Origin of the sequence: Bacillus sp. 0909A (assembly GCF_036765115.1) — a bacterium.
Lineage (GTDB): Bacteria > Bacillota > Bacilli > Bacillales > Bacillaceae > Bacillus > Bacillus mojavensis.
Window position 1 is genome coordinate 458690 of record NZ_JBAIZU010000001.1, and the last position, 57671, is coordinate 516360.

The following is a 57671-nucleotide window of genomic DNA, read 5'->3' on the forward strand; positions in this document are numbered from 1 at the left end:
TTGAACAGGTTGAACTCGATGAGATGATTGTTGATCTGAAAAACAGAGAAAAGCTTTCATTTGTAGCGGGACTTTTAGAAAAATTAGCGGATGCCGGTCTCGCAGAGGAAGATTTGAAGAAAATACATGAACAGGCTAATAAACTTTTTACGAGTTATGTGTGATTGATGCGACATTCGCGTCTATTATTGCCTTTGGCGGCAGCTTCAGCAACGGCTGGAATTGCTGCCGCCTCTTATTTCTCCGCTGTCTTTCTCTTCTTCCTCTTTCTTCTTATTGTGTCAGTTAAAACAAGACACGCTCCACTCATTTTTGTGTGTTTATTCTCTTTTGTGCTCAACTTTGCCCTGTTTAAGATTACAGATTTTCAAAATACTTCTTCGTACAAGCAGGGCAGCTATCACTTCAAGGCGGTCGTTCATAGTATTCCTAGAATTGACGGAGATCGGATGTCTTTGCTGATCAAGACGCCTGATGGCGAAAAATGGGCTGCCTCTTATCGGTTTCAGTCTTTAGCTGAAAAAGACAAACTGTCACATCTAGAGCCGGGTATGGCATGCGAATTGACTGGTACTTTAGAGAAGCCCAAACAAGCAACAGTGCCGGGAACATTTGATTATCAACAGTATCTTTACCGGCAGCATATTCATTGGAGCTATTCTGTCACATCTATTAGAAATTGCAGTCAGTCTTCAGGTGTCCGGTATAAGCTTCTCAGTTTGAGAAAATACATCGTATCATTCACGAACACCAAGCTTCCGTCAGATTCAGCAGGAATCGTACAGGCGCTTACAGTAGGTGAGAGGTCTTATTTGGATGACGATGTGATTAACGCTTACCAAAATCTAGGTGTTGTCCATCTATTAGCCATCTCAGGCCTCCATGTCGGGATTTTGACAGCTGGCCTATTTTACGCAATGATCCGTCTGGGTATAACAAGAGAAAATGCGTCAATCCTACTCCTTTTGTTTCTGCCGATCTATGTTATTTTGACAGGCGCAGCGCCTTCTGTTCTCCGAGCCGCTCTGATGTCGGGCATCTACTTAGCGGGAAGCCTTTTTCAGCAGCGGGTGAATTCTGCAGGGGTAATCTGTCTTTCGTATATCGTCCTCTTGCTTTTTAATCCCTACTACCTTTTTGAAGCTGGATTTCAGCTTTCATTTGCGGTCAGTTTCTCTTTAATTCTCTCATCATCTATTTTTCAGCATAGCAAAACGGGTCTGGGACAGCTGACGATCGTATCTGTTATTGCCCAGCTAGGCTCACTCCCCATTCTTCTGTATCATTTTCAGCAGTTTTCTATTATGAGCATTCCGATGAATATGGTGTTGGTGCCTTTTTATACATTCTGTATTTTACCGGCTGCTATTATAGGAGTGATTCTATTATTTTTTTCAGCATCCGTCGGTCAATTTCTGTTCTATTGGTTTGATGTAATGATGACCTGGACCAACAGACTGATCACTAAAATCGCAGATATAGAAATATTTACAATCATCATCTCACGTCCTGCACCCGCTCTTCTTCTCTTATTCACGCTCACTGTCATCATATTGCTTATGAGTATCGAGAAACGCTCATATCTCCGGCTGACCGTGTCCGCAGGCCTTTTTTGTGCAACGCTTACCCTGCTCTTTATTTTCCCTTATGTTAGTTCCGATGGAGAAGTAGATATGATTGACATCGGACAAGGTGACAGTATATTTGTCAGTGCACCCTATCAGAAAGGCCGTGTTTTAATTGATACAGGAGGCACTTTGTCTTATTCGTCAGAGCCTTGGCGGGAAAAACAGCATCCTTTTTCACTGGGGGAAAAGGTGCTGACCCCATTTTTAACGGCAAAGGGCATCAAGCAGCTTGATGCGTTGATACTGACGCACGCAGATCAAGATCATATCGGAGAGGCAGAGGTTTTGCTGAAGCATCATAAAGTAAAGCGTCTCATCATTCCGAAAGGGTTTGTTTCTGAACCTCATGATGAGAAAGTGCTGCAGACTGCCAGACAGGAGGGTGTGGCAATTGAAGAGGTGAAGCGGGGTGATGTATTGCAAATAAAGGACTTGCAGTTTCATGTGCTGTCACCGGAAACGCCTGATCCGGCAAGTAAAAATAATTCTTGTCTCGTTCTATGGATGAAAACAGGCAATCTCAGCTGGCTCCTGACGGGTGATCTGGAAAAAGAGGGGGAACAGGAGGTTATCAATGTCTTCCCAAATATAAGAGCGGATGTGTTAAAGGTAGGGCATCATGGAAGCAAGGGCTCTACCGGTGAAGAATTCATCAAACAGCTTCAGCCGAAAACGGCGATCATCTCAGCGGGAGAAAACAATAGGTACCATCATCCGCATCAAGAAGTTCTTCAATTGTTAAAAAGCCGATCCATCCGTGTGCTGCGCACTGATCAAAGCGGCACGATCCAATACACGTACAAAAACGGATCTGGAACCTTTTCTGTCTATCCTCCATATGATACATCAGATATGACAGAGGAGAATTAAAAAAGACTGCCGAGAAATCAGCAGCCCGGGCAGTCGTGTTATGAACCAACCAGGTGAATAACCGTTGCCATGACAAACAATAAGGCGAAAAATCCGAAGGACACAACAAAACCAACCGCTGAATCTACAGCATCATTTCGTTTGCTTTGAACGTTTTTTTCAAAATCATTCAATTTCATCCCCCCTGACTGACTTAAGTATAATGGAATCGATTTGAAAAATCTAGAAGCTAAGGTAACGTTTTCTGTTCTGGTGATTATCGCCTTTTTACAAGCTGTCCCGGGGGCTTGCGAACAGGCGTTTAATATAAATGGGGAAGCCGCTGTCAGGCTTCCTCTTTACTATTTTGCAAACTCAATTTAGGATAGAAGAGGATGATGAAAGAGAGGAAGTCGTACAACAATGGTATTTGATGTGTGGAAAAGCCTGAAAAAAGGTGATGTCCATCCGGTTTATTGTTTATACGGAAAAGAGACGTATCTGCTCCAAGAAACCGTCAGCAGGATCAGACAGACGGTGATTGATCAAGAGACGAAAGATTTCAATCTGTCTGTTTTTGATTTGGAGGAAGACCCGCTTGATCAGGCGATTGCCGATGCTGAAACGTTCCCGTTTATGGGGGAGCGGCGCCTTGTCATTGTGAAAAATCCATATTTTTTAACGGGTGAAAAAAAGAAAGAAAAAGTTGAGCACAACATCAGCGCGCTTGAATCGTATATACAATCACCGGCGCCATACACGGTCTTTGTTCTGCTTGCGCCTTATGAAAAACTGGATGAGCGGAAAAAACTGACCAAAGCGCTAAAAAAGCAGGCATTCATGATGGAGGCAAAGGAGTTAAACGCGAAGGAAACGACAGACTTTACGATCAATCTGGCGAGAACCGAGCAGAAAACAATCAGCACCGAGGCGGCAGAGCATTTGGTTTTGCTTGTAAACGGGCATCTGTCATCTCTTTTTCAGGAGGTTCAGAAACTCTGCACGTTTATTGGAGACCGTGAAGAAATCATGCTGGATGATGTAAAGACGCTTGTGGCGAGAAGTCTGGAACAAAATATCTTTGAACTGATTAATAAAATCGTCAACCGAAAACGGACTGAGAGTCTGCAAATTTTTTATGATTTGCTCAAACAAAATGAAGAGCCGATCAAAATTATGGCTCTCATATCGAACCAGTTCCGGCTGATTCTGCAGACGAAATATTTTGCGGAACAAGGGTACGGCCAAAAACAGATTGCTTCTAACTTAAAGGTGCATCCATTCCGGGTAAAGCTGGCGATGGATCAAGCGAGGCTTTTTTCAGAAGCTGAGCTCCGATCTATTATTGAACAGCTTGCCGTGATGGACTATGAGATGAAAACCGGGAAAAAGGACAAGCAGCTTTTACTAGAGCTTTTTCTCTTGCAACTGTTAAAAAGAAATGAAAAAAACGATCCTCAATGATGAGGATCGTTTTTGTTTTATGCAGAAAGTCCGTTCACTTTTTTCGCTAGTCTTGATTTGTATCGAGCTGCGGCATTTTTGTGTACAAGACCTGTTTTCACTGCTTTATCAATACGTTTAGCTGCTTCAGTAAGAGCAGTTTTCGCTTTGTCAGCTTCGTTGTTTGCAACAGAAGCTTCAACTTGTTTGATTGCAGTACGCATAGCAGATTTGATTGTCGCGTTATGAGCGCGGCGTTCGTTATTAGTTTTTGTACGTTTAATCGCTGATTTAATGTTTGGCATGTGTTTCACCTCCTAAGATACAACCTGTAGCACAGTGTCTTAAGGTTAAATCTTCTTCACAATAGAACAAATTGTATTCTATCAAACACACCTTTAGATTGCAATATAAATGTAAAGTATTTTTCATTGAAGGAATGCTTTTAAGCATGATTCATTTTATAAATGGAAACAATATGGATAGTGAATATTCGAAGGAGGCCCTGTATGAAAAAGAGTGAGCTGGATGTAAATCAGTATTTGATACGTACGGATTTAGCAGTTGAAACGAAGGAAGCCATGGCTAATCGTCAGGCTGTGCCTGCAAAAGAGATAAAAGGTTTTATTGAAAAAGAACGCGATCATGGCGGAATAAAAATCCGCACTGTTGATATCACGAAGGAAGGCGCAGAGCTTTCCGGAAAAAAAGAAGGACGTTATTTAACGATTGAGGCCCAGGGGATCAGAGAAAATGATTCGGAAATGCAAGAGAAAGTTTCTGCTGTATTTGCGGAAGAATTCTCAGCCTTTCTGGAAAGCCTTAAGATCTCAAAGGATGCGAGCTGTTTAATTGTCGGCCTCGGCAACTGGAACGTGACGCCTGATGCGCTCGGTCCGATGGCTGTAGAAAATCTATTAGTGACAAGACATTTATTTAAACTCCAGCCTGAAAATGTGCAGGAGGGCTACAGGCCTGTCAGCGCATTTGCTCCTGGTGTCATGGGAATTACAGGCATTGAAACAAGCGATATTATTAAAGGGGTCATCGAGCAGTCAAAACCCGATTTTGTGATTGCCATTGATGCACTTGCGGCCCGGGCGGTAGAAAGGGTCAACACAACCATTCAAATATCAGATACAGGAATACACCCGGGATCAGGCGTCGGAAATAAACGTAAAGACTTGAGCAAGGACACCCTAGGCGTACCTGTCATTGCAATTGGTGTACCGACTGTCGTTGACGCGGTAACAATTGCCAGCGACACGGTTGACTACATATTAAAGCATTTTGGCAGAGAAATGAGAGATAACAGTCCGTCGAGATCGCTTGTTCCGGCGGGGATGACGTTTGGGAAAAAGAAAGTGCTTACTGAAGAGGACCTTCCCGATCCAAAACAGCGTCAATCGTTTCTCGGCATAGTGGGGACTCTTGAAGACAACGAAAAGCGGCAGCTCATTCATGAGGTGCTGGCACCTCTGGGCCATAATTTGATGGTCACGCCGAAGGAAGTCGATTCATTTATTGACGATATGGCAAATGTGCTGGCAAACGGATTAAATACAGCGCTTCATGAAAAGGTGTCTCAGGAAAACAAAGGCTCCTATAATCACTAAACGGTTCTACTTCCTCTAGCTTGTTCATAGAGTAATTACTAGACGAGCGCTGGAGGGATTCAATGAGAAATAAACGCAGAAACAGACAAATTGTTGTTGCGGTGAATGGCGGGAAAGCGATAAAGGCGATCTTTCTATTTATCGCAAGCCTATTAGTGATTTTTGTTTTATCCGGTGTGCTGACGTCTCTCCGGCCGGAACTCAGGCCATCGTCCGACTCTTTTTACGGGATTGCCGACGAACTGCCGGGTGACGTATTTGCACACTTGCTGCGGATGGAAAACCATTATTTCGCTTCTGACCTTTCTCAAACCGACAGCTCATTTCATCTATCACGTCTTTCTTTAAAGCTGGCGACAAGTATTAATCTCGAGGATCCGCGAAGTTTTCTTGGACGCGAGCTGCCTGGGTTTGCGCAATTTGACACAGAGATTCTTTTAGCGGGACAAGGAACCGATTATACAAACATGCCGTCGGAATCCCCGCCGCCTTCAAAGGTGATGCAGGAAGAAAGAGAAGCGAATTTGGCGGAGATTGAAAAACAGCAGACGCAAACAGACAATACGCAAAAAGACCCGCCAAAACAAACAACCGGCGATAAGAAGGTTGTCTTTATCTATCACACGCATAATACGGAATCTTATCTCCCGCTATTAAAAGGTGAGACCGATCCCGATATGGCGCGTCATTCTAAAGCAAACGTCACCCTCGTGGGAGACATGTTCGGGAAAGCGCTGGAATCTCAAGGTATCGGAGCCACAGTTAATAAAACGGATATACAGGCAAAACTAAGCAAAAAAGGGTTGAATTATGCCAGATCTTACGATGAATCAAGGCCGGTCGTACAAGAAGCCCTTGCTTCAAACAAAAATCTGCAATATATCATTGACATCCATAGAGACTCCAGGCGCAAGAAAAATACGACGGCAACCATTAAAGGGAAAAGCTATGCCCGGGTCGCATTTGTGGTCGGCAAAAAAAGCAAGAATTTCGAAGAAAACTACAAAATTGCAAGCGAGCTTCACAAGCTGATGGAGAAAAAATACCCGGGACTCAGCACAGGGGTCTTCTCTAAAGGCTCACCAGGAGATAACGGAGTTTACAACCAAGATTTAAACGACAGAGCGCTTTTGCTTGAATTTGGCGGAGTGGATAACAATCTCGAAGAGCTGCAGCGGGCGGCTAACGCAACTGCTGACGTATTCAGCGAAATGTACTGGGATGCTGAAAAAGTTAACGCCGAAAGCGGCGGGACGAAAAAACAATAGAAATAGGTGGTCGAGTTGATTGCATATCTTGGCAAATGCTTGCTTCTTGTGACGATGATGTTTATAGGCGTCCTGTTCGGCATGCAGCAGGCAAATAACGGCATGCTGAGCATGAAAGGCTATCATGATCCTTCACTGAAAGGCGCGTTTACGCTCACAGACGGAGAAAATAATGAAAAAGAAGCGACCGTTTTAGGGGAAACAGTAACCTCGAAAGATTTAGAAGAGAAACAAAAAGAGCTTGAACAGGTGGAAACTTTTAACCTTTTCTCTAAAGCAGGAAAAACGCTTACTGACACAGTGACCAACACAGCTCAATCGATGTATGAATGGATACGGGATATGAGAAAATAAGTGCTTGAAAGAGAAAAGCAGCCCCAGTATGAGAGGGAACTTTTCTCTTTCTTGTTTTACATTGAATCTTTACAATCCTATTGATATAATCTAAGCTAGTGTATTTTGCGTTTAATAGTAGGAGTGATAGATTGTGACAGATAAAGAAAAGCGTTTAGAGAGGCAGTCGAGAATTCGGAATTTCTCCATCATCGCCCATATTGACCACGGAAAATCGACCTTAGCGGATCGTATTTTAGAAAAAACGTCGGCAATCACTCAACGAGAAATGAAAGAACAATTGCTTGATTCTATGGATCTTGAACGCGAACGGGGCATTACCATTAAATTAAACTCTGTTCAGCTTAAATACAAAGCAAAAGACGGAGAGGAATATATTTTCCACCTGATTGACACACCGGGACACGTCGATTTCACATATGAAGTATCCCGAAGTCTTGCTGCCTGCGAAGGAGCGATACTTGTCGTGGACGCGGCGCAAGGAATTGAAGCGCAGACGCTTGCGAACGTTTACTTGGCGCTTGATAATGACCTTGAAATTCTTCCAGTCATTAATAAAATCGATCTGCCAAGTGCAGAGCCGGAACGTGTTCGCCAAGAGGTGGAGGACGTCATCGGCCTTGACGCATCGGAAGCCGTGCTCGCTTCAGCAAAAGCTGGGATCGGGATTGAGGAGATTTTAGAGCAGATCGTGGAAAAGGTGCCTGCTCCGACCGGAGATCCAGAGGCGCCGCTTAAAGCGCTGATCTTTGACTCGCTTTATGACGCTTACCGCGGTGTCGTGGCTTATATCAGAGTCGTAGAAGGAACGGTAAAGCCGGGGCAAAAAATCAAAATGATGGCAACCGGCAAAGAGTTTGAAGTAACAGAAGTCGGTGTGTTCACGCCGAAAGCAACTCCGACAGATGAACTGACGGTCGGCGATGTAGGCTTTTTAACTGCTGCGATCAAAAATGTCGGTGACACACGCGTCGGTGACACGATCACAAGCGCGGCCAATCAAGCTGCCGAAGCATTGCCTGGATATCGCAAGCTGAACCCGATGGTGTACTGCGGTTTATATCCGATCGATACGGCCAAATACAACGATTTAAGGGAAGCTCTTGAAAAGCTTGAGCTGAATGACTCATCGCTTCAATATGAAGCAGAGACATCCCAAGCGCTAGGATTCGGTTTCCGCTGCGGATTTTTAGGTATGCTTCACATGGAAATCATTCAGGAGCGGATTGAGCGGGAGTTTAAAATTGACCTGATCACTACAGCGCCGAGTGTTATATATGATGTGTATATGACAGACGGGGAAAAGGTTGTTGTCGACAACCCGTCCAATATGCCTGACCCACAAAAGATCGAAAGGATCGAGGAGCCGTATGTTAAAGCGACAATGATGGTGCCGAACGATTATGTCGGTGCGGTGATGGAGCTTTGCCAAGGAAAACGCGGCAATTTTATCGACATGCAATATTTAGATGCAAATCGCGTCAGCATTGTCTATGACATGCCGTTAGCGGAAATCGTCTATGAGTTTTTTGATCAGCTGAAATCAAGCACAAAAGGCTACGCCTCCTTTGATTACGAACTGATCGGCTACAAACCGTCTAAACTTGTCAAGATGGACATTATGCTGAACGGAGAAAAAATCGACGCCCTTTCATTTATCGTGCATCGCGATTACGCGTACGAACGCGGAAAAGTAATTGTAGAAAAACTGAAAGAGCTCATTCCGCGCCAGCACTTTGAAGTACCGATTCAAGCGGCGATCGGCCAGAAAATCGTGGCCCGCTCTACCATTAAAGCGATGCGTAAAAACGTATTGGCTAAATGTTACGGCGGAGACATCTCGCGGAAACGGAAGCTTCTTGAAAAACAAAAAGAAGGAAAACGCCGAATGAAGCAGGTCGGCTCAGTTGAAGTGCCGCAAGAAGCATTTATGGCGGTCCTGAAAATGGACGACAATCCGAAAAAATAATAGAAGCCGCCGCAGTCCTGTACTGCGGCTTCTTTCTTTAAAGAAGGTGAATACATTGAAATCAGCTTATATCCATATTCCATTTTGTGAGCATATTTGCCACTACTGCGATTTCAATAAATATTTTATTCAAAGCCAGCCTGTCGGCGAGTATTTAAACGCACTCGAGAAGGAAATGCTAAATACGATAGAAAAAACGGGGCAGCCTGATCTGCATACGATTTTTATCGGAGGAGGCACGCCGACATCCCTCTCTGAAGACCAGCTCGAAAAATTAATGGACATGGTCAGCCGTGTGCTGAAGCCTTCAGGCGCTTTAATAGAGTTCGCTGTTGAAGCGAACCCGGACGACCTATCGGCAGAAAAACTGAAAATACTCAAGGAAGCGGGCGTTAATCGTTTAAGCTTCGGTGTGCAAACATTCGAAGACGACCTTCTAGAAAAAATTGGACGGGTCCATAAACAAAAAGACGTATTTGCCTCTTTTGAACGTGCAAGGGAAATTGGTTTTGAAAATATCAGTCTCGATTTGATGTTCGGTCTTCCCGGACAAACGCTTAAACACCTTGACCACTCTTTAAAAACTGCTTTATCCCTGAACGCAGAGCATTATTCCGTTTACTCTCTCATTGTAGAACCGAAAACGGTATTTTATAATTTGATGCAAAAAGGGCGGCTTCATCTGCCGGCGCAGGAACAGGAAGCCGAAATGTACGAAACGGTGATGAGCCGGATGGAAACGGCCGGTATTCACCAATATGAAATCAGCAATTTTGCGAAACAAGGCATGGAATCTAAGCACAACCTGACGTACTGGAGCAACGAGGAATATTTCGGTTTCGGAGCAGGAGCCCACGGATATATCGGCGGAATTCGAACAGTAAACGTCGGACCTGTCAAACATTACATTGACCTGATAGCTGAAAAAGGTTTTCCTTATCGGGATACACATGAAGTGACGATGGAAGAACAAATTGAAGAAGAGATGTTTTTAGGGTTAAGAAAAACATCCGGAGTCAGCAAAAAACGGTTTGCGGAGAAATACGGCCGTTCTCTTGATAAACTTTTTCCCGGCGTTTTAAAAGAGCTTTCTGAAAAGGGACTGATTATCAATACGGAGTCAGCCGTTTGTTTGACTCATCAGGGGAAATTATTGGGTAATGAAGTTTTTGGCGCTTTTTTGGGTGAGTTATAATTGACATTTTTCTTGTGGTTTGATACTTTTGTTATAGATTTAGCACTCGCTTGTTGAGAGTGCTAACAGAGGTGATGATGATGTTAACCAATCGTCAGCTGCTGATCCTTCAGGTCATAATCAACGATTTTATTAAATCGGCGCAGCCCGTCGGATCAAGAACTCTTTCGAAAAAAGATGAAATCACATTTAGCTCTGCAACAATAAGAAACGAGATGGCTGACTTGGAAGAACTGGGCTTCATTGAAAAAACCCACTCTTCCTCAGGACGTGTTCCGTCGGAAAAAGGGTACCGGTACTATGTTGATCATTTGCTGTCGCCCGTCAAACTGACAAAAACCGACCTAGACCAAATCCACTCGATCTTCAAAGAAAAAATATTCGAGCTGGAAAAGACAGTTCAAAAATCAGCACAAATTTTGTCCGATCTTACGAATTATACGTCTATCGTGCTCGGGCCGACCCTGAGCGAGAATTATCTTAAACAGATTCAAATCATACCGATTCAGCCCGATAAAGCGGTAGCCATTCTCGTTACCAATACGGGGCATGTGGAAAACAAAACGATTAATTTTCCAACCAAAATGGATCTGTCTGATATTGAAAAGCTGGTAAATATACTGAACGACCGTTTAACCGGTGTTCCGATGGATGAACTGAATGAACGCATTTTTAAAGAAGTTGTCATGTACTTAAGGCAGCACATTAAGAACTATGACAACATACTTGAAGCGCTGCGTTCAACATTTCATTCGACAAGTCACGTTGAAAAATTGTTTTTCGGCGGGAAAATCAATATGCTGAACCAGCCGGAGTTCCATGATATCGGGAGAGTGCGGTCGTTGCTTTCTCTGATTGAAAAGGAGCAGGACGTGTTGAAGCTTGTCCAATCTTCAGATACGGGCATTTCGATTAAAATCGGAAAAGAAAACGACTATGAAGAGATGGAAAACTGCAGCCTGATTACTGCCTCTTATTCAGTAGATAAGAAGCAAATAGGCTCAATTGCGATCATTGGACCAACCCGCATGAATTATTCAAGGGTCGTCAGTCTGCTTCAGCATGTGACTTCAGACTTGTCAAAAGCATTAACAAGTTTGTATGATGAATAAGGGAAAATTGGCAAATTTTATCGAAGGGCATCACCCGCCCTTCTCCTTACACTTTTGAGGGAGGTGAACACAATGTCAGAAGAAAAACAAACCGCGGAACAAAACGAAACAGAAGAACAAGAAGTAATCGAAGAACAAGCTGCCGCTGAAGAACAGCAGGAAGAAACAAACGAAAGCGAACTTCTTCAAAATCAAATTAACGAATTGCAAGGTTTGCTTGAGGAAAAGGAAAACAAACTTTTGCGTGTTCAAGCAGACTTTGAAAACTATAAACGACGCAGCCGTTTAGAAATGGAAGCGTCCCAGAAATACCGTTCTCAAAACATCGTTACTGAATTGCTGCCGGCTCTTGACAGCTTTGAAAGAGCGCTTCATGTTGAAGCCGACAATGAACAGACGAAAAGTTTGCTCCAAGGAATGGAAATGGTCCACCGCCAGCTCGTAGAAGCCTTGAAAAAAGAAGGTGTAGAAGCAATCGAAGCTGTAGGACAGGAATTTGATCCGAACCTTCACCAAGCCGTTATGCAGGCTGAAGATGAAAACTACGGCTCCAACATTGTCGTAGAGGAAATGCAAAAAGGCTACAAGCTGAAGGATCGCGTCATTCGCCCTTCCATGGTAAAAGTGAATCAATAATTACATAGCAGGAGGTTATTCAAAGTGAGTAAAGTTATCGGAATCGACTTAGGTACAACAAACTCATGTGTGGCAGTGCTTGAAGGCGGCGAGCCTAAAGTTATTGCTAACGCTGAAGGGAACCGCACAACTCCATCTGTTGTTGCGTTCAAAAACGGCGAACGCCAAGTAGGGGAAGTGGCTAAACGCCAATCTATTACAAACCCTAACACAATTATGTCTGTTAAACGCCATATGGGTACAGATTATAAAGTTGAAATTGAAGGAAAAGATTACACTCCTCAAGAAGTGTCTGCTATCATCCTTCAACACCTTAAATCATACGCTGAAAGCTATCTTGGCGAAACAGTATCAAAAGCAGTTATCACAGTTCCTGCATACTTTAACGATGCTGAGCGTCAAGCGACAAAAGACGCTGGTAAAATCGCAGGTCTTGAAGTAGAACGTATCATCAACGAGCCGACTGCAGCGGCGCTTGCATACGGACTTGATAAAACAGATGAAGATCAAACGATCCTAGTATACGACCTTGGCGGCGGTACATTCGACGTTTCCATCCTTGAACTGGGCGACGGTGTGTTTGAAGTTCGTTCAACTGCCGGCGACAATCGTCTAGGCGGGGACGATTTTGACCAAGTCATCATCGATCACCTTGTATCTGAATTCAAAAAAGAAAACGGCATTGATCTCTCTAAAGATAAAATGGCGCTTCAGCGTTTGAAAGACGCAGCTGAAAAAGCGAAAAAAGATCTTTCCGGCGTATCTTCTACGCAAATTTCTTTACCGTTTATCACAGCTGGAGAAGCAGGACCGCTTCACCTTGAACTGACATTAACTCGCGCTAAATTCGAAGAGCTTTCTTCTCATTTAGTAGAGCGCACAATGGGTCCTGTCCGTCAAGCGCTTCAAGATGCAGGACTTTCTGCAAGCGAAATCGACAAAGTCATCCTTGTCGGCGGATCAACTCGTATCCCTGCCGTACAAGAAGCAATCAAAAAAGAAACTGGAAAAGAAGCACATAAAGGCGTAAACCCGGATGAAGTTGTAGCGCTTGGTGCTGCAATTCAGGGCGGCGTTATCACTGGTGACGTAAAAGACGTAGTTCTTCTTGACGTTACACCGCTTTCTCTCGGTATTGAAACAATGGGCGGCGTATTCACAAAACTGATCGACCGCAACACAACAATTCCGACAAGCAAATCACAAGTGTTCTCAACTGCTGCTGATAACCAAACAGCTGTTGATATCCATGTTCTTCAAGGTGAGCGCCCAATGTCTGCCGACAACAAAACACTCGGCCGCTTCCAGCTTACTGATATCCCGCCAGCACCGCGCGGCGTGCCTCAAATCGAAGTTTCCTTCGATATTGACAAAAACGGTATCGTAAACGTAAGAGCAAAAGACTTAGGCACAGGAAAAGAACAAAATATCACAATCAAATCTTCTTCAGGTCTATCTGATGATGAGATCGAACGCATGGTAAAAGAGGCGGAAGAAAATGCTGACGCTGATGCGAAGAAAAAAGAAGAAATCGAAGTCCGCAACGAAGCAGATCAGCTTGTTTTCCAAACTGAGAAAACATTAAAAGATCTAGAAGGCAAAGTGGACGAAGAACAAGTGAAAAAAGCCAACGATGCCAAAGACGCTTTAAAAGCAGCAATTGAGAAAAACGAATTTGAAGAGATCAAAGCGAAAAAAGATGAGCTTCAAACAATCGTTCAAGAGCTTTCTATGAAGCTTTATGAAGAAGCTGCTAAAGCACAGCAAGCTCAAGGCGGAGAAAACGCTGAAGGCAAAGCGGATGACAACGTTGTCGACGCTGAATACGAAGAAGTAAACGACGATCAAAACAAAAAATAAGTTCTTTTCAGTCCCGCTTCTGGGACTGACAAAAAGAACACATTTCATAATCTGATTCAATGGTTAGAAAGTCAAAGTCAGGCATCTCTTGGCTTTGACTTTTTTTCTTGCCCGGGATAAAAGGAATTGAAAAATCATAATTCAAAATGATACAATCTAATTTATGTGAGAAATTCGGGAGAGTGAAGTAGATGAGTAAGCGTGATTACTATGAAGTGCTGGGTGTAAGTAAGAGCGCTTCAAAGGATGAAATAAAAAAGGCTTATCGAAAGCTGTCGAAAAAATATCATCCTGACATTAACAAAGAAGCCGGATCAGATGAAAAGTTTAAAGAAGTCAAAGAAGCATACGAAACGCTGTCTGATGATCAAAAACGGTCTCATTACGACCAATTTGGCCATACTGATCCTAACCAAGGCTTCGGCGGCGGCGGTTTTGGCGGCGGCGACTTCGGCGGTTTTGGTTTCGATGATATTTTCTCAAGTATTTTCGGCGGCGGCACTAGACGAAGAGATCCAAATGCACCGCGACAAGGGGCGGATCTGCAATATACGATGACTCTGTCATTTGAGGATGCCGTTTTCGGAAAAGAAACGACCATCGAGATTCCGCGTGAGGAAACGTGCGATACATGTAAAGGCTCAGGGGCAAAACCTGGTACAAAACCGGAAACGTGCTCGCACTGCGGAGGCTCCGGCCAGCTAAATGTGGAGCAAAACACGCCGTTTGGAAAAGTTGTCAACAGACGAGTGTGCCACCACTGCGAAGGTACGGGTAAAATCATTAAAAACAAATGTGCGGATTGCGGCGGCAAAGGAAAAATCAAAAAACGCAAAAAAATCAACGTCACAATTCCTGCCGGTGTAGATGACGGGCAGCAGCTGCGTCTCTCAGGACAGGGTGAACCAGGCGTAAACGGCGGCCCTGCAGGGGATTTATTTGTCGTATTCCACGTGCGCGCCCACGAATTCTTTGAGCGCGACGGAGATGATATTTACTGTGAAATGCCATTAACGTTTGCTCAAGCCGCTCTTGGAGATGAAGTGGAAGTTCCGACGCTTCACGGGAAAGTGAAATTGAAAATCCCTGCCGGTACACAAACAGGAACAAAGTTCAGATTAAGAGGCAAAGGCGTTCAAAATGTCAGAGGCTATGGACAGGGTGACCAGCATATCGTCGTCCGCGTTGTCACGCCGACAAACTTGACAGATAAACAAAAAGATATTATCCGTGAATTTGCCGAAGTCAGCGGAAACCTGCCTGATGAACAGGAAATGAGTTTCTTTGATAAGGTAAAACGCGCGTTTAAAGGCGATTAATTATTGGATGAGGAGTTGGTAGTTTTGAAATGGTCCGAATTAAGCATTCACACAACACATGAAGCGGTCGAACCTATCTCAAATATTTTGCATGAAGCTGGTGCGAGTGGGGTTGTGATAGAGGACCCGCTTGATTTAATTAAAGAACGTGAGAATGTATACGGGGAAATCTACCAGCTCGACCCCAATGATTATCCGAACGAGGGTGTCATTGTCAAAGCGTATCTGCCGGTCAACAGCTTTCTTGGAGAAACGGTAGAGGGCATTAAAGAAACAATTAATAATCTGCTTCTTTATGATATTGATTTGGGCAGAAACCATATCACTATTTCCGAAGTGAACGAAGAGGAATGGGCGACTGCCTGGAAAAAGTATTACCATCCTGTGAAAATTTCCGAAAAGTTTACGATTGTACCAACGTGGGAGGAATATACGCCGGTACACACGGATGAACTGATTATTGAAATGGACCCGGGGATGGCATTCGGAACAGGCACACACCCGACAACCGTACTTTGTATTCAGGCGCTTGAACGCTTTGTGCAAAAGGGTGATAAGGTGATTGATGTAGGCACAGGCTCCGGAATTTTAAGTATTGCGGCTGCAATGCTTGAGGCTGAATCGGTTCATGCCTATGATCTTGATCCCGTTGCTGTAGAAAGCGCACGTCTCAATTTGAAGTTGAACAAGGTTAGCGATATAGCTCAAGTCAAACAAAATAATTTGTTAGACGGGATTTCAGGAGAACATGATGTGATCGTTGCCAACATTTTGGCTGAAGTCATCCTTCGTTTTACTTCACAGGCATATCATCTGCTGAAAGACGGCGGGCACTTTATTACTTCAGGAATTATCGGGCAAAAAAAGCAAGAGGTAAAAGAAGCATTGGAACAGGCTGGTTTTACCATTGTGGAAATCCTCTCAATGGAAGATTGGGTCAGCATTATTGCGAAAAAATAACAGTTAGTAGGTGTCACAGCGTATGCAACGATATTTTATCGAGCTCACGAAGCAGCAAATGGAGGAAGCGCCGGCTATTTCAATTACCGGAGAAGATGTTCATCATATTGTCAATGTCATGAGAATGAACGAGGGAGACCAAATTATCTGCTGCTCTCAGGACGGCTTCGAAGCAAAATGTGAACTTCAATCTGTTTCCAAAGAAAAAGTGTCCTGTCTTATGATAGAATGGACGAATGAAAACAGAGAGCTTCCGATAAAGGTTTATATTGCAAGCGGCCTCCCGAAAGGGGATAAACTTGAATGGATTATCCAAAAGGGGACTGAGCTGGGAGCTCATGCCTTTATTCCTCTGCAAGCCGCACGTTCTGTTGTCAAGCTGGATGACAAGAAAGCGAAGAAAAAGCGGGAAAGATGGACAAAAATTGCGAAGGAAGCGGCGGAGCAATCATACCGAAATGAAGTGCCGCAAGTGCTGGATATCCATTCCTTTCAGCAGCTTCTTGACAAGGTGCAGAATTTCGATAAATGTGTCGTTGCATACGAAGAGTCATCGAAGCAAGGAGAAACAAGCTCGTTCAGCGCAGTTGTAAGCAGCCTTCCGAAAGGATCATCCCTTTTGATCGTATTCGGTCCCGAAGGCGGTTTAACAGAAGCGGAGGTTGAGCGGCTCACGGCGAAAAACGCTGTTCCGTGCGGCCTCGGACCGAGAATTTTAAGAACAGAAACCGCTCCGCTATACGCGCTGAGCGCAATTTCTTATCATACAGAGTTATTAAGAGGTGATCAATAATGGCAACTGTTGCGTTCCATACGCTTGGCTGCAAAGTCAATCATTATGAAACAGAAGCAATCTGGCAGCTTTTCAAAGATGCGGGCTATGAGAGAAGAGACTTTGAACAAACAGCTGACGTATATGTCATTAATACATGTACGGTAACAAATACGGGAGATAAAAAAAGCCGCCAAGTGATCAGACGCGCCATTCGTCAAAATCCTGACGGCGTCATCTGCGTCACAGGCTGTTATGCGCAAACCTCGCCAGCGGAGATTATGGCAATCCCGGGCGTAGACATTGTAGTCGGAACTCAGGATCGTGAAAAAATGCTCGGCTACATCGATCAATATCGTGAAGAGCGTCAGCCGATCAATGGCGTCAGCAACATTATGAAAGCTAGGGTATATGAAGAGCTTGATGTACCTGCTTTCACAGACCGGACAAGAGCGTCATTAAAAATACAGGAAGGTTGCAATAACTTCTGCACGTTCTGTATCATTCCGTGGGCGCGCGGACTTCTCCGTTCACGTGACCCGGAGGAAGTCATTAAACAAGCACAGCAGCTTGTTGATGCGGGTTATAAAGAAATCGTACTTACTGGTATTCATACAGGCGGCTACGGTGAAGATATGAAAGATTACAACTTTGCCAAGCTTTTGAGAGAACTTGACGCCCGTGTTCAAGGTGTGAAACGGATCAGAATTTCGTCCATCGAGGCAAGCCAGATCACAGACGAAGTGATTGAAGTTTTAGACCGTTCAGATAAGATTGTGCGCCATTTGCACATTCCGATTCAATCCGGGTCAAACACAGTGCTTAAACGGATGAGACGCAAATACACGATGGAATTTTTCGCTGACCGTTTAAATAAACTGAAAAAAGCACTTCCGGGCTTAGCCGTAACCTCCGATGTCATTGTTGGCTTCCCTGGCGAAACAGAAGAAGAGTTTATGGAAACCTATAACTTTATTAAAGAAAACAGATTCTCTGAACTTCATGTTTTTCCTTACAGCAAACGTACGGGAACGCCAGCTGCGCGGATGGAAGACCAAGTGGATGAAAACGTCAAAAATGAACGTGTACACCGCTTGATTGCACTTTCTGACCAGCTTGCGAAGGAATATGCCTCTGATTATGAAAATGAAGTCCTTGAAATTATCCCTGAGGAAGCATTTAAAGAATCAGATGAAGAAAACATGTATGTCGGCTACACAGACAACTACATGAAAGTTGTATTCAAGGGCACGGAAGACATGATCGGCAAAATCGTGAAAGTAAAAATACTAAAAGCAGGCTATCCATACAACGAAGGACAGTTTGTCCGTGTTGTTGAGGATGACATAACAGAACAAATGCGTATGTCTTCTTAACCTGAAAAAACCGGTGCATCTAAATGTGCCGGTTTTTTACGTTCAGTTTTTAACTGGGATAAGCCATTTGATAAAGCTGTAAAACAAGTTGGTAAGCGGCAAAAATAAGAGAGCTGATACAACATTAAATAGCAGACTGAAATGGGCGATTCTTTGGGCAGGGTCAGCCGAGAGCTGTTCAACAAAGCCGGTCGCTGCCGCCAAAAAAGGGAATACAATTGCTACGCCGATCACGTTAAACAAAACATGGGCGCACGCTGTCTGTTTTGCCGCATATCCGCCGGATACAGCAGCCATGACTGCTGTAATGCATGTCCCGATGTTTGACCCAAGCACAACGCTCATTGCCTGTGTCAGTCCGATAACGCCTTCATTCATAAAGCTCATCAAAATGCCGATGCAGACAGAACTTGAGTGAATGATTGCAGTTAACACCATGCCGATAAACAAAGCAGACCAGTTTGAGTCGTTCACATGATGAAGAATGCCTGCTCCCGTTTTCAGCTGAGTAAGCGGTTCTGCAAGGCGGCTGAAGCCTGTGATGCAAAAAAAAATAATCCCCAGTCCGAGGAAGCTTGTCCCCAGCTGTTTGAACGGATACCTGCCAGTCAGAAAAAACAGCAACCCGCCAATCAAAAGAATCCAAATCAACACATCCATTTTGATTGCAAGAAATTCGGTTGTAAAGGTAGACCCGATATTTGTTCCAAGAATCATCGGTATTGTCCGTTTGAAAGAAAGGGCGCCCGCACTCACAAATCCGATGACAATTACCATAAAGGCGGAGCTGCTTTGGAGAAATCCTGTAAAAACAATACTGATGAGAAATGCCTTTAACGGATGATCCGTAAAAATCAGCAGCTGCTCTTCAATTTTTGAATACGTCAGCGAAATTAAACCTTTCCGAAGCATGTTCATCCCTGCGAGAAAGAATAAGATAAGAGCAGTAAAACTAATCAGAAGCAACATTTTATTCACCAACCCCTTTCTATCATTATATAGACAGGCAGTCCCGCTCATGACGGAAAAGTGAACGCACTTAGTTGACCTGATTGAAGGCTTATATTATAATGTCAAAGTACATGTTTATATGTGTAACTTAAAGGTAGTCGATTGGTGTATTCGGAGGGAGGGAAAGAGAATGTCAAAAACGGTCGTTAGAAAAAACGAATCGCTTGAAGATGCTCTTCGTCGCTTCAAACGCAGTGTATCAAAGACAGGTACTTTGCAAGAAGCAAGAAAGCGTGAATTTTATGAAAAACCTAGCGTAAAGCGCAAGAAAAAGTCTGAAGCTGCTAGAAAACGCAAATTCTAAAAGAGGGTGGATTTATGAGTCTTCTTGAGCGACTTAACCAAGATATGAAGCTATATATGAAAAGCCGTGAGAAAGACAAACTGACTGTCGTTCGAATGGTTAAGGCTTCACTTCAAAACGAAGCAATTAAGCTTAAGAAAGACAGTTTGACCGAGGATGAGGAACTCACTGTCCTTTCTCGTGAACTTAAGCAACGTAAAGACTCCCTCCAGGAATTTTCAAACGCTAATCGTTTAGATTTAGTAGATAAAGTTCAAAAAGAGCTGGACATTTTAGAAGTTTATTTACCACAGCAGCTTTCAGAAGAAGAGCTGCGTACAATCGTAAATGAAACCATCGCGGAGGTTGGTGCGAGCTCAAAAGCGGACATGGGCAAAGTGATGGGGGCAATTATGCCTAAAGTAAAAGGTAAAGCTGACGGAAGTTTAATTAATAAACTTGTTAGCAGTCAACTGTCTTAAATGGCGAAGAAAAGGACATCTTTCTAAGAGAGATGTCTTTTTTTATACATAAAAAAATGAAACCTTTGATACATTTGTTACGTATGAAGAGAAGGCACTTACTTTACGAGGAAGGAGGGATACATCGCCCTTGCTTCAAACAAAAGGATTCCGAGCGGCTCTTTTGAGCATACTTCTACTATCATTATTAGGAGTTCAACTGCACACAAAAGCAGAAAAACAAACCGTCTACGTCATTCCCGTTGAAAAAAATGTCGAACAGGGTCTCGCCTCCTTTTTGTCACGTTCGCTACAAGATGCAGAGGCTGCGCATGCAAGCCATATTATTCTTGATATTAACACGCCGGGAGGACTGGTGAAATCAGCTATTGATATAGCGGACACGATCAACGAAACGGACATCCCGATAACTGCTTATGTAAACAAACGGGCATTGTCTGCTGGTGCATATATCGCGTTACAAGCTGACGCCATTTATATGGCACCAGGAGGAAAAATGGGAGCCGCGGCGATCATTGACGGTAAAGGTAATGCTGCTGACAAAAAAGCTGAATCATTTTGGCTTGCGGAGCTGGAAGATGCCGCAGCAAAAAACAACCGTGATCCAAAATATGCGCGTGCCATGGCAGACCCTGATGTAGATGCAAGAGAAGCGGGCGCGCCGAAGGGAGATCTGCTTACGCTGAATGCAGAAAAAGCTGTTGACGTAGGCTATTCGGAAGGAACCGTTACCAATCTTTCCGCGCTTGTGAAGAAGCTTGGATACGAAAATGCACATATCAGCTATGCCGAGGAAAGCTTTGCAGAGAAGGCAGCGAGGTGGCTGACCAGTCCGATTGTTGTTCCTATTTTATTGACAATTGCCTTCTTAGGCCTTACTGTTGAGCTTTTTTCTCCAGGTGTCGGTCTGCCTGGAACAGCCGGATTTATTGCTTTGATCCTGTTTTTTTACGGACATCTTGCAACGGGTCTTGCCGGATATGAAACGGTTCTCCTCTTTATAGCAGGGGTGATTCTGATCCTGATGGAGATATTCCTCCCCGGAGGAATTATTGGTTTACTTGGCTTGGGAGCAATTGTTGCGAGCTTATTTTTGGCCGCGGGAAGCTTCACAGTCATGGCGGTTTCTCTCTTGATCGCCTCAGCTGTTTCCATTACAGCTTTCATTTTACTGACAAGGGTGTTGGGAAAGCGTATGAAATTCTTTAAGAAACTTATATTAAATGATTCTACAAATACAGAGAGCGGTTATGTATCAAATCAAACGCGCACGGAATTAATCGGCAAGGAGGGCGTGACCTTTACGCCGTTGCGTCCCGCGGGAACCGTCATTATTGATGACGAACGTCTTGATGTGGTATCAGAAGGATCATTTACAGCGAAAGATAAAAAAGTAAAAGTAATTAAAGTGGAAGGCTCGCGCATTGTCGTGAGAGAAATTTAAACAGAAACGAGGAGAAGTAGCATGGACCCATCAACATTAATGATACTGGCTATTGTTGTAGTAGGGATCATTGTTTTAGCTGTATTTTTTACATTTGTACCAGTAATGCTCTGGATTTCAGCTTTAGCAGCCGGAGTTAAAATCAGCATTTTCACTTTAGTAGGGATGAGGCTTCGCCGCGTCATACCGAACCGGGTGGTTAATCCGTTGATTAAAGCCCATAAAGCGGGACTCGACGTTGGAACAAACCAGCTTGAAAGCCACTATCTTGCCGGAGGGAATGTAGATAGAGTCGTTAATGCCCTTATCGCAGCTCAGCGCGCCAATATTGAGCTTACATTTGAACGCTGTGCTGCCATCGACCTTGCTGGCCGTGATGTATTGGAAGCCGTGCAAATGAGCGTTAATCCGAAGGTTATTGAAACACCATTTATTGCAGGTGTTGCCATGGACGGAATTGAAGTGAAGGCGAAAGCGAGAATTACAGTAAGAGCCAATATCGACCGCCTTGTCGGGGGTGCGGGTGAGGAAACGATTGTAGCCCGTGTAGGCGAAGGGATCGTCTCTACAATCGGTTCATCAGAAAACCACAAAAAAGTGCTGGAGAACCCTGATATGATTTCTCAAACGGTTCTCGGTAAAGGCCTGGATTCAGGCACAGCCTTTGAAATTCTTTCGATTGATATTGCTGATGTTGACATTGGTAAAAACATCGGGGCGATCTTGCAGACGGATCAGGCAGAGGCCGATAAAAATATTGCGCAGGCCAAAGCCGAAGAACGCCGTGCAATGGCTGTTGCTCAAGAACAGGAAATGCGCGCACGTGTAGAAGAAATGCGAGCTAAAGTGGTTGAAGCCGAAGCGGAAGTGCCGCTTGCGATGGCCGAAGCGCTTCGCGAAGGAAATATCGGCGTCATGGACTACATGAATATTAAAAACATTGATGCAGACACAGATATGCGTGATTCATTCGGTAAATTAACGAAAGACCAATCGGATGAAGACCGCAAATCATAATCTCTCTATGCAGAAGGGAGAATATTGATGGAAGATATACTGACGAATCCGCTTGTTATTGCAGCGATTATCGGAATTATTTCCGCGATTTTCGGCAAAGTGAAAAAAGAAGAAGAAAAAAACAATCAAAATCAAAAAAGAGAAAAGCCGCAGACCATGAAACCTGCTTCTGTTCAGAAAAAACAATCAGCTAAAGAAACGCCTGCTCCTATTCCAAACCGCTTGGAACAGATGAGACAAGAAGCTGAAGAAAGACGGAAGGAAACAGAAAGAAACCTGAAAGGGCTTGAGCGGGATCTTACTGCCGCCAAAAATAAAGCGGTGTACACCAAGCAAAAACTGCTTCAGGTCAATAAAGACACTGTGGTGCAAGGTATTGTCTTAGGCGAAGTATTCGGTCCGCCAAGGGCAAAAAAACCTCATCACACAATGCGTGCAGCCCGCAAAAATTAAGTGTTAGAACCCTCTTTCAAATCATACATATGAGATGAAAGGGGGTTCTTTTTGTATGGGGCATAGAAAGAATCGTTTAAAAGCTTGGCTGACAAGAGCATTGGAAATTCCCCCGGACGTTATGATGGATCTGCCGCGGATAACAATGGTCGGCAGACTTCATATCTACATAGAAAACCACAGAGGCCTTCTGCTGTTCAGTGAAAATGAAGTGAGGCTGATGCTGAAGCAGGGCCAGTGCATCATATCAGGAAAAAACTTTGTGATCAAAGCGATTCTTCCGGAAGAAATACTTTTGGAGGGTACGATTGATGTCGTTCGATATGTTGAGTCATAAAGCCGAGGGGGAAATGTTGTGAAAAATAAATGGCTGTCTTTTTTTGGGGGTAAGGTCCAGCTTGAAGTGACGGGACGAGGCATTGAACGGCTCCTTAATGAATGCACAAGAAGAGGGATTCCGATCTTTCATCTGAAAAAAAAGAAAGAAGCCGTCTTGTTATATATACAGCTTCAGGATGTACATGCCTTTCGGCGTGTCAGGAGAGAATTTGACTGTAAAGCCCGTTTTATCAATCGAAAAGGGTTCCCGTTCTTATTGCTGAAATCCAAGCTGAATTTAGGTTTTACCATTGGTTTTGCGCTTTTTTTTATCCTTTTATTTTTGCTCTCCAATATGGTGTGGAAAATTGAAGTGACTGGCGCAAAGCCTGAAACGGAGCACCAAATGATGCAGCATCTAAAGGGAATAGGCGTCCGAAAAGGGCGATTGCAATTTTTAATGCAGTCTCCCGAAAAAATACAAAAATCGTTAACCAACGGAATAGACAATATCACTTGGGTCGGAGTCGATTTGAAAGGCACGACCATCCGTATGAAAGTTGTGGAGAAAAATGAGCCTGAAAAAGAAAAGTATGCCAGTCCGCGCCACATTGTCGCCAAAAAGAAAGCAACCATTACAAGAATGTTTGTGCAGAAAGGACAGCCCATGGCCGCCATCCATGATCATGTGGAAAAGGGACAAATGCTTGTCTCCGGCTTAATCGGAAGCGAAGATGAGCAGCAGGAAGTCGCCTCTAAAGCTGAAATTTACGGTGAGACCTGGTACAGATCTGAAGTAACAGTGCCACTTGAAACATTATTTAACGTTTATACGGGCAAAGTAAGGACAAAGCACAAGCTTTCTTTTGGCTCATGGGCTTTCCCAATCTGGGGGATGACGCTTAAAAAAGAGGAATTAAAACATCCAAAAACAGAACAAGAGAAGCATTCGCTTCATTTTCTCGGTTTGGAGCTCCCTGTTTCTTATATCAAAGAGCAAACGAGAGAAAGTGAAGAGGCTTTGCGAAAATATACGGAAGAAGAAGCAGTTCAAGAAGGAATCAAAATGGGTAAACGGGATGTAGAGAATAAAATAGGCGAGGACGGCGAGGTGAAAAGTGAAAAAGTTTTGCACCAGACAGTCGAGAATGGTAAAGTAAAGTTGATTATTCTCTACCAAGTTATAGAAGATATCGTTCAAACCACACCTATTGTCAGGGAGACTGAAGAATGACAGAACATTTACTTGCGATTAATCAAAAACTGAAAAGCCCGGACGAGGCGCTTTCACTGTTCGGGAATCAAGATTCTTTTTTGACACTGATGGAGAAAGATCTGGATGTGAATATCATTACGCGAGGCGAAACGATTTATATTTCAGGCGATGAAGAATCGTTTCAGATTGCCGACAGGCTGCTGGGATCACTTCTCGCATTAATTCGCAAGGGGATAGAGATCTCTGAACGTGATGTGATTTACGCCATCAAGATGGCAAAAAAGAATGAGCTTGAATATTTTGAAAGCATGTATGAAGAAGAAATAACAAAAAACGCAAAAGGCAAATCGATCCGTGTGAAAACCATGGGACAGCGGGAATACGTAGCAGCCATGAAACGAAATGATCTTGTATTCGGTATTGGCCCGGCTGGAACCGGAAAAACGTATCTTGCTGTCGTAAAAGCAGTCCACGCATTGAAAAACGGACATATTAAAAAAATCATTTTAACAAGACCTGCCGTAGAAGCCGGTGAAAGCCTCGGTTTTTTACCAGGTGACCTGAAAGAGAAAGTTGATCCTTATTTGCGCCCGCTGTATGACGCTCTTCATGATGTGCTTGGAACAGATCATACAGAACGTCTGCTGGAAAGAGGAGTCATTGAAATCGCTCCGCTCGCTTATATGAGAGGCCGGACGCTTGATGATGCCTATGTTATACTTGATGAAGCACAGAACACTACGCCTGCCCAAATGAAAATGTTTTTGACGAGACTGGGTTTTGGCTCTAAAATGATCATTACAGGTGACGTTAGCCAAATTGATCTGCCGAAAGGCGTCAAATCGGGACTTGCAGTAGCGAGAGAGATGCTGAAAGAAATCGACGGCATTTCTGTGATTGAACTGGACCAGACAGACGTGGTCAGACATCCGCTTGTTGCGAAAATTATTGAAGCATATGATAAGCAAAATTAATCCTGAATGACCCGATCGCGCGTTATCGGGTCATTTTTGCTTATCGGCTTGATTTTCTAGAGGAGGTTCTTGTGTTGAAAAAGAAGGGGAAGACCAAAAGCGGCTCAACAAAGTGGCGCGGCTTTAAAAATGCACGCTCCATGCATGTACTGCTGTATCTTCTGCTGGCTGCGATTATGTTCGCATTGCTTTTTGTACATGTGAAGCCGGAATCGCTTGATTTAGACCTGTTTTCAGTCAGCGACAAGACCATTTATGCTCCGGCAACCGTGGAAGATCAAAAAGCGACAGAGGAAAAAAAGCAAGCTGCTGAGGATGCGGTCGAAGATCAATATACCTTAAAGAAGGATTATACAGACAATCGAATTGATCTTGTGTCTTCGATATTTGACAGTATTAGTGAAGTGAAAAAATCAGCAGAAGAAGACAGCGGTTCACCATCAGAAAAATCAATGATTAAGTCGGTGAAGAATAAGCTGACGTCAGATGTGAATGATTCGATATCAGAGGAAGCCATCAAGACTTTGCTGAAGGCGGACCATGAAGATTTTTCATTTGTCAGAGATACTGTCATAACAGCAGTAAACTCAGTGATGAGCAGTGAAATCCCGTCGGATAAATTATCTGAAGCAAAAGATAAAGTGGAAAAAGAACTGAAGAGTAATTCTATTCCGTCCAAATATTTGGGAGCCGCCACGGAAATCGGGCGTTACGCCATCATTCCGAATTACGTCTTCGATCCGAAAGCAACAGAGGCAAAGCGCCAGGAAGCGTCAGACAATGTTCAGCAGGTTCAGATCAAACAGGGGCAGGTGCTCGTGGAAGAAAATGACCTCATTGATCGGGAAGTATACAGAAAACTTGAGCTGACCGGATTATTAAATAACTCCAATTTGTTCAAGCCGATCAGCGGTCTATTGATTATGATTGGGCTTTTCATAGCTACACTTGTTTACTATTTCGAAAAACAGAATCAAAATCTGAAATTCAAACAAAAGTCGATCTTATTATTCTCCATTATTACAACGCTTTTGCTTGTTATTATGGAGGTTGTCAGTTTGTTTCAAAAGATGGAATATAACAATATTGGCTATCTTGTCCCCATTGCGGCCGGCGCGATCTTAATTAAGCTGCTGATGAATGAGCGAATCGCCATTTTAGGAAGTATCATTCTTGCGATTTGCGGAAGTATGATGTTTAATCAAGGTGTGACAGGAACATTTAATTATGTCATTGGGATTTATTATTTGATCAGCGGTATTTCTGGTGTTTTGTTTTTAGGAAAACACAATGGCAGATCAAAAATATTGCAGACCGGACTTTTTGTGGCGTTTATCAATATGATTGTGGTTCTATCTCTATTATTGATTCAAAACACCGCGCTGTCAGGTCTGGAAATCGGGACGCTCATGCTGATGGGAGTTGTGTCGGGCTTTGCTTCTTCTGTATTAATTATCGGGCTTATGCCATTTTTTGAGACAGGTTTCGGCATTTTGTCCACAATGAGGCTGATTGAGCTGTCAAACCCTAACCATCCACTGCTTCGAAAAATACTGACAGAAACACCAGGTACATATCACCACAGCGTCATGGTCGCTAATTTGTCAGAGGCTGCCTGCGAGGCGGTAGGGGCAAATGGTTTGCTTGCAAGAGTCGGTGCGTATTACCACGACCTTGGAAAAACAAAGCGGCCGCAGTATTTTATTGAAAATCAAATGAATATTGACAATCCGCATGATAAGCTTTCTCCGCAGCTCAGTAAAAATATCATTATTTCTCATACCACTGACGGGGCGAATATGCTGAGGAGCTATAAATTTCCAAAGGAGCTTGTGGATATTGCTGAGCAGCACCACGGGACTTCTCTTTTGAAATTCTTTTATTATAAAGCGAAGGAAAAAGGCGATCAGATTACAGAGGAAGAATTCCGTTACCCGGGGCCGAAGCCACAGTCAAAAGAAGCCGCGATAATCTCAGTGGCAGACAGTGTCGAAGCGGCAGTCAGATCGATGCATAATCCAAATCCTGAACGAATTGAAAAGCTTGTCCGGGGCATTATATCCGATAAGCTTCAGGACGGACAGTTTAGTGAATGCGATTTGACATTTAAAGAGCTTGATACAATCGCAAAAACGCTTTGTGCAACATTAAAAGGAATTTTCCACTCCCGGATTGAATATCCGGAGGCTACTAAGAAGGTGAAATAGATGAGTTTACTGATTGATATCGTAGATGAAACCGGAAGTGTCTCTGAAGAGATGCTTAAAGAAGTAGAAAATCTGCTTCAATTTGCCGCTGAGCGCGAAGGAGTTCAGGATCAGGCTGAGGTTTCTGTCACGATCGTTACCAATGAAGACATTCAGCAGATCAATAAAGAGTATCGGGGAAAGGATACACCGACAGACGTCATTTCATTTGCTCTTGAAGAAGAGGGAGAAGATGAAGTTGAAATTGTCGGTGCTGAAATGCCGCCGGTTTTAGGTGACATTATCATCAGTGCAGATCGTACAAGAGAGCAGGCTGAAGAATATAACCATTCTTTCAAGAGAGAGCTTGGCTTTCTAGCGGTACATGGATTCCTGCATCTTTTAGGATATGACCATATGACGAAAGAGGAAGAAGAGGAGATGTTTACTAAGCAAAAGGATTTGCTAGACGCCTATGGACTCAAGAGATCATAGAAATGAGCTGAAGCGATTCCTAATGAGCTTCGTGCACGCAGGACGGGGCATATGGAAAACGGCGCGGACGGAGCGGAATTTTCAATTTCATACCGCGGCTGCCTGCGCCGTTATCATTTGCGGTTTTCTCGTTAATCTCAGCTTGACAGAGTGGACTATTATTTTTCTTTTGATCGGCGGAATGCTTTCGTTAGAGCTTTTAAATACAGCTATTGAACACACGGTTGATTTAGTAACAGATAAACATCACCCGCTTGCGAAGGCGGCTAAGGACGCTGCTGCCGGGGCTGTTTGCGTTTTTGCCGTGATTTCGTGTATTATTGGTTTACTTATTTTTTTGCCAAAGCTGTAATGGCTGAAAATTCTTACATTTATTTTACATTTTTAGAAATGGGCGTGAAAAAAGGAGCGCTATTATGTAAAATATAAAGTGATAGCGGTACCATTATAGGTAAGAGAGGAACATGTACACATGAACAGACAGGAATTGATAACAGAAGCTTTAAAAGCGCGTGACATGGCATATGCACCGTATTCCAAGTTTAAAGTAGGAGCCGCTCTTCTTACCAAAGATGGAAAAGTGTACAGAGGCTGCAATATAGAGAATGCGGCATACAGCATGTGCAACTGCGCTGAGCGTACCGCTTTGTTTAAAGCTGTTTCTGAAGGCGATACTGAGTTTCAGATGCTGGCAGTAGCTGCTGACACCCCGGGACCAGTATCACCGTGCGGAGCCTGCAGACAGGTAATTTCTGAGCTTTGCACAAAGGACGTTGTTGTCGTGCTGACCAATTTACAAGGACAAATAAAAGAAATGACTGCAGAAGAATTATTGCCAGGCGCATTTTCATCGGAGGATTTACATGACGAACGAAAGCTTTAAATCAGGATTTGTATCCATTATCGGAAGACCAAATGTAGGAAAGTCTACTTTTTTGAACAGAGTGATCGGCCAAAAAATCGCCATCATGAGTGATAAACCCCAAACAACGAGAAACAAGGTGCAAGGGGTTTTAACGACAGGCACATCACAAACAATTTTTATTGACACACCAGGAATTCATAAGCCTAAGCATAAGCTTGGGGACTTTATGATGAAAGTGGCGCAAAATACATTGAAAGAAGTCGATTTGATCTTATTTATGATCAATGCTGAGGAAGGTTACGGCAAGGGCGACGAGTTCATTATTGAGAAATTGCAGAATACCTCGACACCTGTTTTCTTAATCGTAAACAAAATTGACAAAATCCATCCTGATCAATTGCTTCTGCTAATTGACGAATACCGCGGGCGATATCCTTTTAAGGAAATTGTTCCGATCTCTGCATTAGAGGGAAATAATATTGAAACCTTGCTGGCGCAGATTGAAGCCTATTTGCCTGAAGGACCGCAGTTTTATCCAAGTGATCAGGTGACCGATCATCCGGAGCGCTTTATTATTTCTGAGTTGATCAGGGAAAAGGTGCTGCATCTGACTAGGGAAGAAATCCCGCACAGCATTGCGGTAAGCATCGAATCGATTAAAGGACAGGACAACGGATCCGTGCACGTGGCGGCAACAATTGTAGTCGAACGGGATTCTCAAAAAGGCATTGTCATCGGTAAAAAAGGCAGCCTGCTGAAAGAAGTCGGAAAAAGAGCGAGAGCGGATATTGAGGCCCTCTTAGGTTCTCGCGTCTATCTTGAATTATGGGTAAAAGTGCAGAAAGACTGGCGTAACAAAATGTCCCAGCTTCGCGACTTCGGCTTTAAAGAGGATGAATATTAATCTCTTGCTGTGTCATAATCTCACATGAACAGGGATAACTTAGCAAATTTTGTTTAACATGAAATGGAGGACATCTGGTCAAGATAAAGGTAAGAATTTGGAGTTTAGGTAAGCTAGTTTAACTACAGAAAGGTGGGTTTCTTGTGTTGAATTTTACCTGGAACGTATTTTCTCAAACAGGAAATGTTGATACGTATCTTCTTTTTAAAGAACTGGAAAAAGAGAACATGGAAAGACCCGAAGAACTAGAAGATGAGCTAGCCCGATTTGATTTTCCAATTTTATAGACCTCTTGACCGCTCCTGTTTTAGGAAGGTGCGGAAATGCTGACAAAATGTGAAGGAATCGTTCTTCGTACCAATGATTACGGAGAGACGAATAAAATTGTTACTTTACTGACAAGAGAACACGGAAAAATAGGTGTTATGGCCAGAGGAGCCAAAAAACCGAACAGCCGTTTATCAGCAGTCAGCCAGCCCTTTTTGTATGGTTCATTCTTGATGCAGAAAACAACAGGCCTCGGAACCCTTCAGCAGGGTGAAATGATTCTCAGCATGAGAGGCATCAGAGAGGATTTGTTTTTAACTGCATATGCAGCTTTTATTGCTGAGCTCGTTGACAAAGGGACAGAAGAAAAAAAACCAAATCCCTATTTGTTTGAATTTATTTTAGAATCCTTTAAACAGCTTGATGAAGGAACAGACCCGGATGTTATTACCTTCATTGTTCAAATGAAGATGCTTGCTGTGATGGGACTGTATCCTGAGCTTAATCATTGTGCGCATTGTAAAAGCCAGGATGGGACATTCCATTTTTCTGTTCGCGATAACGGTTTTATTTGCCACCGCTGCTTTGACAAAGACCCTTACAAGGTGCCGATTAAACCGCAAACGGCAAGGCTATTGAGATTGTTTTATTACTTTGATCTTTCAAGGCTTGGCAATGTGTCCTTAAAGCAGGAAACGAAAGATGAAGTAAAGCAAGTTATTGACTTGTACTACGAAGAATATTCAGGAGTTTATCTGAAATCGAAGCGCTTTTTAGATCAAATGGAGAGCATGAAACATCTTATGGGTGAAAACAAAAGTTGACATCTGGCCCATCTTTTTATATGATCATTTATTATAAAATATGTTGCAGTGAGAGAAAGAAGTACTTGCGTATACCTCATAAAAGCGACCTTAGGACGGTGTAAGCTAAGGATGAGCACGCAACGAAAGGCATTCTTGAGCAATTTTAAAAAAGAGGCTGGGATTTTGTTCTCAGCAACTAGGGTGGAACCGCGGGAGAACTCTCGTCCCTATGTTTGCGGCTGGCAAGCATAGAGACGGGAGTTTTTTGGTTGCTGCCGCAGCAATTTTATGAAAGAAAAGTGGAGGTGCTTGAAATGAATATTCAAGACATGATTCTAACCCTGCAGAAGCATTGGTCCAATGAAGGCTGTGTGCTCATGCAGGCATACGATGTAGAAAAAGGGGCCGGCACGATGAGCCCGTATACATTTTTGCGCAGTATCGGTCCTGAGCCGTGGAAAGTGGCTTACGTTGAGCCGTCAAGACGCCCAGCTGACGGCCGATATGGAGAAAACCCGAACAGACTTTATCAGCATCATCAATTTCAGGTCATCATTAAACCGTCACCTGATAACATTCAAGAGCTGTATTTAGACTCTTTGCGCGCTCTGGGAATTGATCCGCTTGAGCATGACATCCGTTTCGTTGAAGACAACTGGGAAAATCCGTCTTTAGGCTGTGCGGGTCTTGGCTGGGAAGTATGGCTTGACGGAATGGAAATTACACAATTCACGTATTTCCAGCAGGTTGGAGGACTCGAGTGTAAACCTGTTTCCGTTGAAATTACATACGGAATTGAGCGTCTGGCCTCTTATATTCAAGATAAAGAAAATGTATTTGATCTTGAGTGGACGTCAGGGTTTACCGTGAAAGATTTATTCATGATGGCTGAGTACGAGCATTCCGTTTATACATTTGAAACATCAGATGTTGATATGCTGTTCCAATTATTCAGCACGTATGAAAAAGAAGCGATTAAGCAAATGGATAACGGTCTTGTGCATCCTGCATATGACTACGTGCTTAAATGCTCGCACACATTCAACCTTCTTGATGCCAAAGGGGCAATCTCAGTTACAGAGCGGACAGGCTATATCGGAAGAGTGCGGAATTTAGCAAGAAAAGTCGCAAAAACCTATTATGAGGAACGAGAAAAACTAGGGTTCCCAATGCTTAAAGGGGAGGGTTCTTCTCATGAGTAAACAGGATTTACTTTTAGAGATCGGATTAGAGGAAATGCCGGCGCGCTTTTTGAATGAAAGCATGGTTCAGCTTGGCGAAAAGCTGACAGGCTGGCTTGCAGAAAAAAATATCGCACACGGTGAAGTGAAGCTTTTTAATACACCGAGACGCCTTGCTGTTTTCGTAAAGGGTGTAGCAGAAAAGCAGGATGATATAAAAGAAGAAGCAAAAGGGCCTGCAAAAAAAATCGCCCTTGATGCTGACGGCAACTGGACAAAAGCGGCGATTGGGTTTTCAAAAGGGCAAGGTGCCAGCGTGGAAGACTTGTACATGAAAGAAATAAAAGGCACAGAATATGTTTTTGTGCAAAAATTCCAAGCAGGCCAAGAAACCAAAACACTTCTGCCTGAACTGAACAACTTAATTACAAGCCTTCATTTCCCGAAAAACATGAGATGGGGAAATGAAGATCTGCGTTATATCCGTCCGATTAAATGGATTGTCGCTTTATTTGGCCAGGATGTCATTCCGTTTGCAATCACAAATGTTGAGTCAGGCCGGACGACACAGGGGCACCGTTTCCTGGGCCATGAAGTGTCTATTGAATCGCCTTCAAGTTATGAAGAACAGCTGAAAGAGCAGCATGTGATTGCTGATCCAAATGTTCGCAAACAGATGATTCAATCGCAACTGGAAGCAATGGCCGAAGAAAACAAATGGAGTATTCCGGTTGACGAGGACCTCCTTGATGAGGTCAATCATTTAGTAGAGTACCCGACGGCTCTTTACGGCTCATTTGAATCTGAGTTTCTGTCCATTCCTGAGGAAGTGCTTGTAACGACTATGAAAGAGCATCAGCGCTATTTCCCTGTTAAAGACAAGAACGGAGATTTGCTTCCTTACTTTATCACAGTCCGTAACGGAAACAGCCACGCGATCGAAAATGTCGCGCGGGGCAATGAGAAAGTGCTGCGTGCACGTTTATCCGATGCTTCCTTCTTCTACAAGGAAGATCAGAAGCTGAACATTGATGAAAATGTGAAGAAGCTTGAAAACATTGTGTTCCATGAAGAGCTTGGCTCTCTCGCTGATAAGGTAAGAAGAGTAACAGCGATCGCAGAGAAGCTTGCTGTCCGTCTTCAAGCTGATGAAGATACATTAAAACACGTGAAACGTGCTGCTGAAATCTCTAAGTTCGACCTTGTGACACATATGATATATGAGTTCCCTGAGCTTCAAGGAATTATGGGTGAAAAATATGCGAGAATGCTTGGCGAACATGATGCTGTAGCTTCTGCTGTCAACGAACACTATATGCCTAGATCCGCAGGCGGAGAAACGCCTTCCACTTTCACTGGGGCAGTAGTGGCAATGGCGGATAAGCTGGATACAATCGCATCCTTCTTCTCTATTGGCGTCATTCCGACTGGTTCACAGGATCCTTACGGCTTGCGCCGCCAAGCGAGCGGTATTGTTGCGATTCTGCTTGACCGGAACTGGGGCATTTCGTTTGAAGAGCTGCTGACTTTCGTACAAACGGAAAAAGAAACCGAACTGTTAGATTTCTTCACTCAGCGTCTAAAATACGTCTTAAATGCGGAGCAGATCAGACATGATGTAATAGATGCCGTGCTGGAAAGCTCTGAGCTTGAGCCGTATTCAGCGCTCCACAAAGCGCAAGTGCTGGAACAAAAACTGGGTGCCCCGGGCTTTAAAGAAACAGCTGAAGCTTTAGGCCGAGTGATCTCTATCAGCAAAAAAGGAGTTCGCGGAGATATTCAGCCTGATCTGTTCGAAAATGAATACGAATCGAAGCTGTACGAAGCTTATCAAACTGCTAAACAAAATCTGCAGGAAAGCTTCAGCAAAAAAGATTATGAGGCGGCACTTTCTTCACTTGCAGCCTTGAAGGAACCGATCGATGCTTATTTCGACCATACGATGGTTATTGCTGATAACGAGGCATTAAAGGCAAACCGATTAGCGCAAATGGTAAACTTGGCGGATCAGATCAAGTCCTTTGCTAATATGAATGCCCTTATTGTAAAATAAAGAGAGAAAAGGCGGTTGCTGTGTGATCGGTAATCGTCTTTTCCCCATTTGAACGTTTTTTTGTTTGATTACTGAGCATTTACGTTATAATATGGTTTATTATTCTCTTTACATAGATATGAAGTGAAAAGGTGGTGAGTACGATCGAACTAAATAAACGGCAAGAACATATTTTGCAGATTGTAAAAGAAAACGGACCGATTACAGGGGAGCATATTGCCGAACAGCTGAATTTAACGAGAGCAACACTGCGTCCTGATTTAGCCATACTCACCATGTCAGGTTTCCTTGAGGCGCGCCCGAGAGTCGGTTATTTCTATACTGGAAAAACCGGTACGCAGCTGCTGGCAGATAAACTGAAAAAGCTTCAGGTGAAAGACTTTCAATCTATCCCCGTCGTTATTCACGAAAACGTTTCTGTATATGATGCGATTTGCACCATGTTTTTAGAAGATGTAGGTACTCTGTTTGTAGTGGACCGTGATGCTGTTTTAGTCGGAGTGCTTTCACGAAAGGATTTACTACGAGCCAGCATCGGCCAGCAGGAGCTTACTTCTGTCCCTGTGCACATTATTATGACTAGAATGCCGAACATTACAGTGTGCAGACGCGAGGATTATGTGATGGACATTGCAAAGCACTTAATTGAAAAACAAATCGATGCGCTGCCTGTCATCAAAGATACCGATAAAGGATATGAAGTGATCGGCAGAGTGACGAAAACGAATATGACCAAAATACTTGTCAGTTTATCAGAAAATGAAATCCTATAAGAGCGCAGACTAACGGGGGGATAATATGAATAACCGCATCATCTATGTCGTATCGGATTCCGTCGGTGAAACGGCTGAATTGGTAGTCAAAGCTGCATTAAGCCAATTTAACGGATCAGCAGACGATACACATGTAAGAAGAATTCCTTATGTTGAAGACATTGGCACTATCAATGAAGTGATTTCACTAGCAAAAGCAGATGGAGGCATTATCTGTTTTACACTTGTGGTGCCGGAAATAAGAGAATATTTGATTGCCGAAGCGGAAAAAGCAAATGTCTTATATTATGATATTATCGGCCCGTTAATTGATAAAATGGAAACAGCCTACGGTTTAACGGCGAAGTATGAACCGGGACGGGTCCGCCAGCTTGATGAAGATTATTTCAAAAAGGTCGAAGCGATTGAGTTTGCTGTTAAATACGATGATGGGCGTGACCCACGAGGCATTTTAAAAGCTGATATCGTTTTGATCGGTGTATCGAGAACCTCTAAAACACCGTTATCTCAATATCTTGCCCACAAGCGGCTGAAAGTTGCCAATGTCCCGATTGTTCCGGAGGTTGATCCGCCGGAAGAGCTCTTTAATGTTGACCCGAAAAATTGCATCGGGCTGAAGATCAGTCCGGATAAACTGAATCATATCAGAAAAGAACGGTTAAAATCACTTGGCCTCAATGACAAGGCCATTTATGCAAATATCAACAGAATTAAAGAGGAACTGGAATATTTCGAAAAGATCGTGGATCGAATCGGCTGCCAGGTTGTAGATGTTTCAAATAAAGCAGTAGAAGAAACAGCAAATATTATCCATCATCTCAAAACGAAAAACATGTAACTCAGGACGCTCTATCCTGGGTTTTTGACTTTGCCAAAAGGGAATAATGAAAAACAATAGCATCTTTGTGAAGTTTGTATTATAATAAAAAATTGTGATAAAATGATTAATTTTAGGTTTAAGGTTCGTGTGATACGAATAAACTATTATGGGTAAGATGTCAAGAATTTCTCCCGGAAATTTTTCGACAAATTCAAATACACCCGCATTTTTGCAGGGTGTGTGATTTTGCTTGCTTTTATGCAGGAGTTTAATGGAGGGATGGAGAATTACTCTTCTTAATGAAAAAGAAAAGACGATTTTTGTCGATGCTGATGCTTGTCCCGTAAAAGACGAAATTTTACAAACAGCATCCGATTATGAAGTTCAAGTTCTTTTTGTCGCTTCATTTGAACATTACCAGCTTTCCAGAAGTCAGGAAGAAAAATGGAAGTATGTTGATCCTCATAAAGAAGCTGCTGATTTATATATCGCAAATCATGTAAAACCGGGAGATATCGTGGTGACGCAGGATATTGGTTTAGCGTCCCTGCTTCTGAACAGGAACGTCACTGTCATGTCGGAGAGAGGGCGTCTTTACAAGGAAGATACGATTGATTTTGCCCTTGAAGGCCGTCATGTTTCCGGCAAACAAAGGAGAAAAGGCATATATGCCAAAGGGCCTAAAAAATTGAATCATGAAGATCGAGAACGATTTGTTACACTGCTGCAAAAAATCCTGTCGAACGATGAAGGGATTTTGCACTAAAACATCGAATAATGTACGACGGAGTGTTATAAGATGGGAAATCGGATACCAGATGAAATTGTAGACAAGGTGCAAAAGTCGGCAGATATCGTTGAAGTCATAGGTGATTATGTTCAATTAAAGAAGCAAGGCCGAAACTACTTTGGACTCTGTCCTTTTCATGGAGAAAGCACACCTTCGTTTTCCGTATCGCCAGACAAACAGATTTTTCATTGCTTCGGCTGCGGAGCGGGTGGCAATGTCTTCTCCTTTTTGAGGCAGATGGAGGGCTATTCGTTTGCTGAGTCGGTTTCCCACCTTGCGGACAAATACCACATTGATTTTCCAGATGATATAACGGTTCACACCGCAGTCCGGCCAGTATCCTCCGGAGAACAAAAAATGGCGGAGGCTCATGAGCTTCTGAAGAAATTTTACCATCATTTGTTAATAAATACAAAAGAAGGCCAGGATGCGCTTGATTATTTGCTTGCAAGAGGGTTTACGAAAGAGCTGATTGATGAATTTCAGATTGGCTATGCACTTGATTCTTGGGACTTCATAACGAAATTTCTCGCCAAGAGAGGCTTTAGTGAAACACAAATGGAAAAAGCGGGGCTGCTCATTAGACGCGAAGACGGAAGCGGATATTTTGACCGTTTCAGAAACAGGATCATGTTTCCGATCCATGACCATCATGGAGCTGTTGTGGCTTTCTCAGGCCGAGCGCTTGGCAGCCAGCAGCCAAAATATATGAACAGCCCGGAAACGCCGCTTTTTCATAAAAGCAAGCTGCTTTATCATTTTCACAAGGCCCGCCTTCATATCAGAAAGCAGGAAAGAGCTGTCTTATTCGAGGGATTCGCCGATGTCATATCAGCGGTAAACTCAGGCGTAAAAGAGAGTGTAGCGACGATGGGCACGTCTCTGACAGATGATCATGTAAAGATTCTGAGAAGAAACGTGGAGGAGATCATTCTTTGCTATGACTCTGATAAAGCCGGATATGAAGCCACCTTGAAAGCTGCAGAGCTTCTTCAGAAAAAAGATTGTAAAGTCAGAGTCGCTATGATCCCTGACGGATTGGACCCTGACGATTACATTAAACAGTACGGCGGAGAAAAATTCAAAAACGACATTGTCGATGCAAGCGTTACGGTGATGGCGTTTAAAATGCAATATTTCCGAAAAGGAAAGAACCTGTCCGATGAAGGCGATCGATTAGCCTACATTAAAGAAGTGCTTAAAGAAATCAGCGCGCTGTCAGGATCACTTGAACAGGAAGTCTACGTGAAACAGCTTGCTTCCGAATTTTCGATTTCCCAGGAGTCATTAACTGAGCAGCTGACTGTATTCGGCAGGCAAAACAAACCTGCTGACAGCAGCGGTGAAACGAAAACAAGAAGAGCGCATTTGACAACTAAGGCAAGGCAAAAACGGCTGCGCCCGGCGTATGAAAATGCAGAAAGGCTTTTACTGGCGCATATGCTTCGTGACAGGGGCGTCATAAAAAAAGTCATTGACCGGGTCGGGTTTGAATTTAATATTGATGAACACCGCGCTTTGGCCGCCTATCTGTACGCTTTATATGAAGAGGGTGCCGAGCTGACGCCTCAGCATCTTATGGCCAGGGTGACGGATGATCATATAAGCCAGGTATTGTCTGATATTTTAATGCTTCAGATTAATCAAGAACTCAGCGAGGCCGAGTTATCAGATTATGTGAAAAAAGTGTTGAATCACAGAAAATGGTCAATGATAAAAGAAAAAGAGGCGGAAAGAGCCGAAGCCGAAAGGCAAAAAGATTTTTTGAGAGCCGCATCTCTGGCTCAAGAAATCGTTACATTGAACCGATCTTTAAAATAACAGGGACAACTGATGAGGAGCTTTTTATTGGCAATGATTCCTTGCGGAGGAGCAAATAGATCGCTTGACCTCATCATGAATTGTCATTTCATTATTCGCACATTGTTAAAGGCAGTTCACATAGAAAACGCCTGAATGGACCGAATAAGAATCATACCGCTTTTAGAATTCGTTGCAAGCTTTGGAAGGAGGGATCCATAATGGCTGATAAACAAACCCACGAAACAGAATTAACATTCGACCAAGTGAAAGAACAATTAACTGAGTCTGGTAAAAAACGTGGCGTTTTGACATATGAAGAAATTGCTGAGCGTATGTCCAGCTTTGAGATTGAGTCAGACCAAATGGATGAGTATTATGAATTTTTAGGTGAACAAGGTGTTGAATTAATTAGTGAGAATGAAGAAACAGAAGATCCTAATATTCAGCAGCTTGCCAAAGCCGAAGAAGAATTTGACCTTAATGACCTAAGTGTACCGCCTGGTGTCAAAATCAACGACCCAGTACGTATGTATTTAAAGGAAATCGGCCGGGTTAACCTTCTTTCTGCAAAGGAAGAAATCGCCTATGCGCAAAAAATTGAAGAAGGTGATGAAGAATCCAAACGCAGATTGGCTGAAGCGAACCTGCGGCTTGTTGTCAGCATCGCCAAACGGTACGTCGGACGCGGAATGCTGTTCCTTGATTTGATTCAAGAAGGTAACATGGGTCTGATGAAAGCCGTTGAGAAATTTGATTATCGTAAGGGTTATAAATTCAGTACGTATGCTACGTGGTGGATCAGACAGGCAATTACACGCGCCATTGCCGATCAGGCGAGAACGATCCGGATCCCCGTTCATATGGTTGAAACCATTAATAAATTAATCCGCGTACAGCGTCAGCTATTGCAAGACTTAGGCAGAGAGCCAACACCTGAAGAAATTGCGGAAGACATGGATCTAACACCTGAAAAAGTACGTGAAATCTTAAAAATAGCACAAGAGCCAGTGTCTCTTGAAACACCGATCGGTGAAGAGGATGATTCCCATCTTGGTGATTTCATTGAAGATCAAGAGGCTACTTCACCTTCAGATCATGCGGCATACGAGCTATTGAAAGAGCAGCTTGAAGACGTGCTTGATACGTTAACAGATCGTGAAGAAAATGTATTGCGGCTTCGATTCGGTCTTGATGACGGACGTACAAGAACATTGGAAGAGGTCGGCAAGGTATTTGGAGTTACGAGAGAGCGTATTCGACAAATCGAAGCGAAAGCGCTGCGGAAACTAAGACATCCTAGCAGAAGTAAACGTTTGAAAGATTTTCTAGAATAAGATGGAACGGGTCTTGCAGATCCGTTCTTCTTTTTTAAAAAAGATATATGGATAATATGTCTTTATTTTACTGAAAAATGATGTCATTTGCAAATGAACATTGCGATGAAAAATTTCAATATACCAATCCATATTTTCTATTGTAAGCGTATACAATACATTATACAATAGAATAAAAGGAATGTTAGAGAAATAGGCATGTTTGGATTTAATTTTGTATAAAGTGTGAATAAAAAACTTTTGTATGCCAATCCATTTACTTTTTGTAAAAATAAGTTAGAATTAGAAGTGTTTACATAGGGGGAAGGATCATAAAGGGGGAAGGGAAATGAAATGGAATCCGCTTATTCCATTTTTATTGATCGCTGTTTTAGGTATTGGTCTGACTTTCTTTTTATCAGTAAAGGGGCTTGATGACTCTCGCGAGATTGCGAGCGGAGGAGAAAGCAAGTCTGCTGAGAAAGATGATGCAAACGCTTCACCGGAAGACATTTACAAGGCAAATTGTATTACGTGTCACGGGGAAAATTATGAAGGAGTTTCTGGTCCGAGTTTAAAAGGTGTAGGGGATAAGAAGGATGTCGCTGAAATCAAAACAAAGATTGAAAAGGGCGGTAATGGAATGCCTTCCGGTCTTGTTCCGGCTGATAAGCTTGATGACATGGCAGAATGGGTGTCTAAAATTAAATAAAGGATGTATCTTTCTCCTTATACGTTCTCAGGCCGCCGAGATGTTCTCGACAGCCTTTTATTTTTGTCCCATTCCATACTGATTTTGTTACTGCAAAGAAATAAACTGAAAATCATTCGCTCAGCTTGGATTCCGGGCTGATTTTTTATATGATAGTAAAGGAAAAAATGATTGAGAAAAGTTGTGATGACAAGTGAACGAATTAAAATTATCAAAACGATTACAAACAGTAGCGGAGTACATACCGGATGGAGCGGTAGTAGCGGATATTGGTTCTGACCATGCTTACCTTCCTTGTTATGCGGTGTTGAATCATAAAGCGAGCAAAGCTATTGCTGGAGAAATAACAGACGGTCCATTCTTGTCTGCCAAACGGCAGGTCGACAAATCGGGCTTAAGCGCACACATAACGGTAAGACAAGGAGACGGCCTTGAAGTGCTTCAGAAAGGTGAGGCTGACGCCATAACAATTGCCGGCATGGGCGGGTCACTGATCGCTCATATTTTAGAAGCAGGCAAGGAAAAACTGATAGGTAAAGAACGGCTTATTTTACAGCCGAATATTCATGCCGTTCATATTAGAGAATGGCTGTATAAAGAAGGGTACGCACTTATTGATGAAGTGATTCTTGAGGAGGACGGGAAGTGCTATGAGGTGCTTGTCGCCGAAGCGGGAGACAGAGATGCAGCTTATGCAGGAATTTCTTTGCCGGCAGGAATGCTCGTAGGCCCATTTTTGGCAAAAGAAAAGAATGCTGTATTTTTGAAAAAATGGACACAAGAGCTCCAGCATACTCAAAACATATATGAACAGATCAGCCGTGCTGCGACATCCGAAGATAACAAAAAGAAATTGAACGAACTAACCGATCGAATGGAGCTATTAAAGGAGGTTATCGATCATGGCTAAAACGGTAAACGGACAGCAAGTCATTCAGCTGTTTGAACAATTTTCTCCCAAAGCCTATGCAGTTGAGGGCGATAAAATCGGTCTGCAAATCGGCAGTTTAAATAAACCAGTTAAAAATGTGATGGTTACGCTGGATGTATTGGAAAGTGTCGTCGATGAAGCGATTGAAAAGGATGTTGATTTAATCATTGCACACCATCCTCCTATTTTCCGGCCGCTAAAGCATATTTCAACTGATCAGCCTGGCGGAAGGCTGATTGAAAAGTGTTTGAAGCATGACATCGCCGTGTATGCGGCTCATACTAACCTAGATGTTGCGGACGGCGGTGTAAACGATTTGCTTGCTGAGGCCTTGGAGCTGAGTGGAACTGAAGTATTAGTGCCTACTTATACTGACCCTCTCAAAAAACTCGTCGTATACGTGCCGAAAGAATATGAAGAGCAGGTCAGAGGCGCTCTGGGAAATGCGGGGGCAGGCCATATCGGTGAGTACAGCCATTGTGCGTTTTCATCTGAGGGCATTGGCAGCTTTAAGCCATTGGACGGCGCACAGCCTTTTATCGGAGAGGTTGGAGAGCTTGAGCTCGTTCATGAAGTCAGACTGGAGACAGTGTTTCCTCAAAGCATAGAAAAAGCCGTTATAAACGCAATGATAAAAAGCCACCCGTATGAAGAAGTCGCTTATGATATTTATCCTGTCGAGCAGTCACCAGCCGAAAAAGGGCTAGGCCGTGTCGGAACACTTAAAAATGAAATGACACTTCAGGAATTTGCTTTGTTTGTGAAAGACAAGCTTCAAGTGAACGGCGTCAGAATGGTGGGACAGGCTGACAGCATGGTGAAGAAAGTAGCTGTTCTCGGAGGAGACGGGAACAAGTATATCCATCAGGCAAAACGGAAAGGCGCAGATGTTTACGTCACGGGCGATCTATATTTCCATGTTGCCCATGATGCGATGATGCTTGGTCTGAATGTTATTGATCCAGGCCATTACGCTGAAAAAATTATGAAAGAAGGCGTCGTAAAAAAACTGACGTCAATGTGTAAGGATAAAAAAGCAGACGTCAATATCTTTATTTCCGAAACGGATACAAATCCATTTACTTTTCTATAAAAAAACTGAGGCTGTGAGGGCCTCAGTTTTTTGCTTTCACTTTCGGAAGGATTTTTTTGAGCGGAACATTGTGTTCGATTGTCCAAGTTGATGGGTCTTCATGATCGAACTGTTCTAAAAAGCGAATCACTTCTTTGGTGATCGGCGTCGGTGTTGAAGCTCCGGCAGTAACGGCGACGGTATTTACGCCGTTAAGCCATTCCAGTTTTAATTCGCTGAGATCGCCGATTCGGTACGCTTTTGTCCCGGCTATTTCCTCAGACACTTGGGCGAGCCGGTTTGAATTATTGCTTTTTGGGTCGCCGACAACGATCGTTAGGTCCGCTTTTTTCGCCTGCTCCGATACAGCTTCCTGCCGCACCTGAGTAGCCAGGCAAATCTCTTGGTGATATTCAACGTGAGGATATTTTTCCTTCACAAGCTCCATGATATCGTGAACATCCCATTGAGACATTGTCGTTTGGTTTGTTACGATCAATTTTTCAGCTTGGATATCGAGACTTTTGACATCTTCCGGTGTTTCAACCAAGTGAACGATATCAGGTGCAACGCCAACCGCTCCTTCCGGCTCCGGATGGCCTTTTTTGCCGACATAGATCACGTGGTATCCTTTTTCTTTCATTTCTAAGATTAAATTGTGGGTTTTCGTTACATCCGGACATGTAGCGTCTATAGCGACTAATCCTTTTTCTTCGGCGATTCTTCTAACCTCGGGAGAAACGCCGTGCGCTGTGAAAATGACAGTTCCTTTGTCAACCTGCTTCAGGATGTCCAGTCGATTAGCGCCGTCCAATGTATAAATGCCATCTTCCTCAAACGCATCAGTGACGTGTTTATTATGAACAATCATCCCGAGTATATAAATGGGTCTTGGCAAGCTTATATCCAGTGCCGCGTTTTTAGCGATTACCATAGCGTCAACAACACCATAGCAATAGCCGCGCGGCGAAATTTTAATTACGTCCATTTTCGGTTGTCCTCCAATACAGAAGTGAGTAAAGGCAATATAAAAAGCCGTAATCAAACGGCTCTAATCTTGCAATCTTCTGATCTCCATTATAGCCAATCTCACTCCAGATATCAAAGAATGTTAAATATATAATCTCGGCTTAGAACTGCCGGATGTTTTTTTCGAGGAAGGAGAGGGCGTTTCCTTTTTCTGTGAGACAGATGTTTTTGATTTTTGTTCCTTTAAGTCCGGTGCTGCTGTTTTTTTTGTAGATGATGGTCTGCTTGCTTTTGATTTTTCCTTTTCACCAGATTCGTTTGACGCAGCGTTCTTTTCTGTTTCTGTATTATCTTCTGATTCTGTCTTCGTTTCTTCTTCAGTGCCCTCTGAATCATCGTTTTTGCTTAATTGACTGTAAAGCTTTATCATTGCCGGCAGGTTGCGGACTAAGGGTCCGTACTGCTGAATCATAGGGGTGACTTGCTGCGCCATGCCGAGCACTTTTTGTACATTGCCGAGCATACTGGATAACGATGCCGGATTGGCGAGATTTTGAATGCCCTGCAGACCTGCTCCTCCGCCTGCGGCTGCTCCTGGCGCCCCTGTGCCTCCTGTGCCGGGTAAAAATTTGGACAGCATCCCTTTTAAGCCTGTGCCCGCCCCATTTCTTGCCCCGGCGTTTGGCTGAGGAAGAAATTGCTGCCCTGTTTGCTGGAAACTTTGCTGCGGCGGACCAAATGAAGGTCTTCGCATTTCAGGCGCTGTTCTTCCCATCATGCGCTGGTTTTGCATAGGGCGGGGCGGACCGGGCTGCGGATAGTTTCTCATTGGCTGCTGCTGTGAAAACATACTTGTACCTCCTTTCAGCTCTCTCTGCTATTACAATATGCATGGGTTTCAGTATTTGCTTTCCTTATCTGTAAAACAAACGCCTTCCAAACGTGGTGTTTTTAAGGGAAATCGGGTATAATGTGATGATGGACACATAATGTGCCGCTTTAAGGAGCTGGGAAAAATGAAAGAAACTAAATTTGATGCGTATGAATTGAAACCGTTTATTATAGATGCAGTACATCGCCTTGGTTTTTATGAACCGACTGATATTCAAAAAAGGCTGATTCCTGCTGTATTAAAAAAAGAAAGCGTCATCGGACAGTCTCAGACTGGAACCGGAAAGACTCATGCTTACTTACTTCCTTTGTTAAATAAAATTGATCCTGCTAAGGATGTCGTTCAGGTGGTCATCACGGCTCCGACGCGCGAGCTTGCCAACCAGATTCATCAGGAAGCGCTGAAAATCACTCAGGGTGCTGAAGGTGATTCGATTCGTTCCAAATGTTTTATCGGAGGCACAGATAAGCAGAAAGCCATTGATAAACTGAAAACGCAGCCGCATCTAGTCGTCGGAACGCCGGGACGGATTGCGGATTTAATCAAAGAACAGGCATTAAGTGTTCATAAAGCTGAGTCTCTTGTTATTGATGAAGCGGATTTAATGCTGGATATGGGATTCCTTGCAGACGTTGATTACATTGGTTCACGTATGCCAGAGGATCTGCAGATGCTTGTGTTCTCTGCAACGATTCCGGAAAAGCTGAAACCGTTTTTGAAAAAATACATGGAAAACCCGAAATACGCCCACGTGGAGCCTAAACAGGTCACTGCTGCGAAAATTGAGCATATTCTTATTCCTTCAAAGCACCGAGATAAGGACAAGCTTCTTTTCGATATCATGTCTAATCTGACCCCTTACTTAGGCATTGTGTTTGCTAATACGAAAAACAATGCCGACCATATCGCCAAATATTTGATGGACAAAGGGATGAAAATCGGACTTCTGCACGGCGGCTTAACGCCTCGTGAGCGTAAAAAAGTCATGAAGCAGATTAATGATTTGGAATTCACTTATGTAATTGCAACTGACCTCGCCGCAAGAGGCATTGATATTAAAGGTGTCAGCCATGTCATCAACTATGAGCTGCCGGATGATCTTGATTTTTATGTTCACCGTGTGGGCAGAACAGCGCGCGCGGGTTCTTCAGGACAGGCCATGACAATTTATGAGCTTTCTGATGAGGATGCATTGGTGAAGCTTGAGAAAATGGGCATTGAGTTTGATTACCTGGAGATTGAAAAAGGCGAATGGAAAAAAGGCGATGACCGACAGCGCCGCCAAAAGCGTAAAAAGACGCCGAACGAAGCAGATGAAATCGCCCATCGTCTCGTGAAAAAGCCGAAGAAGGTTAAGCCCGGATATAAAAAGAAAATGAGCTACGAGATGGAGAAAATTAAGAAAAAACAGCGAAGAAATCAATCTAAAAAAAGAAAGTAGGGGAACCGGTTGTTGAGAATAGGTTCACACGTCTCTATGAGCGGAAAACATATGCTTCTGGCTGCGAGTCAGGAAGCAGTCTCTTACGGGGCGAACACGTTTATGATTTATACAGGCGCGCCGCAAAATACGCGCCGAAAAAAAATTGAAGACTTAAATATAGAAGCTGGCCGTGCTCACATGCAGGAAAACGGCATCGACGAGATTATCGTACACGCGCCTTATATTATTAATATCGGCAATACGGTCAATCCGGCTACTTTTGAGCTTGGTGTTAATTTTCTCCGCTCTGAAATTGAGCGGACAGCTGCCATCGGCGCGAAGCAAATCGTCCTTCACCCGGGTGCTCATGTTGGCGCGGGAGCCGAGGAAGGCATTAAAAAAATTATTGAAGGCTTAAATGAAGTCATTGATCCGAATCAAAATGTGCAGATTGCATTAGAAACAATGGCTGGCAAAGGGTCTGAATGCGGCAGAAGCTTTGAAGAGCTTGCGCAAATTATTGATGGCGTTACACACAATGAGCATTTGTCTGTATGCTTTGACACATGCCATACACATGATGCCGGCTACAATATTGTCGAAGATTTTGACGGAGTGCTGAATGAGTTCGATAAAATTGTTGGTATTGACAGAATCAAAGTGCTCCATATCAATGACAGCAAAAATATCAAAGGCGCGAGAAAAGACCGTCATGAAAATATTGGCTTCGGGGAAATCGGATTTGACGCATTGCAATATGTCGTTCATCATGAGCAGTTAAAAGATATCCCGAAAATCCTTGAAACGCCGTATGTCGGTGAAGATAAAAAGAACAAAAAACCGCCGTACCGTTTTGAGATTCAAATGCTGAAAGAAAAGCAATTTGACAACACATTACTCGAAAAGATTTTACAGCAATAAAAAAGCGGGGGATTGAATCCCCCGCTTTTTTTTAGCTTGAGAATTGCTTGAAAAGTTCATGAACGGTTTGGGCTGTTTCTTTTGAAGTAATGGATTCTACTTGTTTCAGCAGCCGCGTACGTTCCTGCTCATTAAAAATATTCACATTTTTCCCGTATAACAGGTTTGCTACTTCAATTGCTTGCGGTTTTGTCAGACTGATTCCGTATTGCTTGGAGTACTTCAATAAATCTTCAGCAGTGGCTTGATTGAGTCTTTGCAAAATAATTCTTTGAAATAATATCATCGAACATTCCACCTCTCAGACATAATGTATGGGCAAATCAATAAAATGTGTCAGCATTTCATGGTAAAATAGAGTCATAGTGTATTTAAAATAGTTATTGCAGGAAAGGAGATTTTATGACCCCAACAAAACAACACAAAAGAGAATCATTTACCCACTTTATATTCAGGGTCATTATGATTCTGATCGGAGCTGCGTCTGCGGCGGTGAGTATTGAATTATTTTTAGTCCCCAATGATTTTATTGATGGCGGCATTATCGGTGTATCACTTATTTTAGACCACCTCTTTATGTCAAACCCCTTTCTGAATTTCGCTGTTTTTGTTGTCATCTTAAACATTCCTTTTATGATCTTCGGATATAAATATATCGGTAAGACCTTCCTCGTCTCTACTGTTATCGGGATCGTCGGCCTTGCCGTAATCGAATCCTCACTTCACCACGTAGAAGCCATTACGACACAGCCTATTCTGGCTACAGTATTCGGAGGTCTATTGCTCGGCTTTGGCGTGGGTCTGGTGATTCGTAACGGAGGTTCAATGGACGGCACAGAAATTCTCGGTATACTGTTAACGAAAAAATTGCCGTTTTCAGTTGGTGAATTTGTGATGCTTATCAATGTATTTATCTTTATTTGGGCCGGTTTTGTGTTCGGTCCTGAGCAAGCTATGTATTCTTTCATGACTTACTACATTGCCATGAAAACCATTGATGCGGTCATCCAAGGGCTTGATGAAACAAAAGCTGTGATTATTGTCTCGGACCAGTATGATGAGATTTCCGACGCAATATTACACCGTCTCGGACGCGGAACAACAAAGCTGAAGGGAAAAGGCGGCTATACAGACGAGGAAAAAGATGTGATTTATGCAGTTGTCACAAGGCTGGAAGTGACCAAGCTCAAATCCATTGTGTTTGAAGTCGATGATAATGCATTTATTACAATTATGAATACTCATGAAACAAGAGGCGGCAAATTCAAAACCGCAATCCACTAGGCTTTCATTTACTTTTATTCATTTTATGGGTATAATTTTATCAGTAGTTAAGAAAATGGCTTGCTGGTCAGACAGCTGCCATTTTCTTTTTGATATTTAAGATACGTTCGTTCTTAAGCAAAGCGAAAAGGGGGGCCCTTCATGAACGTACAAGAAGCGCTGAACTTACTGAAAGAAAACGGATATAAATATACAAGCAAACGGGAAGATATGCTTCAGCTTTTTGCTGATTCGGACAGGTATCTGACCGCTAAAAATGTACTTTCTGCACTAAATGATGATTATCCCGGTTTAAGCTTTGATACGATTTACAGAAACCTATCTTTGTATGAAGAGCTAGGTATTTTGGAAACGACTGAGCTCTCCGGTGAAAAGCTGTTCCGATTTAAATGCTCATTTACTCATCATCACCATCACTTTATTTGCCTGGCTTGCGGCAAAACAAAAGAGATTGAGTCTTGTCCGATGGATAAGCTCTATGATGACTTAGATGGCTATCAGATCAGCGGGCATAAATTTGAGATTTACGGGACATGCCCAAGCTGTGAACAGGAACAGGAAAAGCAAGATCAACCCTCTGCATGAGAGTGAAAGGATAGAGAAAAAGGAGCCTAATCAGGCTCCTTTTTTAATTTTTCACACGTATGAAAGAATGTTTATTTTCATTTATCCATTGAACCGCTTCGAGCCAGTTGTTAACTCTAATGATGTTTGAATCAATCGGGAGCTGGTTATAAGGCGAATTGAATAAAATCACCGGTATACCAGCTTCTTTTGCAATCATCATTGCGTTTCCATGATGATCCTCAAAAAACAAGTCGATGTCATGTTTTTTGACCGCTTCGACTTTATGATTCCCGCCCACAAGCTCTATGTGGTCATAATGGATGTTTTGTCTGTCAAACCATTCGTACGTAATATCGCTTAAATGAGTCCTTCTCGCCGTAATATAAATCAGCCGGTGCTCCTCTTTGAGGAGGTCAAGGGACTGTTTTGCATGCTGCGCAAGAAGTGCTTCTTTATATATCGTCGCTTCATTTTGATTCATCCAATCCCAAAATTCTTCCTGTGTAATACGTAACAGTTTTGTTAAATCATAATCCGTCATATCGTTTAATGAAATGGAAAGATTAAACGAGCGGTTTAAATAAGGGACGAATGTATCCTGAGCCGTGATTGTGCCGTCAATATCTATTCCTAAACGTAACATGCCCACACTCCTTCAGTTTCATCCTTTCAAGTGTAACATAAACAATTAGCATTACCAGAAAAGTTTAGCAAACATGAATCGGGAAAAATGGATCAAACTATAAAAGCTCCTTTATAAAACAGAAGGGGGAATTGAAGGTGGCAAACGATTACGAAAAACGTGATAACAACAGTTACTATGTAGATCATGGTTCTGAAGGAACAAATATTACCCGCGACAATGATGGTTTTTTTGAGGAAACAGCTGCTGAAATTGCAGAGCCTTTCCGTGCTTCTGACCGAAGCGATGACCAAGGGAATGACCGCAGCGGCAGCAATGTCAATGAAGGACGGGGGATAGGGTATATCGCTTTAGCCTTGTCCATTATTTCATTGTTTGTCCTTCCTGTTTTGTTGGGAGCTGCCGGTATTATTGTCGGCTATATCGCAAGAAGAAGAGGAGCCCAAAGCCTGGGCGCATGGGCTATGGGGATTGGTGTTGTCTCATTAGTGCTTGGAATATTTATTATTCCATTTTTCTAATACAAAAAAGCTTGACGGGTTCCCGTCAAGCTTTTTGTGTTTCTTCATTTAAGTTCGCTTTTTCAGCTTCAAGCTTTGCGTAGTGTTCTTCAGCAAGTATGTCGATTTCTTTTTTCAGTTCTTCAACCATTGTTTCTTCTGGAACCTTACGGACAATTTTACCTTTTCGGAACAGAAGGCCTTCGCCGCGTGCTCCAGCAATGCCGATATCAGCTTCTCTCGCTTCACCCGGGCCGTTTACCGCACATCCGAGAACGGCGACTTTAATCGGCGCTTTCACTTTAGAAATATATTCTTCCACCTCATTGGCGATGCTGATCAAATCAATCTCGATACGGCCGCAAGTCGGGCATGAGATGAGCGTTGCAGCGTTAGAGGCCAAACCAAAGGATTTCAAGAGCTCTCTCGCTACTTTAACCTCTTCAACCGGGTCTGCGCTTAATGAGATACGCAGGGTGTTTCCGATGCCCTTGCTTAAAATCGCGCCAAGTCCTGCTGCGCTTTTTACTGTACCGGCAAACAGCGTACCTGACTCGGTGATACCGAGGTGAAGCGGGTAATCAAATGCTTTTGACGCTTTTTCATAAGCTTCGATGGCAAGGTTTACGTCAGAAGCCTTCATGCTGACGATAATATCGTGAAAATCAAGATCTTCAAGAATCTTAATGTGATGAAGAGCACTTTCTACCATGCCGTCTGCTGTCGGATATCCGTATTTTTCTAAAATCCGTTTTTCCAATGAACCTGCGTTTACACCGATTCGGATCGGAATCCCTTTTTCTTTTGCCGCTTTAACGACCGCTTCGACTTTTTCACGGCGCCCGATGTTGCCTGGGTTGATTCGTATTTTATCTGCGCCGCCTTCAATGGCTTTTAACGCAAGTTTATAATCAAAATGAATGTCAACGACGAGCGGAATGGAAATCCGTTTTTTAATATCCGCAATGGCGTTTGCCGCCCGTTCATCCGGACAAGCCACCCGCACGATTTGGCATCCGGCTTCAGCCAGCCGGTTAATTTCCGCAACCGTTGCTTCTACATCATGTGTTTTGGTTGTTGTCATGCTTTGGATGACGACTTCATTGTTACCGCCTATTGTTAAAGGTCCCACTTTAACGGGACGCGTTTTTGTACGATGGGTGATTTCACTCACTTGTCAATCGCTCCTTAATTGTAGTTGCCGCTTCTAGATAGAATAAACCTAGTATGGTGTATGTCAATGTATTTTACAAATTATATTGTAACAGTGTATTCGCCAAACTGACAAGAAATTAACGTTAATTATGGGTAGACCGGGAATTTGTATGCTGTTCCTGCCTGAATCGTATTGGCTTTTACATTTGGGTTGAGCGCTTCAAAATCCTTTACAATATCGTCAGGGGAACTTGCAGTTCCGACAATTGACATGACCGTGTCACCCGGTTTTACCGTTACCGTTTTATATGCTGTTTCTTGCATAGTTGTTTTTGCCGATGCTTTATAAACAGGGAGGTTTTGAACAGGGATCGTTCCAATTTTAAGATCATAAAAAAGGATAAAAAGGATAAAGAGAATGCCGAATACAAAAGTGAGACGTTTCATTGATTTTGCCTCCCGCATACAACATTTTTTATAACATTGTATGCTTGTCCGTTATCATTCATGACAAAAGAAAAGAGACTGCGAAGGCAGTCTCCGAATTAAGCAGCAGCTTTTTTGGACGGGAGCTCTTTTAAAACGAGAAACAGGATGACAAAGTTTACAAACCAGTTGACTAAAAATTCACTTGGCACCGTTGTTTCTAACGCACGCATAATCGTGAAAAATATCGTTGAAAGGGTGATGGAGTAAGCAGAAAGCTTCCATAGCTGCTGGTAGGACAGCTGCTTTTGCTGAGCGTTCTTTATGATTAGCCCGATAAGCGCCAAGAAAGAAACCTCAATAAATTTTCCCGCCGCTGTCACGAGAAAAATGAGTACTGAAAGAACAGTCACGATCATCGCTTTATTTTGGTTTAACCCTGCAGTGATATCTTTTTTTGTTAAATCTGACGGCATCATTGAGTAAGCCATCTCTTGGGCCTGTCCGTCAATGGCCAAAACAAACTTATCCTGAAGTATACCTATTGCGTTTTGCTTTGCTTCGATTTGTTCTGTGCCATATGCATCCGTCGGATCAAACACAATGACAAAGCCGTTTGCCTTTGATTCTGTGGCTTTTTTTTCATCTGTTTGTAGTTTGCCGTTTGAAATTGTGAAATCAGGGAAATCTTTGTTTAAAACGGATTTAAAGCCGTTCATAGATTGGACGGTCCCTGAGCTTACATAATAAGCAGTGGGGATCGCAAAAAGGACAGAGAGCAAAAATACATAAAGAATCGCTTTTCCGATTCCTTGAAATCTTGTTTTTGCAATATCCCGTGGAGAGTATGTACTTTTGATGAAAAGCTGAAATACATTCACTGTCTTCACTTCCTAGCTATACAATATATGTTGCTTATTGTATCGCTGCCTGCGTTTGAATACAAGGAAGACCTGCATTGGCAGAAGTGTAAGATCAGAGATGTAAGCATATTGAGGAGGATGGATTCTATGGATGTTTTGTATTGGCTGTTGATCGCGGCCCTATTTATCATCGCTTTTATCGGGCTTGTGTACCCTGTTATTCCAAGTGTTGTATTTATTGTAGCCGGTTTTGTATTATACGGATTTTTGTTTTCTTTCAGTCCGTATTCCTATATGTTCTGGCTGGTTGAAGCTGTATTCGCCGCAGTATTATTCGCTGCAGATTATGTTTCCAACCTGCTTGGTGTAAAAAGGTTCGGCGGAAGCAAAGCTGCTATTTGGGGGAGTACGATCGGTTTGTTAATCGGACCATTTGTGATTCCGGTTGCAGGAATCATATTAGGGCCGTTTATCGGGGCTGTTTGTGCAGAGCTTATCGTACATCAAAAAGATGTAAAATCAGCGTTTAAAATTGGGCTAGGCTCATTAATCGGCTTTTTAACGGGTGTCATTGCAAAGGGAATTATTCAGCTTCTAATGATCGGATATTTTTTATGGACTGTTCTGTAAAGATGCCATTCAGGAGGTTTAAGGTGACAAAGTAACGGTTAAAGTGAAATATGTCTGCTGAAATAGCCAAATTGTGAGCTTTTTCATTGATTACATGGCGTTCTTTTGTTACATTGAATGAAGAAAGGCTCGCTGTAAAGCGGCATTTCAGTACATATATATTAAGGAGGAATTATCATGGCTTACGAACTTCCAGAACTACCTTATGCGTACGATGCTTTAGAACCGCATATCGACAAGGAAACTATGAATATTCACCATACGAAGCACCATAACACATACGTTACAAATTTAAACAAAGCGGTTGAAGGAAACACTGCTCTTGCAAACAAATCAGTTGAAGAGCTTGTTGCAGATTTAGATTCTGTTCCTGAAAACATCCGCACAGCAGTCCGCAACAATGGCGGCGGACATGCGAACCACAAATTATTCTGGACACTTTTATCTCCAAACGGCGGTGGCGAGCCAACTGGCGAGCTTGCTGAAGAGATCAACAGTGTATTTGGAAGCTTTGACAAATTCAAAGAACAATTCGCTGCAGCAGCAGCTGGACGTTTCGGTTCAGGCTGGGCATGGCTTGTTGTAAACAACGGCAAACTTGAAATCACAAGCACGCCAAACCAAGATTCTCCGCTTTCTGAAGGCAAAACGCCTATCCTAGGTCTTGATGTTTGGGAGCATGCTTACTACCTGAACTATCAAAACCGCCGTCCTGATTACATTTCAGCTTTCTGGAATGTGGTAAACTGGGACGAAGTTGCTCGTCTTTACAGCGAAGCAAAATAATAACGCAAAACAAGGTCCTCATAAAAGGGCCTTGTTTTTTTTATGTCTTCTCTTTACATATCTCCGTTTCAGTGAGACAGACTAAGGGGTAGTAAAGGGGAGTCAGTAATGAGCAAACTAAAAAAGGTAATTGGCGATGTAGATGTAAATAAAGGATTACTCCTTCTGCTGACCGTTGGCGGTCTTTACTCGTTAGGAATTGCGCTGTCCAATACATTTGTGAATGTGTATCTCTGGAAACAGTCAGGGAAATTTATTGACTTGGCGATATACAACTTATCGATTGTGACGATGCAGCCGATAACATTTTATTTAGCTGGCCGGTTAGCCAAAAAAATAGACAGGGTTTTCATTCTCAGATTCGGAGTGATTTTTTTAGCAGCATTTTATTTAAGTGTGCTGCTGGCTGGGGAAACGGCTGCATCACGTCTTGTTCTCATCGGAGCGGTGCTCGGAGTAGGCTATGGATTTTACTGGCTCGCGTTTAACGTGCTCACCTTTGAAATAACAGAGCCTGATACGCGGGATTTTTTCAACGGCTTTATGGGCATCCTGTCCTCATCCGCAGGAATGATTGGTCCGATTGTTGCAGGATTTGTCATCTCAAGACTTGAAAATAATACGGGTTACACTGTCATTTTCAGTCTCTCCCTCAGTTTATTTGCACTGGCTGTCGTGATGAGCTTCTTCCTAAAACGGAGAGAATCAAAGGGCCATTTTATGCTGAGTAAGGTATTTGGAGAACGCCACACTAATATGAATTGGCGGCGAATTACAAATGCGCATTTTTTTCAGGGCTTGAGAGAAGGGATTTTCGTCTTTCTAATCAGTGTTTTTGTGTTTATTGAGACAAACAGCGAACTGGCTCTCGGAACCTTTGGTCTTGTCAACTCAGCTGTTTCCTTTTTTGCCTATTATTTTGCATCAAGGCTGATCAAGAAAAAGGCCCGTAAAAAATCAATTTTGCTTGGCGGCCTTATTCTGTATGGTGCGCTGTTTTTGATACTCTTTCATATGAGTTTTACGACATTATTGACGTACGGTGTGTTTATAGCGATCGGCTATCCTCTTCTGCTCGTGCCTTATGTATCGCTTACATATGATGTCATAGGCCGGGCCAGGCATGCCAGAAAAGCGAGAATTGAATATATCGTGCTGAGAGAGCTTTTTCTAAACGCCGGCAGAATTGTTTCGATTTTATGCTTTCTCCTTATCGTGGCCCTTTTAAAAGAAGATATAGGTATACCTTTGTCGCTTGCTATCTTGGGCATCGGACATCCGCTGATTTATTACTTTGTCAAGGATATTCGTTTTAAAGAGAAAGATGAGGAAAATGAAACTATGGAAGAAGACGGCCAGGGCCGGGTGACTGAACCGAACCTTTTAAAGGGCCAAAGATAATTTTTTGGCAAAAAGGGGTTATCTGTAGAAAAAAGTCGAAAAAACCTTTAAAATGAAAAATGGCACTCTTACTTGAGTGTCTTTTCTTTCTGTAAATAGAAAAGGTGATGTTATGAGGAGAAATAAACAAAAAAAGCAAAATCATAAAGAGAAAAAGAAGTCGCTTCCGATCCGGCTGAACATTTTATTTTTGGCCGCTTTTGTCATTTTCACCTGGATTATTGTGGAGCTTGGCATTAAACAGATCGTTCAAGGCGATGATTACAAAAATCAAGCCAATCAGCAGGAACAAAGTGAAGTCAGCTCGGCTGTGCCGCGCGGGAAAATCTATGATCGAAATTTTAATGCCATTGTGACAAATAAGGCTTTAAATGCGATTACATACACGAGATCTAAATCTACAACGCAAGAACAGCGTTTGAAAATCGCAAAGAAGCTGGCGGATATGATTAAAGTCGATACAAAAAAAGTAACAGAACGGGATAAAAAAGATTATTGGATTTTGACAAGACCAAAAGAAGCGAAAAAGTTGATTACTTCTAAGGAAAGACAGCAGGTAGAAAATAAAAAATTATCAGATGATGATTTATATCAGCTCCAGCTGAAACGGATTACCGATAAGCAGCTGAATGAATTGACTGATAAAGACATGCAGATTCTCGCCATTAAAAGACAGATGGACTCCGGATATGCGTTAACACCGCAATACATCAAAAATGAAGATGTATCAGCGAAAGAAATGGCAGTTGTAAGTGAACATTTAGATGAACTGCCGGGTGTTGATGTCACGTCAGACTGGGAACGTGAATATCCGTACAAAAATCTTCTCCGCTCAGTGCTCGGAAGTGTTTCTAGCTCTGATGAAGGATTACCGTCAAATCTGCTCGACCATTATTTATCGCTTGGCTACAGCAGAAACGACAGGGTTGGAAAAAGTTATCTAGAATATCAATACGAAAGCCTTTTGCAGGGCCAAAAAGCTAAGGTGGAAAATATCACAGATTCAAACGGCAATGTCACGGGAACGAAGACCGTTTCTGAAGGGAAAGCCGGTAAAGATCTCGTGCTTACGATTGACATTGACTTGCAAAAATCAGTTGAAAAAATTATCGAAAAAAATCTCAAATCTGCTAAAGCAAGGCCAAGTACTGAATTGTTAGACCGGGCATTTGTCGTCATGATGGACCCGAGAAACGGTGAAGTGCTGACGATGGCGGGTAAGCAGATTAAAACAGAAAACGGGAAATATAAAATTGACGATTACGCATTGGGAAATATGACGTCATCTTATGCTATGGGGTCAGCTGTCAAAGGCGCAACTGTACTGACAGGTCTTCAAACCGGTGCCATCAATCTAAATACAGTCTTTCAGGATGAACCATTATATATTGGCCAGGATAAAAACGGCAAAAAATCGTGGACTACTTTAGGACCTGTTAATATTCAAAGAGCCTTAGAGCAGTCTTCAAACGTATTCATGTTTAAAACTGCAATCGCACTTGGAAAAGGTGAATATAAACCGCATCAAGCTTTACCGATTGATACGACGGCTTTTGATACATTCCGGAATTATTTCAGTCAATTTGGACTTGGTGTCAAAACTGGGATTGACCTTCCAAATGAAATGACAGGCTATAAAGGAACAAGCAGATTGACGGGATTCTTGCTAGACTACGCTATCGGCCAATATGATACGTATACACCGCTCGAACTGGCACAATATGTATCAACAATCGCAAATGGTGGTTACCGCTTGAAACCTCAGCTTGTAAAAGAAGTAAGGGAACCTGACGCTGAAAAAGGAATCGGGGCAGTTGTACAATCTGTTCAGCCTGAAGTGCTGAATAAAGTTGATATGAAAGGCGAGTACATTAAAGAAGTTCAAGCCGGCTTTAGACGAGTCGCGACTAAAGGAACGGCGGCAAGTCAATTTGCTTCAGCATCTTATAAACCTGCTGCTAAAACAGGAACAGCGCAATCGTTCTATGACGGACCAAATAAATCAAAAACAGGTGAAGGTACTTATAATACGACACTTGTTGCTTATGCGCCTGCTGATAACCCTGAGGTTGCCATCTCTGTTGTAGTTCCTTGGGCTTATGTAGATTACAGCGCTAAATATACCATTACCAACGAAATCGGCAGAGAAGTATTGGATAAATATTTTGAACTGAAATCGAAGCAGGACAAAGAAGATACTCAGCAAAAGAATAAAGACAAAATCGAAGAAAAAGCAGAAAACACCTCGTCTTCTGATAACTAAACAGAAACGTCCACATCATGTGGGCGTTTTTTTTTATACAAAAAAATGCACGGATTTACAAAACCTTAACATTCGATTCAAACCTATTTTACATAGAACCTTTACTCTAAACGTGTAGGACAAATTACACATTATACGCAGGGGGAATTCAGGAAATGAAAAAAAACAAATTGGTGCTTATGCTTCTAATGGCTGCTTTTATGATGATTGCAGCTGCATGCGGAAACGCAGGAGATAGTGAAAAAACAAATAGCGGCTCTGCAAAAGGAGAAGAAAAGGCATCAGGTTCTTTAACCATTTCTGGTTCATCGGCCATGCAGCCATTAGTACTTGCAGCTGCAGAAAAATTTATGGAAGAAAACCCTGATGCTGATATACAGGTACAAGCAGGGGGTTCTGGAACAGGCCTTTCTCAAGTCTCT

At 42.9% G+C, this 57671-nt stretch carries 61 protein-coding genes and 1 other annotated feature (2 of these 62 running past the window's edge); of the genes, 51 read left to right on the top strand and 10 right to left on the bottom strand.

Annotation, left to right across the window (positions count from 1 at the left end; all coding sequences use genetic code 11):
• Both V6D42_RS02405 and V6D42_RS02410 read left to right on the top strand, forming a co-directional pair.
• A protein-coding gene (locus V6D42_RS02405) for a ComE operon protein 2 (RefSeq protein ID WP_010335007.1) crosses the window boundary here: on the top strand, positions 1 to 164 show its final stretch. Its footprint begins 406 nt before the window's first position; only the last 164 of its 570 coding nucleotides appear in the window; the start codon falls outside the window, past its left edge; the stop codon is at positions 162 to 164.
• A gap of 3 nt (positions 165 to 167) precedes the next feature.
• Positions 168 to 2498 carry a DNA internalization-related competence protein ComEC/Rec2 gene (locus V6D42_RS02410; protein WP_333512574.1) on the top strand — a complete coding sequence of 777 codons (2331 nt, stop codon included), beginning with the start codon at positions 168 to 170 and terminating at the stop codon, positions 2496 to 2498.
• A 38-nt stretch (positions 2499 to 2536) separates the two neighbouring features.
• Here the strand turns inward: V6D42_RS02410 and V6D42_RS02415 are convergent, their stop codons facing one another.
• Positions 2537 to 2671: a YqzM family protein gene (locus V6D42_RS02415; RefSeq protein ID WP_010335005.1), complete on the bottom strand. Its 135-nt coding sequence runs from the start codon at positions 2669 to 2671 to the stop codon at positions 2537 to 2539.
• 40 nt (positions 2672 to 2711) lie between these two features.
• Between V6D42_RS02415 and V6D42_RS02420 the strand changes: the two genes are divergently transcribed.
• Entirely contained in the window at positions 2712 to 2861 is a 150-nt protein-coding gene (locus V6D42_RS02420; protein ID WP_003229985.1) for a hypothetical protein, read from the top strand.
• 39 nt (positions 2862 to 2900) lie between these two features.
• Entirely contained in the window at positions 2901 to 3941 is a 1041-nt protein-coding gene (holA, locus tag V6D42_RS02425; protein WP_333512273.1) for a DNA polymerase III subunit delta, read from the top strand.
• 17 nt (positions 3942 to 3958) lie between these two features.
• Here the strand turns inward: holA and rpsT are convergent, their stop codons facing one another.
• A complete protein-coding gene (gene rpsT, locus V6D42_RS02430) occupies positions 3959 to 4225 on the bottom strand; it encodes a 30S ribosomal protein S20 (RefSeq protein ID WP_010335003.1) in 267 nt (88 codons plus the stop codon).
• Between the two features lie 204 nt (positions 4226 to 4429).
• Between rpsT and gpr the strand changes: the two genes are divergently transcribed.
• The 12 genes from gpr to mtaB all read left to right on the top strand — a co-directional run bounded on the left by gpr (position 4430) and on the right by mtaB (position 18357).
• A complete protein-coding gene (gene gpr / locus V6D42_RS02435; RefSeq protein WP_010335002.1) occupies positions 4430 to 5536 on the top strand; it encodes a GPR endopeptidase in 1107 nt (368 codons plus the stop codon).
• 62 nt (positions 5537 to 5598) lie between these two features.
• The gene (spoIIP, locus tag V6D42_RS02440; protein ID WP_333512274.1) at positions 5599 to 6804 is read left to right on the top strand and encodes a spore autolysin SpoIIP; all 1206 of its coding nucleotides are present in this window, start codon (positions 5599 to 5601) and stop codon (positions 6802 to 6804) included.
• 15 nt (positions 6805 to 6819) lie between these two features.
• Complete coding sequence (locus tag V6D42_RS02445) at positions 6820 to 7158, top strand: YqxA family protein (protein ID WP_333512275.1); 339 nt, start codon at positions 6820 to 6822, stop codon at positions 7156 to 7158.
• Positions 7159 to 7291: 133 nt separating this feature from the next.
• Positions 7292 to 9127: a translation elongation factor 4 gene (gene lepA / locus V6D42_RS02450; RefSeq protein WP_010334999.1), complete on the top strand. Its 1836-nt coding sequence runs from the start codon at positions 7292 to 7294 to the stop codon at positions 9125 to 9127.
• A 55-nt stretch (positions 9128 to 9182) separates the two neighbouring features.
• On the top strand, positions 9183 to 10322 hold the full coding sequence (gene hemW, locus V6D42_RS02455; RefSeq protein ID WP_333512276.1) for a radical SAM family heme chaperone HemW: 1140 nt from the start codon (positions 9183 to 9185) through the stop codon (positions 10320 to 10322).
• An 80-nt stretch (positions 10323 to 10402) separates the two neighbouring features.
• Positions 10403 to 11434: a heat-inducible transcriptional repressor HrcA gene (gene hrcA / locus V6D42_RS02460; protein WP_010334997.1), complete on the top strand. Its 1032-nt coding sequence runs from the start codon at positions 10403 to 10405 to the stop codon at positions 11432 to 11434.
• 72 nt (positions 11435 to 11506) lie between these two features.
• A complete protein-coding gene (grpE, locus tag V6D42_RS02465; RefSeq protein WP_010334996.1) occupies positions 11507 to 12070 on the top strand; it encodes a nucleotide exchange factor GrpE in 564 nt (187 codons plus the stop codon).
• A 24-nt stretch (positions 12071 to 12094) separates the two neighbouring features.
• Positions 12095 to 13930: a molecular chaperone DnaK gene (gene dnaK / locus V6D42_RS02470; RefSeq protein ID WP_010334995.1), complete on the top strand. Its 1836-nt coding sequence runs from the start codon at positions 12095 to 12097 to the stop codon at positions 13928 to 13930.
• A 191-nt stretch (positions 13931 to 14121) separates the two neighbouring features.
• On the top strand, positions 14122 to 15249 hold the full coding sequence (gene dnaJ / locus V6D42_RS02475; RefSeq protein WP_010334994.1) for a molecular chaperone DnaJ: 1128 nt from the start codon (positions 14122 to 14124) through the stop codon (positions 15247 to 15249).
• A gap of 24 nt (positions 15250 to 15273) precedes the next feature.
• Complete coding sequence (prmA, locus tag V6D42_RS02480) at positions 15274 to 16209, top strand: 50S ribosomal protein L11 methyltransferase (protein WP_106020120.1); 936 nt, start codon at positions 15274 to 15276, stop codon at positions 16207 to 16209.
• Between the two features lie 22 nt (positions 16210 to 16231).
• Positions 16232 to 17002 (top strand): 16S rRNA (uracil(1498)-N(3))-methyltransferase, encoded by a 771-nt coding sequence (locus V6D42_RS02485; protein ID WP_010334992.1) that lies wholly within the window; start codon positions 16232 to 16234, stop codon positions 17000 to 17002.
• Positions 17002 to 18357, top strand: a complete 1356-nt coding sequence (mtaB, locus tag V6D42_RS02490; RefSeq protein WP_010334991.1) for a tRNA (N(6)-L-threonylcarbamoyladenosine(37)-C(2))-methylthiotransferase MtaB — start codon at positions 17002 to 17004, stop codon at positions 18355 to 18357. Before V6D42_RS02485 ends, mtaB begins: the two co-directional genes overlap by 1 nt.
• Positions 18358 to 18399: 42 nt before the next feature.
• Here mtaB and V6D42_RS02495 read toward each other — a convergent pair whose 3' ends face one another.
• A complete protein-coding gene (locus V6D42_RS02495; protein ID WP_326130813.1) occupies positions 18400 to 19326 on the bottom strand; it encodes a Na/Pi symporter in 927 nt (308 codons plus the stop codon).
• Positions 19327 to 19498: 172 nt separating this feature from the next.
• Between V6D42_RS02495 and rpsU the strand changes: the two genes are divergently transcribed.
• From rpsU to V6D42_RS02620, 25 genes are all read left to right on the top strand, one after another.
• Positions 19499 to 19672 carry a 30S ribosomal protein S21 gene (gene rpsU, locus V6D42_RS02500; RefSeq protein WP_003152957.1) on the top strand — a complete coding sequence of 58 codons (174 nt, stop codon included), beginning with the start codon at positions 19499 to 19501 and terminating at the stop codon, positions 19670 to 19672.
• 14 nt (positions 19673 to 19686) lie between these two features.
• The gene (locus V6D42_RS02505; RefSeq protein WP_010334989.1) at positions 19687 to 20133 is read left to right on the top strand and encodes a GatB/YqeY domain-containing protein; all 447 of its coding nucleotides are present in this window, start codon (positions 19687 to 19689) and stop codon (positions 20131 to 20133) included.
• 130 nt (positions 20134 to 20263) lie between these two features.
• A complete protein-coding gene (locus V6D42_RS02510) occupies positions 20264 to 21577 on the top strand; it encodes an NfeD family protein (RefSeq protein ID WP_333512278.1) in 1314 nt (437 codons plus the stop codon).
• Positions 21578 to 21598: 21 nt separating this feature from the next.
• On the top strand, positions 21599 to 22594 hold the full coding sequence (floA, locus tag V6D42_RS02515; protein WP_010334987.1) for a flotillin-like protein FloA: 996 nt from the start codon (positions 21599 to 21601) through the stop codon (positions 22592 to 22594).
• A gap of 27 nt (positions 22595 to 22621) precedes the next feature.
• Entirely contained in the window at positions 22622 to 23047 is a 426-nt protein-coding gene (locus V6D42_RS02520) for a hypothetical protein (RefSeq protein ID WP_333512279.1), read from the top strand.
• Between the two features lie 55 nt (positions 23048 to 23102).
• Positions 23103 to 23384 carry a sporulation protein YqfC gene (yqfC, locus tag V6D42_RS02525; protein WP_326130810.1) on the top strand — a complete coding sequence of 94 codons (282 nt, stop codon included), beginning with the start codon at positions 23103 to 23105 and terminating at the stop codon, positions 23382 to 23384.
• Between the two features lie 18 nt (positions 23385 to 23402).
• Positions 23403 to 24599 carry a sporulation protein YqfD gene (gene yqfD / locus V6D42_RS02530; RefSeq protein ID WP_333512280.1) on the top strand — a complete coding sequence of 399 codons (1197 nt, stop codon included), beginning with the start codon at positions 23403 to 23405 and terminating at the stop codon, positions 24597 to 24599.
• Positions 24596 to 25555: a PhoH family protein gene (locus V6D42_RS02535; protein ID WP_333512281.1), complete on the top strand. Its 960-nt coding sequence runs from the start codon at positions 24596 to 24598 to the stop codon at positions 25553 to 25555. The genes yqfD and V6D42_RS02535 overlap by 4 nt, the downstream gene beginning before the upstream one ends.
• A 71-nt stretch (positions 25556 to 25626) precedes the next feature.
• Positions 25627 to 27762: a cyclic-di-AMP phosphodiesterase PgpH gene (gene pgpH / locus V6D42_RS02540; protein ID WP_333512282.1), complete on the top strand. Its 2136-nt coding sequence runs from the start codon at positions 25627 to 25629 to the stop codon at positions 27760 to 27762.
• Entirely contained in the window at positions 27763 to 28236 is a 474-nt protein-coding gene (gene ybeY, locus V6D42_RS02545; protein WP_010334982.1) for an rRNA maturation RNase YbeY, read from the top strand.
• The gene (locus V6D42_RS02550) at positions 28217 to 28588 is read left to right on the top strand and encodes a diacylglycerol kinase family protein (protein WP_333512283.1); all 372 of its coding nucleotides are present in this window, start codon (positions 28217 to 28219) and stop codon (positions 28586 to 28588) included. Before ybeY ends, V6D42_RS02550 begins: the two co-directional genes overlap by 20 nt.
• Positions 28589 to 28708: 120 nt before the next feature.
• The gene (locus V6D42_RS02555) at positions 28709 to 29119 is read left to right on the top strand and encodes a cytidine deaminase (RefSeq protein WP_010334980.1); all 411 of its coding nucleotides are present in this window, start codon (positions 28709 to 28711) and stop codon (positions 29117 to 29119) included.
• Positions 29100 to 30005, top strand: a complete 906-nt coding sequence (era, locus tag V6D42_RS02560) for a GTPase Era (protein WP_010334979.1) — start codon at positions 29100 to 29102, stop codon at positions 30003 to 30005. The genes V6D42_RS02555 and era overlap by 20 nt, the downstream gene beginning before the upstream one ends.
• Before the next feature lie 143 nt (positions 30006 to 30148).
• Positions 30149 to 30292, top strand: coding sequence for a YqzL family protein (locus V6D42_RS02565; protein ID WP_024122087.1), 144 nt, complete (start codon positions 30149 to 30151; stop codon positions 30290 to 30292).
• A 36-nt stretch (positions 30293 to 30328) separates the two neighbouring features.
• Positions 30329 to 31096 carry a DNA repair protein RecO gene (recO, locus tag V6D42_RS02570; RefSeq protein ID WP_333512284.1) on the top strand — a complete coding sequence of 256 codons (768 nt, stop codon included), beginning with the start codon at positions 30329 to 30331 and terminating at the stop codon, positions 31094 to 31096.
• Between the two features lie 39 nt (positions 31097 to 31135).
• Positions 31136 to 31310, top strand: a binding site (T-box leader).
• An 82-nt stretch (positions 31311 to 31392) separates the two neighbouring features.
• Entirely contained in the window at positions 31393 to 32280 is an 888-nt protein-coding gene (gene glyQ / locus V6D42_RS02575; RefSeq protein WP_010334976.1) for a glycine--tRNA ligase subunit alpha, read from the top strand.
• The gene (gene glyS / locus V6D42_RS02580) at positions 32273 to 34312 is read left to right on the top strand and encodes a glycine--tRNA ligase subunit beta (RefSeq protein ID WP_333512285.1); all 2040 of its coding nucleotides are present in this window, start codon (positions 32273 to 32275) and stop codon (positions 34310 to 34312) included. Before glyQ ends, glyS begins: the two co-directional genes overlap by 8 nt.
• A 134-nt stretch (positions 34313 to 34446) precedes the next feature.
• Positions 34447 to 35085: a transcriptional regulator CcpN gene (gene ccpN, locus V6D42_RS02585; protein WP_024122084.1), complete on the top strand. Its 639-nt coding sequence runs from the start codon at positions 34447 to 34449 to the stop codon at positions 35083 to 35085.
• A 25-nt stretch (positions 35086 to 35110) separates the two neighbouring features.
• Positions 35111 to 35923: a pyruvate, water dikinase regulatory protein gene (locus tag V6D42_RS02590; RefSeq protein ID WP_333512286.1), complete on the top strand. Its 813-nt coding sequence runs from the start codon at positions 35111 to 35113 to the stop codon at positions 35921 to 35923.
• Between the two features lie 253 nt (positions 35924 to 36176).
• On the top strand, positions 36177 to 36671 hold the full coding sequence (locus tag V6D42_RS02595) for a YaiI/YqxD family protein (protein WP_333512287.1): 495 nt from the start codon (positions 36177 to 36179) through the stop codon (positions 36669 to 36671).
• Positions 36672 to 36704: 33 nt separating this feature from the next.
• A complete protein-coding gene (dnaG, locus tag V6D42_RS02600; RefSeq protein ID WP_333512288.1) occupies positions 36705 to 38516 on the top strand; it encodes a DNA primase in 1812 nt (603 codons plus the stop codon).
• A 200-nt stretch (positions 38517 to 38716) separates the two neighbouring features.
• The gene (rpoD, locus tag V6D42_RS02605) at positions 38717 to 39832 is read left to right on the top strand and encodes an RNA polymerase sigma factor RpoD (RefSeq protein ID WP_003226225.1); all 1116 of its coding nucleotides are present in this window, start codon (positions 38717 to 38719) and stop codon (positions 39830 to 39832) included.
• Positions 39833 to 40160: 328 nt separating this feature from the next.
• On the top strand, positions 40161 to 40523 hold the full coding sequence (gene cccA / locus V6D42_RS02610; protein WP_010334972.1) for a cytochrome c550: 363 nt from the start codon (positions 40161 to 40163) through the stop codon (positions 40521 to 40523).
• A gap of 241 nt (positions 40524 to 40764) precedes the next feature.
• Positions 40765 to 41433, top strand: coding sequence for a tRNA (adenine(22)-N(1))-methyltransferase TrmK (gene trmK / locus V6D42_RS02615; RefSeq protein ID WP_333512575.1), 669 nt, complete (start codon positions 40765 to 40767; stop codon positions 41431 to 41433).
• Entirely contained in the window at positions 41426 to 42547 is a 1122-nt protein-coding gene (locus V6D42_RS02620) for a Nif3-like dinuclear metal center hexameric protein (protein ID WP_168748258.1), read from the top strand. The genes trmK and V6D42_RS02620 overlap by 8 nt, the downstream gene beginning before the upstream one ends.
• Before the next feature lie 22 nt (positions 42548 to 42569).
• Here V6D42_RS02620 and V6D42_RS02625 read toward each other — a convergent pair whose 3' ends face one another.
• Both V6D42_RS02625 and vrrA read right to left on the bottom strand, forming a co-directional pair.
• Positions 42570 to 43514 (bottom strand): 4-hydroxy-3-methylbut-2-enyl diphosphate reductase, encoded by a 945-nt coding sequence (locus tag V6D42_RS02625; RefSeq protein WP_333512289.1) that lies wholly within the window; start codon positions 43512 to 43514, stop codon positions 42570 to 42572.
• A gap of 123 nt (positions 43515 to 43637) precedes the next feature.
• On the bottom strand, positions 43638 to 44345 hold the full coding sequence (gene vrrA, locus V6D42_RS02630; RefSeq protein ID WP_333512290.1) for a VrrA/YqfQ family protein: 708 nt from the start codon (positions 44343 to 44345) through the stop codon (positions 43638 to 43640).
• Positions 44346 to 44511: 166 nt separating this feature from the next.
• Between vrrA and cshB the strand changes: the two genes are divergently transcribed.
• Both cshB and V6D42_RS02640 read left to right on the top strand, forming a co-directional pair.
• Positions 44512 to 45828 carry a DEAD-box ATP-dependent RNA helicase CshB gene (gene cshB, locus V6D42_RS02635; RefSeq protein WP_333512291.1) on the top strand — a complete coding sequence of 439 codons (1317 nt, stop codon included), beginning with the start codon at positions 44512 to 44514 and terminating at the stop codon, positions 45826 to 45828.
• A 9-nt stretch (positions 45829 to 45837) separates the two neighbouring features.
• Positions 45838 to 46731, top strand: a complete 894-nt coding sequence (locus tag V6D42_RS02640; protein WP_333512292.1) for a deoxyribonuclease IV — start codon at positions 45838 to 45840, stop codon at positions 46729 to 46731.
• A gap of 31 nt (positions 46732 to 46762) precedes the next feature.
• Here V6D42_RS02640 and V6D42_RS02645 read toward each other — a convergent pair whose 3' ends face one another.
• Positions 46763 to 47017, bottom strand: a complete 255-nt coding sequence (locus tag V6D42_RS02645; protein ID WP_168748255.1) for a DUF2624 domain-containing protein — start codon at positions 47015 to 47017, stop codon at positions 46763 to 46765.
• Positions 47018 to 47133: 116 nt separating this feature from the next.
• Between V6D42_RS02645 and V6D42_RS02650 the strand changes: the two genes are divergently transcribed.
• The gene (locus V6D42_RS02650; RefSeq protein WP_333512293.1) at positions 47134 to 48015 is read left to right on the top strand and encodes a YitT family protein; all 882 of its coding nucleotides are present in this window, start codon (positions 47134 to 47136) and stop codon (positions 48013 to 48015) included.
• A 141-nt stretch (positions 48016 to 48156) separates the two neighbouring features.
• Entirely contained in the window at positions 48157 to 48600 is a 444-nt protein-coding gene (locus V6D42_RS02655) for a Fur family transcriptional regulator (RefSeq protein ID WP_326203034.1), read from the top strand.
• 43 nt (positions 48601 to 48643) lie between these two features.
• Here V6D42_RS02655 and V6D42_RS02660 read toward each other — a convergent pair whose 3' ends face one another.
• Positions 48644 to 49225, bottom strand: coding sequence for a hypothetical protein (locus V6D42_RS02660; RefSeq protein WP_333512294.1), 582 nt, complete (start codon positions 49223 to 49225; stop codon positions 48644 to 48646).
• Positions 49226 to 49356: 131 nt separating this feature from the next.
• On the opposite strand from V6D42_RS02660, the gene V6D42_RS02665 reads away from it, so the two are divergent.
• Positions 49357 to 49746 (top strand): DUF308 domain-containing protein, encoded by a 390-nt coding sequence (locus tag V6D42_RS02665; RefSeq protein WP_081720839.1) that lies wholly within the window; start codon positions 49357 to 49359, stop codon positions 49744 to 49746.
• A 25-nt stretch (positions 49747 to 49771) separates the two neighbouring features.
• On the opposite strand, the gene ispG is transcribed toward V6D42_RS02665, so the two are convergent.
• The 3 genes from ispG to V6D42_RS02680 all read right to left on the bottom strand — a co-directional run bounded on the left by ispG (position 49772) and on the right by V6D42_RS02680 (position 52187).
• A complete protein-coding gene (gene ispG / locus V6D42_RS02670) occupies positions 49772 to 50890 on the bottom strand; it encodes a flavodoxin-dependent (E)-4-hydroxy-3-methylbut-2-enyl-diphosphate synthase (protein WP_229147570.1) in 1119 nt (372 codons plus the stop codon).
• 137 nt (positions 50891 to 51027) lie between these two features.
• A complete protein-coding gene (locus tag V6D42_RS02675; RefSeq protein ID WP_268451105.1) occupies positions 51028 to 51327 on the bottom strand; it encodes a LysM peptidoglycan-binding domain-containing protein in 300 nt (99 codons plus the stop codon).
• A gap of 98 nt (positions 51328 to 51425) precedes the next feature.
• A complete protein-coding gene (locus tag V6D42_RS02680) occupies positions 51426 to 52187 on the bottom strand; it encodes a DUF1189 domain-containing protein (RefSeq protein ID WP_168748251.1) in 762 nt (253 codons plus the stop codon).
• Positions 52188 to 52316: 129 nt separating this feature from the next.
• Between V6D42_RS02680 and V6D42_RS02685 the strand changes: the two genes are divergently transcribed.
• From V6D42_RS02685 to V6D42_RS02705, 5 genes are all read left to right on the top strand, one after another.
• Entirely contained in the window at positions 52317 to 52799 is a 483-nt protein-coding gene (locus tag V6D42_RS02685; RefSeq protein ID WP_333512295.1) for a DUF456 domain-containing protein, read from the top strand.
• 177 nt (positions 52800 to 52976) lie between these two features.
• Positions 52977 to 53585 carry a superoxide dismutase SodA gene (sodA, locus tag V6D42_RS02690; protein WP_010334952.1) on the top strand — a complete coding sequence of 203 codons (609 nt, stop codon included), beginning with the start codon at positions 52977 to 52979 and terminating at the stop codon, positions 53583 to 53585.
• A 108-nt stretch (positions 53586 to 53693) separates the two neighbouring features.
• Complete coding sequence (locus V6D42_RS02695) at positions 53694 to 54986, top strand: MFS transporter (RefSeq protein WP_010334951.1); 1293 nt, start codon at positions 53694 to 53696, stop codon at positions 54984 to 54986.
• 112 nt (positions 54987 to 55098) lie between these two features.
• Positions 55099 to 57249 (top strand): penicillin-binding protein 2A, encoded by a 2151-nt coding sequence (gene pbpA / locus V6D42_RS02700; protein WP_333512296.1) that lies wholly within the window; start codon positions 55099 to 55101, stop codon positions 57247 to 57249.
• 155 nt (positions 57250 to 57404) lie between these two features.
• A protein-coding gene (locus V6D42_RS02705; RefSeq protein WP_333512297.1) for a phosphate ABC transporter substrate-binding protein crosses the window boundary here: on the top strand, positions 57405 to 57671 show its beginning. The gene runs 636 nt beyond the window's last position; only the first 267 of its 903 coding nucleotides appear in the window; it begins with the start codon at positions 57405 to 57407; its stop codon lies beyond the right edge, outside the window.

Excerpts from the sequence above, each read along its gene's own strand:
- V6D42_RS02410 (WP_333512574.1), top strand. The coding sequence starts at position 168 with ATGCGACATTCGCGTCTATTATTGCCTTTGGCGGCAGCTTCAGCAACG.
- holA (WP_333512273.1), top strand. The coding sequence starts at position 2,901 with ATGGTATTTGATGTGTGGAAAAGCCTGAAAAAAGGTGATGTCCATCCG.
- rpsT (WP_010335003.1), bottom strand. The coding sequence starts at position 4,225 with ATGCCAAACATTAAATCAGCGATTAAACGTACAAAAACTAATAACGAA.
- gpr (WP_010335002.1), top strand. The coding sequence starts at position 4,430 with ATGAAAAAGAGTGAGCTGGATGTAAATCAGTATTTGATACGTACGGAT.
- spoIIP (WP_333512274.1), top strand. The coding sequence starts at position 5,599 with ATGAGAAATAAACGCAGAAACAGACAAATTGTTGTTGCGGTGAATGGC.
- hrcA (WP_010334997.1), top strand. The coding sequence starts at position 10,403 with ATGTTAACCAATCGTCAGCTGCTGATCCTTCAGGTCATAATCAACGAT.
- grpE (WP_010334996.1), top strand. The coding sequence starts at position 11,507 with ATGTCAGAAGAAAAACAAACCGCGGAACAAAACGAAACAGAAGAACAA.
- dnaJ (WP_010334994.1), top strand. The coding sequence starts at position 14,122 with ATGAGTAAGCGTGATTACTATGAAGTGCTGGGTGTAAGTAAGAGCGCT.
- V6D42_RS02485 (WP_010334992.1), top strand. The coding sequence starts at position 16,232 with ATGCAACGATATTTTATCGAGCTCACGAAGCAGCAAATGGAGGAAGCG.
- mtaB (WP_010334991.1), top strand. The coding sequence starts at position 17,002 with ATGGCAACTGTTGCGTTCCATACGCTTGGCTGCAAAGTCAATCATTAT.
- V6D42_RS02495 (WP_326130813.1), bottom strand. The coding sequence starts at position 19,326 with ATGTTGCTTCTGATTAGTTTTACTGCTCTTATCTTATTCTTTCTCGCA.
- rpsU (WP_003152957.1), top strand. The coding sequence starts at position 19,499 with ATGTCAAAAACGGTCGTTAGAAAAAACGAATCGCTTGAAGATGCTCTT.
- V6D42_RS02505 (WP_010334989.1), top strand. The coding sequence starts at position 19,687 with ATGAGTCTTCTTGAGCGACTTAACCAAGATATGAAGCTATATATGAAA.
- floA (WP_010334987.1), top strand. The coding sequence starts at position 21,599 with ATGGACCCATCAACATTAATGATACTGGCTATTGTTGTAGTAGGGATC.
- V6D42_RS02520 (WP_333512279.1), top strand. The coding sequence starts at position 22,622 with ATGGAAGATATACTGACGAATCCGCTTGTTATTGCAGCGATTATCGGA.
- yqfC (WP_326130810.1), top strand. The coding sequence starts at position 23,103 with ATGGGGCATAGAAAGAATCGTTTAAAAGCTTGGCTGACAAGAGCATTG.
- V6D42_RS02535 (WP_333512281.1), top strand. The coding sequence starts at position 24,596 with ATGACAGAACATTTACTTGCGATTAATCAAAAACTGAAAAGCCCGGAC.
- ybeY (WP_010334982.1), top strand. The coding sequence starts at position 27,763 with ATGAGTTTACTGATTGATATCGTAGATGAAACCGGAAGTGTCTCTGAA.
- V6D42_RS02550 (WP_333512283.1), top strand. The coding sequence starts at position 28,217 with ATGGACTCAAGAGATCATAGAAATGAGCTGAAGCGATTCCTAATGAGC.
- V6D42_RS02555 (WP_010334980.1), top strand. The coding sequence starts at position 28,709 with ATGAACAGACAGGAATTGATAACAGAAGCTTTAAAAGCGCGTGACATG.
- era (WP_010334979.1), top strand. The coding sequence starts at position 29,100 with ATGACGAACGAAAGCTTTAAATCAGGATTTGTATCCATTATCGGAAGA.
- recO (WP_333512284.1), top strand. The coding sequence starts at position 30,329 with ATGCTGACAAAATGTGAAGGAATCGTTCTTCGTACCAATGATTACGGA.
- glyQ (WP_010334976.1), top strand. The coding sequence starts at position 31,393 with ATGAATATTCAAGACATGATTCTAACCCTGCAGAAGCATTGGTCCAAT.
- glyS (WP_333512285.1), top strand. The coding sequence starts at position 32,273 with ATGAGTAAACAGGATTTACTTTTAGAGATCGGATTAGAGGAAATGCCG.
- V6D42_RS02590 (WP_333512286.1), top strand. The coding sequence starts at position 35,111 with ATGAATAACCGCATCATCTATGTCGTATCGGATTCCGTCGGTGAAACG.
- V6D42_RS02595 (WP_333512287.1), top strand. The coding sequence starts at position 36,177 with ATGGAGGGATGGAGAATTACTCTTCTTAATGAAAAAGAAAAGACGATT.
- dnaG (WP_333512288.1), top strand. The coding sequence starts at position 36,705 with ATGGGAAATCGGATACCAGATGAAATTGTAGACAAGGTGCAAAAGTCG.
- rpoD (WP_003226225.1), top strand. The coding sequence starts at position 38,717 with ATGGCTGATAAACAAACCCACGAAACAGAATTAACATTCGACCAAGTG.
- cccA (WP_010334972.1), top strand. The coding sequence starts at position 40,161 with ATGAAATGGAATCCGCTTATTCCATTTTTATTGATCGCTGTTTTAGGT.
- V6D42_RS02620 (WP_168748258.1), top strand. The coding sequence starts at position 41,426 with ATGGCTAAAACGGTAAACGGACAGCAAGTCATTCAGCTGTTTGAACAA.
- V6D42_RS02625 (WP_333512289.1), bottom strand. The coding sequence starts at position 43,514 with ATGGACGTAATTAAAATTTCGCCGCGCGGCTATTGCTATGGTGTTGTT.
- vrrA (WP_333512290.1), bottom strand. The coding sequence starts at position 44,345 with ATGTTTTCACAGCAGCAGCCAATGAGAAACTATCCGCAGCCCGGTCCG.
- cshB (WP_333512291.1), top strand. The coding sequence starts at position 44,512 with ATGAAAGAAACTAAATTTGATGCGTATGAATTGAAACCGTTTATTATA.
- V6D42_RS02645 (WP_168748255.1), bottom strand. The coding sequence starts at position 47,017 with ATGATATTATTTCAAAGAATTATTTTGCAAAGACTCAATCAAGCCACT.
- V6D42_RS02650 (WP_333512293.1), top strand. The coding sequence starts at position 47,134 with ATGACCCCAACAAAACAACACAAAAGAGAATCATTTACCCACTTTATA.
- V6D42_RS02655 (WP_326203034.1), top strand. The coding sequence starts at position 48,157 with ATGAACGTACAAGAAGCGCTGAACTTACTGAAAGAAAACGGATATAAA.
- V6D42_RS02660 (WP_333512294.1), bottom strand. The coding sequence starts at position 49,225 with ATGTTACGTTTAGGAATAGATATTGACGGCACAATCACGGCTCAGGAT.
- V6D42_RS02675 (WP_268451105.1), bottom strand. The coding sequence starts at position 51,327 with ATGAAACGTCTCACTTTTGTATTCGGCATTCTCTTTATCCTTTTTATC.
- V6D42_RS02685 (WP_333512295.1), top strand. The coding sequence starts at position 52,317 with ATGGATGTTTTGTATTGGCTGTTGATCGCGGCCCTATTTATCATCGCT.
- sodA (WP_010334952.1), top strand. The coding sequence starts at position 52,977 with ATGGCTTACGAACTTCCAGAACTACCTTATGCGTACGATGCTTTAGAA.
- V6D42_RS02695 (WP_010334951.1), top strand. The coding sequence starts at position 53,694 with ATGAGCAAACTAAAAAAGGTAATTGGCGATGTAGATGTAAATAAAGGA.
- pbpA (WP_333512296.1), top strand. The coding sequence starts at position 55,099 with ATGAGGAGAAATAAACAAAAAAAGCAAAATCATAAAGAGAAAAAGAAG.